This is a genomic window from Kitasatospora sp. NPDC096204 (assembly GCF_044763205.1).
GTDB lineage: Bacteria > Actinomycetota > Actinomycetes > Streptomycetales > Streptomycetaceae > Kitasatospora.
Genome location: NZ_JBIWFT010000014.1, coordinates 1 through 57,671 on the forward strand (window position 1 = coordinate 1; position 57,671 = coordinate 57,671).

The following is a 57,671-nucleotide window of genomic DNA, read 5'->3' on the forward strand; positions in this document are numbered from 1 at the left end:
ACATTCCGAACCCGGAAGCTAAGCCTCACAGCGCCGATGGTACTGCAGGGGGGACCCTGTGGGAGAGTAGGACGCCGCCGAACAATTCTTCTGAAAAGCCCCTGATCCATTCGGATCAGGGGCTTTTCGCATTTCCGGACCGGGCCGAACCGGCCCGCGCAGACGGCTGAAAAGATCTTGGCCGGCCATGTCGAGAATCCGTGCCCAGCACCGTCCCCGGGGTGCGAGCGGCCCACAATGGGGCGCACCGGCTCCGAGGACCGAGGAGAAGACGATGGCCAAGTACCTGCTGCTGAAGCACTACCGGGGTGCCCCGGACGCGGTGAACTGCGTGCCGATGGACCAGTGGACGCCGGAGGAGGTCACGGCGCACATCACGTACATGCAGGACTTCGCGGACCGGCTGGAGAAGACCGGCGAGTTCGTCGACGGTCAGGCGCTCGCGCCCGAGGGGACGTGGGTCCGGTACGACGGTGAGGGGCGGCCGCCGGTCACCGACGGTCCGTTCGCCGAGACCAAGGACCTCATCGCCGGCTGGATGGTGATCGACGTGGACAGCTACGAGCGCGCCGTCGAGCTGGCCGGGGAGCTGTCGGCCGCTCCGGGAGCCGGCGGCAAGCCGATCCACGAGTGGCTGGAACTGCGGCCGTTCCTGGCCATGCCGCCGACCATCACGGAGTGACCGCTCCGATGGACGAGGCCCTGCTGAGGAGCCTCACCCCGAGCGTCATCGGCCTCCTTGGCCGCCGCGGAGCAGACTTCGCGGCGGCCGAGGACGCCGTGCAGGAGGCGCTGGTCGAGGCGGTCCGGCTCTGGCCGGCCGAGCAGCCGCGCGATCCCAAGGGTTGGCTGGTCACCGTGGCCTGGCGCAAGTTCCTGGACGCGACCCGATCGGATGCCGCCCGCCGACGCCGGGAGGACCTGGTGGACCGGGAGCCGGAGCCCGGGCCCACGGCCGCCGTGGACGACACGCTGCAGCTCTACTTCCTGTGCGCCCACCCGTCGTTGACGCCCTCCTCGGCGGTGGCGCTGACCCTGCGGGCGGTGGGAGGGCTGACCACCCGCCAGATCGCCCGGGCCTACCTGGTGCCCGAGGCGACCATGGCGCAGCGGATCAGCCGCGCGAAGCGCACCGTCTCCGGCGTCCGGTTCGATCAGCCGGGGGACGTCGCCACCGTGCTCCGGGTCCTCTACCTGGTCTTCAACGAGGGCTACTCCGGGGACGTCGACCTGGCGGCCGAGGCCATCCGGCTCACCCGGCAGCTCGCGGCGGTGATCGACCACCCCGAGGTGGCCGGACTGCTGGCACTGATGCTGCTGCACCATGCCCGGCGGGCGGGCCGGACGGCGCCCGACGGTGCGCTGGTGCCGCTGGCCGCGCAGGACCGCGGCCGGTGGGACACCGGGCTGATCGCCGAGGGCATCGGGATCCTCCAGGCGGCGCTGGCCCGGGACCGGCTGGGCGAGTTCCAGGCCCAGGCGGCCATCGCGGCGCTGCACGCCGACGCGCCGACCGCCGAGGAGACGGACTGGGTGCAGATCGTCGAGTGGTACGACGAGCTCGTCCGGTTGACCGGGAGTCCGGTGGTTCGGCTCAACCGTGTGGTGGCGGTCGGCGAGGCGGACGGGCCGCGCGCCGGGCTGAGGGAGCTCGGGGAGCTGGACGAGACGCTGCCGAGGTACGCGGCGGTGGCGGCGTACCTCCACGAGCGCGACGGGGACCTGGCAGCGGCGGCCCGGTTGTACGCGGAGGCGGCGCACAAGGCGCCCACCCTCGCCGAGCGTGACCATCTGACCCGTCAGGCCGCCCGGCTCAACACGGATCTGAAGGGGCGCCGGACGGGCTGACGGGTGTCGCGGCGGTCAGAGCCGGCCGGCGGCCTTCAGCGCGAGGTAGGTGTCGGCCAGGGCCGGGGCGATCCGGGCCGGCGGGGCGTCGAGCACGGTGACGCCGTGGCGGGTGAGGCGCTCGGCGGTGGCCCGGCGGTCGGCGCGGGTCTGCTCGGCGGCCGCTGCGCCGTAGACCGCCTCCAGGGTGCCCCGCCCGGCGGCGAGGACGTCCAGCTGGGGGTCGGCGACGGAGGCGAGAACGACCTCGTGGCGCTTGGTGAGCATCGGCAGCAGCGGGCGCAGGCCGTCCTCGACGGGGGCCGCGTCGAGGCCGGTGAGCAGCACGATGAGCGAGCGGTGCGGCGCCATCTTGAGTGCGGTGGCGACCAGCGAGCGCATGTCGGTCTCGTGGAGTGCGGGTTCCAGGCCGGCCATCGCGTTGGTGAAGGCGGGCAGCACCTCGTGGGCCGAGCTGCCGGCCACCGCGACGCGCTTGCGGGAGTCGTGGGCGAGCAGGTCGACCCGGTCGCCGGCCCGGGTGGCGAGGGCGGTGAGCAGCAGGGCGGCGTCGAGGGCGGCGTCCAGGCGGGGGGCGTCGCCGACCCGGCCGGCGGAGGTGCGGCCGGTGTCGAGGACGACGAGGATGTGCCGGTCGCGTTCGGGGCGCCAGGTGCGGACGGCGACGGTGTTGCGGCGGGCGCTGGCCCGCCAGTCGATGGAGCGGACGTCGTCGCCGGGCAGGTACTCGCGCAGGGAGTCGAACTCGGTGCCCTGGCCGCGGGTCAGCACCGAGGTGCGGCCGTCGAGTTCGCGCAGCCGGGCGAGCCGGGAGGGCAGGTGCTTGCGGCTGGCGAACGGGGGCAGGGCGCGGACCGTCCAGGGGACGAGGTGCGAGCCCTGGCGGCCGGCCAGGCCGAGCGGGCCGAGCGAGCGGACCGTCACCCGGTGGGCGTGGTGGTCGCCGCGGCGGGTGGGGGTGAGCACGGTGGCGATCCGGCGCCGTTCGCCGCCGGGGAGGGCCAGGGTGTGCCGGGAGGCGGTCTCGGCGGTGCCGGGGCGCCAGGCCGACGGGGCCCAGGCGTCGCGCACCAGGCCCCGGAGCAGCCGGCCGGAGGGGTTGGTGACGGTCAGTTCGACGGTGGCGGGTTCGCCGAGCCGGACGGTGGTGTCGCCGTCCCGCCCGAACCGCAGGCCGCGGACGGGGGCGGCGAGCACCAGGTCGACCGCGACGGCGATCAGCACCGCCCCGGTGACCAGGCCGATCCCGGTCCAGGACGGCAGCAGCAGGCCCACGACGAGCGCGCCGAGTGCGGCGAGCAGGGCGGTTCGCCCGGTGAGGGCCATGCGGTGCGCTCCTTCGGAAGCCCGTGGGTCTGGGACCGGTGAGTCGAAAGTCCGTCGGCCGGAGGGCCGGAACGGGGGCGGTGGTGCGGTGCGGTGGGGTGTGCCCGGGTCAGCGCGGCGCAGGCGTCTGGGCGAGGACGGCCTGGATGACGGAGTCGGCGGTGACGCCCTCCATCTCGGCCTCGGCGCGCAGCGCGACCCGGTGCCGCAGGGTGGGCAGGGCGAGGGCCTTGACGTCGTCCGGGGTGACGTAGTCGCGGCCGGCCAGCCAGGCCCAGGCGCGGGAGGCGGCGAGCAGGGCGGTGGCGCCGCGCGGGGAGACGCCGATGGACAGCGACGGGGACTGCCGGGTGGCCCGGCAGAGGTCGACGATGTAGGCGAGGATCTCGGGGGAGACGGTCAGCCGGGCGATCTGCTCGCGGGCCGCGGTGAGGTGCTCGGGCCCGGCGACCGGGCGGACGCCGGCCGCGCCGAGGTCGCGCGGGTCGAAGCCGGCGGCGTGCCGGGAGAGCACCTGGAACTCCTGGTCGCGGTCGGGCAGCGGCAGGATCAGCTTGAGCAGGAAGCGGTCCAGCTGGGCCTCGGGCAGCGGGTAGGTGCCCTCGTACTCGACCGGGTTCTGGGTCGCGGCGACCAGGAACGGGACGGGCAGCGCGCGCGGTACGCCGTCCACGGTGACCTGGCGTTCCTCCATGGCCTCCAGCAGGGCGGCCTGGGTCTTCGGCGGGGTGCGGTTGATCTCGTCCGCGAGCAGCAGGTTGGTGAAGACCGGGCCGGGCTGGAAGGAGAACTCGGCGGTGCGGGCGTCGTAGACGAGCGAGCCGGTGACGTCGCCGGGCATCAGGTCGGGGGTGAACTGGATGCGCTTGGTCTCCAGGCTGAGCGCGGTGGACAGGGTGCGCACCAGCAGCGTCTTGGCGACGCCGGGGACGCCTTCCAGCAGCACGTGGCCGCCGCAGAGCAGGGCGACGACCAGGCCGGTGACGGCGGCGTCCTGGCCGACCACGGCCTTGCCGATCTCGGCGCGCAGGGCGGTCAGCGCGGCGCGCGGGTCGGTGGCGGGGGTGGCGGGTGCCGTGCCGGGGACGGAGCGCAGCTGGGCGGTTGCCTGGTCGGTCACGGGTTCCGTACCTGCCTTTCGAGGGCGTCGAGGTCGTCGGCGAGCCGCAGCAGCGCGGCGTCGTCGGTCGGGGGCGGGCCGTACAGCAGGGCCCGGACGTCCCCGGCGGGCCGGTCGGGCAGCCGGTCGGCCACGGCGACGCAGAGCGCGTCGGGGTCGGGGGCGCCGGCCCGGAGCGGGACGCCCAGGGCGGGGGCGAGGCGGTGGGCGGTGGCGCAGCGCAGGGCCTCGGCGGCGCGGCCGCGGGCCTTGGCCCGGCGGTACAGGCGGGCGCGGCCCTCGGTGGTCTCGGCGGCGCGGACCACCACGGGCAGGTTCTCGCTGACCACCGGGCCGAGCCGGCGGCCGCGCCAGAGGGCGGCGAGCACGGCGGCGACGGCGAGCTGGCGGGTGGCCCAGCCCCAGCCGCTCGGCAGGTAGTCCTCGAAGGTCCTGGTGCGGGCGCCGTCGGGGACGGGGGCGGAGTAGTCGGGCAGGTGCCAGGTGAGGCGGGGCTGGGAGCCGAGCAGGCCGAGTGCGAGGGAGGCGTCGCCGTCCTTGGCCAGTTCGCTGTTGTGCAGGAAGCTGCCGCTGCCGAGCACGATGACGTCGCGGTCGCCGTCGGCGGCCGGGAGGCTGACCAGCGGGTAGCCGTGGCCGCGCGGGTAGCAGCCCTCGCCGCGGCTGCCGCTGGTGTAGAGCATGCCGCCCTGCTGGGCGCTGCCGGCCCGGACGGCCTCGGTGAGCGAGCACTCCGCGGGGGTGGAGCGGACGGCGGCGTACGGCGGTCCGCCCGCGTCGTCGGACAGCCGGATGCCGGGGGCGAGCGTGGTGAGCGCGGCCGGGCCGGGGGCGACCAGCACCAGCCGCCGGTGCCGGGCGGCGGCGACGGCGCGCAGCTGGGCGGGGCTGAGCAGGTCGGGCTCGGGCAGGACCAGGGTGTCCTGGCCGGCCGGGGCGGTGGTCGGGTCGGCGGTGAGTTCGGTCGTGAGGCCCTGGCGTTCGAGCAGGGCGACGGCGGCGTGGGCGCCGTCGCGGTCGTACGAGCGCGGGTCCAGCGGCGGGTAGCGGCGGTCCTCGCCGAGGCTGGACACGGCGGCGGCGCCGATCAGCAGGGCGGCGAGGACGGCCAGGTACCAGCGGGAGCGGCGCCACAGGCCGCGCGCGGTGGGGGCGAGGCTGGTCGGGGCGTCGGCGGGCGCTCCGGGGGCGGCGGTTCCGGGGGCGGGTGGTGCGGCGGGGACGGTGCCGGTCATGCCGCTCCTCCCGGGGTCGAGACCGGGGCCGGGGCCGGGGCCGGGGTCGACGCGGAGCCGGGGGCGCCGGCGGCGTCGGGGGTGAGGACCGGGCGGGTGCGCTCCAGCGTCCGGTCGAGTTCGTGCAGCAGCCGGTACGCGGCCTGGTCGGCGGTGCGCTCGCCGTACGCGATGTCGTCGAAGGTCCGGGCGGCCGCGGCCAGCGCGGCGGCGTGCTCGGGCAGTGCCCGGCCGGCCTCGGCGGCGGCCTCGTCGGCGGTGCGGCCGGGGCGGGTGTCGAGCAGGGTGCGCTCCTCCAGGGCGCGCACCAGGGCGCGCATCTGCTCGCGGACGGCCTCGGTCCAGCGTCCGGCGGCGGCGTGTGCGGCGGCGTCGGCCCGGTACTGGTCGGCGCTGCGCGGGCCGTCGGTGCCGTACACGTCCTGGACGGTGCGGGCGGCGCGGCGGGGCGCGCCGAGGCGCCACCAGAGCGCGGCGCCGATCAGCACCGCGACGATCAGGAAGAGGACCAGTCCGGTGGTGCCGGTGGCGCCGCCGCCGGAGATGCTGTCGAGCGCCCTGGCGATGTGGTCGTAGAACCAGTCCGTGATCCGCTTCAGTACGGACGGGTCGTGCTTGTGGTACTCCGCGTCGAGCAGCTCGTCGCGGGCGGCCTCGCGCGCCGGGTCCCGTGGCACGGTGACCGGTGCGCCGCCCGCGGCGAGGAGCCCTTCCCCCCAGTCAGGCATCCGGCTCAGCGCCTCGCCAGGCTCGGGTCGCCCGGTCCGCCCCGGCCGGTGCCGTCGTGCTCGGGCAGGCCGGCCGCGCGGGCGAGCTCGATGTCCAGGGCCTCGCGGCGGATCCGCTGGTCGATGTAGACCAGCACGCCGACGGCGGCGATGAACGGGGTGGTGAAGGTGCCGGCGATGATCCCGGCGACCGCGAGCAGCAGCACCATGGCGATGCTGCGGTCGGCGCTGTCGGGCAGGCCCTGGTCGTTGAGGCTCTCGAAGCCCAGCGCCAGGCCGAGGAACTGGAACGGGACCACGACGACCATCGCGACGACGAGCGCCAGCACGTGGCCCAGCAGGTTGATGCCGAGGACCCGCCACCAGGCGCCGCGGACCAGGCGCCACGAGCGCGACAGCGCCGTCAGCACGCCCTGCTTCTCCAGCATCAGGGCGGGGGCGGCGAGGCTGAAGCGCATGTAGAGCCAGACGGCGACCGGCACGGTCAGCAGGCCGACCAGGGTGAGCAGGCCGACGATCGCGGGGGTGTCCTGGCCGGCGGCGAGGTAGCCGAGCAGCGGGGTGAAGCCGAGCAGCGCCACGCCGGGGCCGATCAGCGCGGTCAGCACGGTCAGCCCGAGCAGCTGCAGGATCCGGGGACGGGCGTCGCTCCAGGCCTCCCCGGCGGTCACCGACCGGCCGAGGACGGCGCGGCTGACCACGATGGTGAGCAGCGCGGTGGCGATCACGTTGAGCAGCAGTTCCAGCGGCAGGCCGGCCAGCAGTCGCAGGCTCTGGGTGGCCTCGCCGGTCTTGCCCTTGACCAGCAGGTTGACCAGGACGTTGCCGGCCTGGGCGACCACGGCGAGGCCGAGCGAGAGCGCGAGCGCGGTGCGCCAGTGCCGGCGCACGGTGGTGACGGCACCGTCCAGCAGCTCGCCGAAGCTCAGCGGGCGCAGCGGGATGACGCCGGGCTTGGGGCTGGCCGGGGCGCCCCAGCCGTACGGGCGGTGGCCGCCGGGAGGCTGCTGCCCCCACTGCTGCCCCCACTGCGGTCCTGGGGTGCCGGCCGGGCCGGTCCAGCCGGGGGTGGCCTGCGGTGGTGCCGACGGCCCGGGCACGGCGGCGGGCGCGTCGGCCGGGGGCCGGGCGTCGTCGCGGGGCGGCTCGGACGAGCTGGGCGAGGCCCAGCCCGGGGTGTCGGTCATCACTGCTCCTCGGAGGGCGTCACGGGCGCGACTGCGAACGGATCTTCCGCCCGCGCGCAGCGCCCATCGTGCCATGGGGCCGGAATCCGGCCCCATGGCGATCCGGTTGCTGATCGGCAACGGTCCTCCGGGCCGTGCCGGGTGGGGGGCCGTGGCGGTCCCGGCGAGGGGCCACGGGCGGTCCCGGCGGGCACATTCGCCCGGTATGGCCGGAATGCACCGGTGGGGGAGTTGGCCGTTCTGGAGCATTGGTACTGCTGTGCGGCAGGTCACAATCCGGTAATGAGAAGATGGACGCATGAAGGGACGCGTCCTCGTCGTTGATGACGACTCCGCACTGGCCGAGATGCTCGGTATCGTGCTGCGTGGTGAGGGTTTTGAGCCGTTTTTCGTCGCGGATGGGGACAGGGCGCTGGCAGCGTTCAGGGAGACCAAGCCCGACCTCGTCCTGCTCGACCTGATGCTGCCCGGCCGGGACGGCATCGACGTGTGCCGACAGATCCGGGCGGAGTCCGGCATCCCGATCGTGATGCTGACCGCGAAGACCGACACGGTCGACGTCGTGGTGGGTCTGGAGTCGGGCGCCGACGACTACGTCACCAAGCCGTTCAAGCCCAAGGAGCTGGTGGCCCGGGTTCGCGCCCGGCTGCGCCGCGCCGAGGAGCCCACGCCCGAGCAGCTGACCATCGGCGACCTGGTGATCGACGTGGCCGGCCACTCGGTGAAGCGGGACGGCCGGGGCATCCCGCTGACCCCGCTGGAGTTCGACCTGCTGGTCGCGCTGGCCCGCAAGCCCTGGCAGGTGTTCACCCGCGAGGTGCTGCTGGAGCAGGTCTGGGGCTACCGCCACGCGGCGGACACCCGCCTGGTCAACGTCCACGTGCAGCGACTGCGGTCCAAGATCGAGAAGGACCCGGAGCGCCCCGAGATCGTGGTGACCGTCCGCGGCGTCGGCTACAAGGCCGGACCCAGCTGACGTGACGGACCGGGCAGACGACACCCCGTCGGGTTCCGCGACCGACGGGGCCGGGGCCGTGCGCGGTGACGTGCTGAGTTCGACCACCCGCCGCCGAGGCGGTCCTTCCGCGGTGGCCGCACTGGTGAAGCGTCAGCTGCGCCGCCCCACGCACCGGGTGGCCGCGCTGTACCGCCGGTCGATCCAGCTGCGCGTGGTCGCGGTGTCCCTGCTGGCGTCCATCGCGGTCGTCGTGGTGCTCGGCGTGGTCGTGGTGGCGCAGGTGCGCAACGGACTGCTCGGCACCAAGACGGACGCCGCCCGCGCGCAGGCCCGGATCGGCTTCCAGGTCGAGCAGAAGAAGATCGACGAGGCCAACGACCAGAAGCTGCGGGGCACCGCGGACCCGACGGTCGGCGAGGTCGGCACCTGGCTGCTGCGGCAGGTCAACGACCTGGCCGGGAGCGGGCAGACGGTCTACTCGGTGATCGCGATGGCCCCCGGCACCGGCGCCGTCGTCCCCGATACCGCGGGCTTCGCGCCGCGCTACTCGGGCGACATCCAGCCCAGCAGCATCCCGGACTCCCTGCGGGCCAAGCTGCTCGCCGAGCCCAACCAGATGTTCGACCAGCCGACCCGGATCTACCGATCGCCCGGGAGCGACGTCAAGTCCGAGCCCGGGCTGGCCCTCGGCATGCAGTTCGACGGCCCGGCCGGGACGCCGTACCAGATGTTCTACGTGTTCTCCTTCGGCCAGGAGACCGACACCCTCAACCTGGTCACCGGCACCCTGGCCACCGCCGGGGTGTTCGTGGTGATCCTGATGGGCGGCATCGCCTGGGTCGTGGTGCGCCAGGTGGTCACCCCGGTCCGGATGGCCGCAGGGATCTCCGAGCGGCTCGCCGACGGCCACCTGGAAGAGCGGATGAAGGTCACCGGGACGGACGACATCGCCCGCCTCGGGGAGTCCTTCAACCGGATGGCCAACGCCCTCCAGGCGCAGATCCGCCAGCTGGAGGAACTGTCCCGGGTGCAGCGGCGGTTCGTCTCGGACGTCTCGCACGAGCTGCGCACCCCGCTGACCACGGTCCGGATGGCCGCGGACCTCATCTACGACAGCCGCGAGGACCTGGACCCGATGGCGGCCCGCTCGGCGGAGCTGCTGCAGGGCCAGCTGGACCGCTTCGAGTCGCTGCTCGCCGACCTGCTGGAGATCAGCCGCTTCGACGCCGGCGCCGCGATCCTGGACGCCGAGCCGGTCGACCTGCGCGAGATCGTCGCCCGGGTGGTCGAGGCCGCCGACCCGCTGGCGCAGGCCAAGGGCAGCGCCGTGGTGATCCGCGGCGACGGCGAGCCGGTGCTGGCCGAGGTGGACTCCCGCCGGATCGAGCGGATCCTGCGCAACCTGGTGGTCAACGCCCTGGAGCACGGCGAGGGCCGCGACGTGGTGGTCCGGCTGGGTTCGGCGGACGGCGCGGTCGCGGTCGGCGTGCGCGACTACGGCATCGGCCTCAAGCCGGGCGAGGCGTCCCGGGTGTTCCACCGCTTCTGGCGGGCCGACCCGTCCCGGGTGCGGACCACCGGCGGCACCGGCCTCGGCCTGTCCATCGCCGTCGAGGACGCCCACCTGCACGGCGGCTGGCTCCAGGCCTGGGGCGAGCCCGGTGGCGGCTCGCACTTCCGGCTCACCCTGCCGCGCACCCGCGGCGGCGAGATCACCCGGGCGCCGTTCCGGCTGGAGCCGGAGGACTCCCGCAACAACCGGGGGCTGGGCGCGCAGGGCACGCCGTACCGGCGGGCGATCAGCCCGTCCGGCGCCACGGCGTCGGCCGCCGTCGACGAGCAGGCGGAGACGCCGGAGAGCGCCGGCAGCGGCCTCGGCAGCGGGCTCGGCGGGGTGCTGAACATCGGCCCCGGGCTGGGCCGGCGCCGGCTGCCCGAGGGGCCGCGTTCGGACCCCTCGGACGTGCGGACGGCCGCCGGGTACGGGGCCACCGGCGCCCAGGTCATGGTGGACCCGACGGCCGGGCGGCCGTCGGTGGCGCAGCGGACGGCGGAGCCGGACGTGACGGGCGGGACGACGGACGCGGAGGGGTCGCAGCGTGCGAAGGACGAGCAACAGGACTGAGCCGCGGCTCATCGCGGCGGTCGGCGGGCTGCTCGGCGCCCTGGTGGCGAGCGGCTGCGCGGCGATGCCGGATTCCGGCGGCATCACCAAGGTGGAGCTGTCCCAGGGCTCGGCGGACAAGAACCTCCAGGCCCGGGTCTACCCGGTGGCGCCCGGGAAGGGCGCCAAGCCGCGCGAGCTGCTGACCGGGTTCCTGGACGCGGTGACCGCCGACGAGGGGTACGACACCGCGCGCAAGTACCTCACCGAGAGCGCCGCCGCGGAGTGGAAGCCGGAGGCGGAGCTCCGGGTGCTCTCGTCCACGACCATCCCGGACTTCCCCGACGTCACCGACGCGGACACGGTCTCGGTGTCGGTGACCGGGCTGTTGGTCGCCGGCGTCGACGAGAAGCACTCGTTCGATCTGGTCACCGGGCAGAACAACGTCTCGTCGCCCTTCACCTTCGTCCGGAAGGACGGCGAGTGGCGGATCGACAAGCTGCCGCCCGGCGTGATCATGAACGAGACCAATTTCCGGAACAGCTTCCGGCAGGTCGAGCGGTTCTTCTACACCACGCCCGATCCGTCGGCGGTGGCCTCCGGGAACGCCGGCCAGGAGGTGCTGGTCGCCGACCCGATCTACCTGCGGCGCCGTACGGACCCGCTGACCTCGGCGGCCCAGGCGGTGGCCGACGGGCCCTCGACGTGGCTCTCGCAGGCGGTCCGGACGGCGTTCCCGAGCGGTGTCCGGGTCGAGCGGGTGACCATCGACGACAGCAAGACCGCCCATGTGCAGCTCGGCTCGACCGACCTCGGCGAGACGGCGGCCTGCCGGCGGATGGCGAACCAGCTCTTCTACACCCTCGCCGACCAGGGCAAGGGCCTCGACAAGCTGGAGCTGAAGGGGCAGCGCGGTTCCTGCACCGTCCGCCGTGGCGAGGAGCCGCTCGTCGGCCCCGGTGCCCTGGTCGGGCCGTCGTCCGCGACGCAGTACTACCAGCGTGCCGACGGCGCCCTGGTGGCGACCGACGAGGGACGCCCCGGAGACCCGGTCCGCGGGATCCTCGGCAAGCCTCAGTCGAACACCAAGCCGCCGCTCGGCGCCTTCGCGGTCAGCCGCAGCGGCACCCAGGCGGCGGCGATCAGCGAGGACGGCCACCAGGTCTACTCGCTGCCGCTGTCGGACAGCACGGTGGCCATGGGCGAGCCGGTGCTCACCTCGCCGGCCAAGGGCGGCGACAAGGAGGACGGCTTCGCCTCGCCCAGCTGGGACGGCCGCGGCGACCTCTGGGTGGTGGACCGCAACAAGCAGGGGCCCCGGGTGGTGATGGTGCGCGGCGCCAAGTCGTACACCGTGCCGGTCGAGGGGCTGCTGACCGGGCAGACCGTGCAGGGGATGAAGATCGCCTCGGACGGTGTCCGGGTCGCCCTGGTGGTCAAGACCCCGGGGGTGACCAGCCGCTCGCTGCGGTTCGGACTCGTGGTGCACGGCGGCACCCCGCAGGCGCCCACCGTGAAGATCACCGGGCTGCGCCAGGCCGCTCTCACGCTCACCGACGTCGCCTCGGTGTCCTGGGCGGAGGCCGACCAGCTGGTGGTGCTCGGCAAGGAGGCCGACCGGACCCAGCAGCTGTACTACATCAGCACCGACGGCTCGCAGAGCACGGACGCCCAGCTGCAGAGCGCCGAGACCATGCTGAGCGTCGCGGCCTCGGAGTCCCGGGCGGACAGCCTGACCCAGACGCCGCCGGTGCTCGCGATGGGCGAGGTCAAGCAGACGGACGGCAAGCCGAGCGAGCTCAAGGCGTTCCGCCTGGTCAACCACCAGTGGCGGGAAGCCTCGCTGATCGACAAGCCCCGGTCCTTCCTCTACGCGGGCTGACGGCGCGCGCGGGCCGATGACGCGCCCTGCCGATGACGCGCCCTGCTGACGGCGCGTCCGGGAGGGGCCGCCGGCTCGCCCGGGCGCGCCGCGGCGGCGGTGGCGGTCAGCCGGCCGGGTGCACGGTGGCCGCGACCGTGGCGCCGGCCCGGGCCGGCAGCCCGGCGTCGGCCAGTGCCCGGGCGGCCTCGGCGAGGCTGGCGCCGGTGGTCACCAGGTCGTCCACCAGCACCGGGTGACGGCCGGCCAGGCCCGTCGGTCCGGTCCGGGCGCGCGGCAGCACGGTGAGCGCGCCGTGCAGGTTGCGGCGCCGCTCGGCCGCGTTCAGCCCGGTCTGGTCGGCCACCGGCCGGGCGTGCCGCAGCAGCGGGGCGGCCCGGACGTCCAGGCCGGCCCGGCGCAGCGAGCGGGCGGCCGCCCCGGCCAGCCGCAGTGTCGGATCGTGCCCGCGGGCGCGGACGGCCGAGCGCGCCGAGGGCATCGGGACAAGCAGCAGCGGAGCGGCCCCGGCCCGCGCGCCCAGGGCGGAGCGCACCGCCCGGCCGAGGGCCTCGCCGAGCGGCCCGGCCAGCCGTAGCGCGCCGCGCTCCTTGTGGGCGAGCAGCAACTGACGGACCGGGTCGGTGTACGGCGCGGCCGCGTGCGCCCAGGGCAGCAGGGTGGGGGCGGGCCGGGCGGTGGCCAGCGCGAACCGGCAGGCCGGGCAGAGCTGGGTGCGTTCGCTGCCGCAGCCGGCGCAGTCCGCGGGCAGCAGGACGTCCAGCAGCCCGGCCAGTGCGTGACCGAACGGCCCTTGGGCGGACGGCGGACGGGTGGGGGCGGGGGGCGGCGGCACGGCTGCTCCTGGCGGCGGCAGACACGGAGAGTCAGCACACAATGCGCCGTATGGGGGGCGTTGTCCAGGTATTTACCCATACTTCATCCGCCAGAGGGTAGACAGGGTGCACCAGCTTGACCGCCCGACCGCATTATCGGGTCATACCCTCCTTATCGGCTGAGGAGGCGAAAAACCCGTGTGAGGTGTTCGATAAGGCCCAGGGGGTTTCAACCGTCCCTGGTGGGGAGGAAGTGAGGTGAGGGCCAGTCGTTTCCCGCCGCTGGCGGCGGGGGGCGGGGGGCCGGCAGTGGATGGGCTGGTCCAGCTGGGTCTCAGTCCGGTCCGGTAGCACCCGGATCGGCGTCAGCACGAGGGATCGGAGTTCTGCGTGGACATCGTCGTCAAGGGCCGCAAGACCGAGGTGCCCAAGAGGTTCCGCGAGCACGTGGCCGAGAAGCTGGAGAAGGTCCAGAAGTTCGACGCCAAGGCCATCAGCCTCGACGTCGAGGTGTCCAAGGAGCACAACCCGCGGCAGGCCGACCGCTCCGATCGGGTGGAGATCACTCTCCGCAGCCGCGGCCCCGTGATCCGGGCCGAAGCCGCCGCCGGTGACCCGTACGCGGCGCTCGACCTGGCCTCGGCGAAGCTCGACGCGCAGCTGCGCAAGTCCGCGGACCGGCGTCGGGTGCACAAGGGCGGCGCGAACGGCCGCACCCCGATCAGCGTCGCCGAGGCGACCGCGGCCCTGGCCGCGCTGCCGGACACGACGGCGCCGGAGGGCGAGACGAACGGCGCCGTCCGCAAGACCATGATGGGATCCCTGGAAGTGGAGGGCGAAGGCCCGCTGGTGGTCCGGGAGAAGACGCACCCGGCCGCCCCCATGGCGCTGGACCAGGCGCTCTACGAGATGGAGCTGGTCGGCCACGACTTCTACCTCTTCGTGGAGAAGGACAGCGGCCTGCCGAGCGTGGTCTACCGCCGGCACGGTTACCACTACGGCGTCATCCACCTGCAGACCGACCTCGCGGCCGGGCCGGGCGGCGGGGCGGGCGGGGCGATCGGCGGGTCCGACGAGGAGGACTGACCATCCGGGAAGCGATGGAGGGGTGACCCCGGCGGCCATGGCCGCCGGGGTCACCGGCGTTCTGGGGGTGGGTGGTTCGGGCGTCCGGGGAGGGGCGTCGCGAACGGGGCCGCGTCCCCGGACGCGGGGGTCACCCGATGCGGGGGAATCGGCATCGGAGGGTGACCGTGGCGGTGTCGGAGCGTGGAATGATTGGCGCACTACGACCCGCGAAGGGGGAGGAGCGGATGGGGGATCACTTCGGGCTGGGGCCCGGGGCCGGGCCAGGGCTGCCGTCGGGGGTGGAGGACGAGCCCGCGTACGAGCCGCACCGGGGTGAGCCGATCCGCGTGCTGGTGGTGGACGACCACGCGCTGTTCCGCCGGGGGCTGGAGATCGTTCTCGCGGAGGAGCCGGACATCAAGGTCGTCGGCGAGGCGGGGGACGGTGCGGAGGCCGTGCTGAAGGCCGCCGACCTGCTGCCCGACATCATCCTCATGGACGTCCGGATGCCGCGCCGCAGCGGGATCGAGGCCTGTACGGCGATCAAGGACGTGGCGCCCAGCACCAAGATCATCATGTTGACGATAAGCGACGAGGAGGCCGACCTCTACGAGGCGATCAAGGCCGGGGCCACCGGTTACCTGCTCAAGGAGATCTCCACCGACGAGGTCGCCACCGCGATCCGCGCGGTCGCCGACGGGCAGTCGCAGATCAGCCCCTCGATGGCCTCCAAGCTGCTCACCGAGTTCAAGTCGATGATCCAGCGCCGCTCCGACGACCGGGATCTGGTGCCCGCGCCCCGGCTCACCGATCGCGAGCTGGAGGTGCTCAAGCTGGTGGCCACCGGCATGAACAACCGGGAGATCGCCAAGGAGCTGTTCATCAGCGAGAACACCGTGAAGAACCACGTCCGCAACATCCTGGAGAAGCTCCAGCTGCACTCCCGGATGGAGGCCGTGGTGTACGCGATGCGGGAGAAGATCCTCGAAATAGGGTGAAGCGGGCGGGACTTGGGGGCTGCCCGGCGGTCCCGGCAGTCCCGGCGGTCCTAGCGGTCCGCCAGCAGTTTCTCCAGGGCGGGGCGCAGCCGTTCGTCGTGCAGCGCCCCGACCCGCACCTCGTCGCAGCCGACCCAGGAGGCCGCCTCGCGCAGGGCCGTCGCGAGTGCCTCGAGGTGCCGGGCGCCGCTACCCCGGCCGTCCAGCGAGACCTGCCGGGCGACCAGGGTGCGCCCCTCGCGGGCCGGGTCGACCCGGCCGACCAGCCGGCCGCCGGTCAGCAGCGGCATCGCGAAGTAGCCGTGCACCCGCTTGTGCTTGGGCGTGTAGGCCTCCAGCCGGTGTGTCATGCCGAAGATCCGCTCGGTGCGGGGGCGGTCCCAGACCAGCGAGTCGAACGGCGAGAGCAGCGTGGTGCGGTGGCGCCCGCGCGGGGCGGTGGCGAGGGCGGTTGGGTCGGCCCAGGCCGGGGCCGGGGCGCCGTCCGGGCCCCAGCCGGCCACCTCGACCGGGACGAGCCCGCAGTCGGCGAGCACCGGGTCCAACTGCTCGGCGCGCAGCCGGTGGTAGTCCAGCAGATCGGCCCGGGTGGCCACGCCGAGGGCGGCGCCGGCCTGGGCGGCCAGGGTGCGCACGCACTCCTCGTCGGACCGGTCCTGGCCGAACAGGGCGTCCGGGACGGCCTGTTCGGCCAGTGCGTAGACCCGCTTCCAGCTCCGGCGCTCGGTGCAGACCACCTCGCCGAAGGCCAGCGCCCGCTCGACCGCGATCTTGGTGTCGGACCAGTCCCACCACTCGGCCGTCTTCTTGGCCCCGCCCAGCTCGGTGGAGGTCAACGGCCCCTCGGCCCGCAGCTTGTCGAGCACGGCGCGGTACGTCCCGGGCTCGACCCGGCCGCCCCAGAGGTGGCCGCGGTCGCGGTAGCGGCGGCGCCGGAAGGCGAACAGCGGCCACTCCTCGACCGGCAGGATGCAGGCCGCGTGCGACCAGTACTCGAAGGTCGTGCCGCCGCCCCAGTACGCCGCCTCGACGGCCGGGCGGCCGACCGCGCCGAGCCGGGCGTACGGCACCAGCTCGTGCGAGCGGGCCAGCACCGAGATGGTGTCCAGCTGGACGGCGCCCAGGTGCCGCAGCACCCCGCGCACCCCGCTGCGGCGGTCGGGCGCGCCCAGCAGGCCCTGGGCGCGCAGGGCGATCCGGCGGGCGTCGTCCGCGCTGAGCACGGCGACGGGGGCGGGGCGGGGGGCTGCGGCGGTCATGCCGGCGAGCGTAGCCCGGGGTACTGACAGCGCGGACCCGGATCGGGCCGAGGGGCGTGGGCCGCGGGCAGCGGGCTCAGCCCAGGTCGGAGGGCAGCAGGGAGGCGATCCAGGAGTCGTGGAAGACGCCGCGCTGCTCCGCGTACGAGCGCAGGGTGCCCTCGAAGCGGTAGCCGGCCTTCCCGGCGACCGCGCGGGAGCCCTCGTTGCCGACGTAGGCCATCCACTCCAGGCGGCGCAGGCCGAGCTCCCGCAGGCCGAAGCGGGAGACGGCGCGGGCGGCCTCGGTGGTGTAGCCGCGGCCGCGGAACTCCTTCACGGCCCACCAGCCGATCTCGGCGCAGCCCGGGTCCTGGGGGCGCAGGACGAGGCCCTGGGAGCCGACCAGAGCGCCGGACTCGCGCTCGAACACGCACCAGATCCGGTTCGCTCCGGTGCGCCAGCCGTCGATCGCGAGATCGCGCACGAAGAACTCCGCGTCCTCGCGCCGGTACGGCGACGGGACGACCGTCCAGCGCTGGATCTCGGGATCCTGGCAGGCGGCGAAGACCGCGTCGATGTCGGATTCCCGCGGGGCCCGCAGGATGAGCCGCTCGGTGGTGAGGGTGACCGCTCCGGTACTGGTTTCTTCCATGAACGGATTATTCTCCGGTGCCGGAAAGCGGGCATCCGAATATCCGGCCGGTTCCGCGGGCGGCCAACTCTCCGGCCCATCGACCGTTTTGTCCCGGTGAACGGTGCTATCTGGCCATGTGCTCGCGAGGGTGACACGGGAATACCGTGCTGACGCACCTCCCGGGGGGTTGGACTCCTCGCATACGATGGCCCGTGCGGTGGGGTGGACCCGCCGTGCAGTCGTCCAGTGCCAATACAGGCAAGGAGCCCGCTCACGTGTCCGTCTTCGACAAGATCCTGCGCGCCGGCGAGGGCAAGATCCTTCGCAAGCTGCAGCGGATTGCCGCCCAGGTCAACTCCATCGAAGAGGACTTCGTCAACCTCACCGACGCCGAGCTGCGCGCCCTGACCGACGAGTACAGGCAGCGGCTCGCGGACGGCGAGAGCCTGGACGACATCCTCCCCGAGGCGTTCGCCACCGTCCGTGAGGCCGCCAAGCGCGTGCTCGGCCAGCGCCATTACGACGTCCAGCTGATGGGCGGCGCCGCCCTGCACTACGGGTACGTCGCCGAGATGCGCACCGGTGAGGGCAAGACCCTCGTCGGCACCCTGCCCGCGTACCTGAACGCGCTGACCGGCAAGGGCGTCCACCTGATCACCGTCAACGACTACCTCGCCGAGCGCGACTCGGAGTGGATGGGCCGGGTGCACCGCTTCCTGGGCCTCGAAGTCGGCGTGATCCTGGGCAGCATGACGCCCGCCGAGCGCAAGCGCCAGTACGGGATGGACATCACGTACGGCACCAACAACGAGTTCGGCTTCGACTACCTGCGCGACAACATGGCCTGGTCGCAGGACGAACTCGTCCAGCGCGGCCACAACTTCGCGGTCGTCGACGAGGTCGACTCGATCCTGATCGACGAGGCCCGCACCCCGCTGATCATCTCCGGCCCGGCGGACCAGGCGACCAAGTGGTACGCCGACTTCGCCAAGCTGGTGATGCGCCTGAAGATCGAGCGCGACTACGAGGTCGACGAGAAGAAGCGCACCGTCGGCATCCTCGAAGAGGGCGTCACCCGGGTCGAGGACTACCTGGGCATCGACAACCTCTACGAGTCGGTGAACACCCCGCTGGTCGGCTTCCTGAACAACGCCATCAAGGCGAAGGAGCTGTACAAGCGGGACAAGGACTACGTCGTGATGAACGGCGAGGTCATGATCGTCGACGAGCACACCGGCCGCATCCTGGCCGGGCGCCGCTACAACGAGGGCATGCACCAGGCGATCGAGGCCAAGGAGGGGGTGGAGGTCCAGAACGAGAACCAGACCCTGGCCACCATCACCCTGCAGAACTTCTTCCGCCTGTACGACAAGCTCGCGGGCATGACCGGTACCGGTACCACCGAGGCCGCCGAGTTCCACCAGATCTACAAGCTCGGCGTGGTGCCGATCCCGACCAACAAGACGCCGCTGCGCATCGACCAGCCCGACCTGATCTACAAGTCGGAGCCGGCCAAGTTCGCCGCCGTGGTCGAGGACATCGCCGAGAAGCACGAGAAGGGCCAGCCGGTGCTGGTCGGCACCGTGTCGGTCGAGAAGTCCGAGTACCTGTCGCAGGAGCTGCGCAAGCGCGGCATCCCGCACGAGGTGCTGAACGCCAAGCACCACGAGCGCGAGGCGCAGATCGTCGCGCAGGCCGGCCGCAAGGGCGCCGTCACCGTCGCCACCAACATGGCCGGCCGTGGCACCGACATCATGCTGGGCGGCAACGCCGACCACCTGGCCGCCGCCGAGCTGGCACAGCGCGGGCTGACCCCGACGGACACCCCGGAGGAGTACGAGGCCGCCTTCCCGGCCGCGCTGGAGAAGGCCAAGGCCTCGGTGAAGGCCGAGCAGGACGAGGTCAAGGAGGCCGGCGGCCTCTACGTCCTCGGCACCGAGCGGCACGAGTCCCGCCGGATCGACAACCAGCTGCGCGGCCGTTCCGGCCGTCAGGGCGACCCGGGCGAGTCCCGCTTCTACCTGTCGCTGGGCGACGACCTGATGCGCCTGTTCAAGGCCGGCATGGTCGAGCGCGTGCTCTCGATGGCGAACGTGCCCGAGGACGTGCCGATCGAGTCCAAGATGGTCACCCGCGCCATCGCCTCCGCGCAGACCCAGGTCGAGCAGCAGAACTTCGAGATCCGCAAGAACGTCCTCAAGTACGACGAGGTGCTCAACCGCCAGCGCGAGGTTATCTACGGCGAGCGCCGCCGGGTGCTGGAGGGCGAGGACCTCCAGGAGCAGGTCGGCCACTTCATGGACGACACCGTCGAGGCGTACGTCCGCGCGGCCACCGGCGAGGGCTACGAGGACGACTGGGACCTGGACAAGCTCTGGACGGCGCTCAAGCAGCTCTACCCGGTCACCCTGGACCTGGAGGAGCTGGAGGACGAGGCCGGCGGCCGGGCCGGGCTGACCCCCGAGCTCCTGATCAAGTCCATCCAGGAGGACATCCAGGCGCAGTACGGCGCCCGCGAGGACCAGCTGGGCGAGGAGATCATGCGCGAGCTGGAGCGCCGGGTCGTGCTGTCGGTGCTGGACCGCCGCTGGCGCGAGCACCTCTACGAGATGGACTACCTCCAGGAGGGCATCGGCCTGCGGGCCATGGCGCAGCGCGACCCGCTGGTCGAGTACCAGCGCGAGGGCTTCGACATGTTCACCGCGATGATGGAGGGCATCAAGGAGGAGTCCGTCGGCTACCTGTTCAACCTGGAGGTCCAGGTCGAGCAGCAGGTCGAGGAGGTCCCGGTCGAGGACGCCCAGGTGGTGCTCGACAAGCTGGAGAAGGACGCCGCCCGCCCGGAGATCAAGGCCAAGGGCCTGGAGGCCCCGAAGCCGCAGCGGCTGCACTACACGGCCCCCTCGGACGAGGTCGGCGGCGGTGTCATCGAGGGCGACTTCGAGGACCTCGCGCCGGAGGACGAGGGTGACGGGCTGACCCGCGCCGAGCGCCGCAAGGCCGCCAAGTCGGCCAAGGGCCGCCGCCGCAAGGGCTGAGCCGGCCGCCGGACACCCGTCAGGACGCCACGCAGGGCGCCGTTCCCGGACCGGGACGGCGCCCTGCGCCGTTCCGTACCGACGGTGGTGCGACGGCGTGCTCACCGGGCCTCCACGGCGGTGCACTGCCACTGCCCGGCCGGGCCGCGCTGCTCCAGCCGGAAGGCCACCATGTGGTGCCGCCGGCCGAGGTCGACCCGCACGCAGGCCTCGACCGCGTCCGGTGAGGGCGAGCGGTCGTGCACCGGCCCGAGCCGGGGCCGGTCGGCGGGGCCGCCGCGGCGCAGAGCGCCGGCCCGGACCAGCGAGGCGAGCTGCCCGTAGCCGGCCAGGCTGGTGTGCCGCATCAGCTGGCCGGAGGGCCGGGCGCCGGTGAGCACCTCGACCAGCCGGTGGGCGAAGCGGGCGGCCAGCGCGCCGGGGTCGGGCCCGGGCGCGCCGGTGCAGGCGGCGCGCGGGTGGCGCGGCCGACGGCCGGCCGGGTCGCAGCCGGCGGCGCCGCGCGGTCGGCGGTGCGGGCGGGCGGTGAGCCGGGCGTCGAGGCCGGAGCCGGGGTGGGAGGTGGGCTGGGCGCTGGGCTGGGCGGTGCAGCGGACGGTCACGGTGGTGGCTCCTCGACTGGGTGGTGCGGGTACGGACGGGATCAGGCTGGGGGCGTCCCGGGCGCCGCGGCAACGGGTTTCCGGGCCGGTGGGGCGGGCTTTCGAATTCACCTATCCGGGTGAGGCGGCCAGTGCGGCGACGGGGCGGACCGGGCGTCCGCGGGCGCCCGGTTGACGTGCGGGAACGGCCCGTACGGTCCTAAAGGGGACGCTCCGGCTGGGCGGACCGGGTGGCGGCGCCCGGCCGCCGCATTGCGCCGTACCGGCCCGGCGCGCACCATCGGAGCCTGACCGGGAGCGGACGGCCGGACTCCCACGACGAGGGGCGGCCGGTATGACGACACGGGTGACGCCGGCCCCGGCGGCCGCGGGCACCGTCCCGCCCGCCGCGGGGGCTCCCCGGTACGGCCTGGTGCTGGGCGGCGGCGGGATGCTCGGCGCGGCCTGGACGGTCGGCGCGCTGTGCGCCGTCGAGGAGGCCACCGGGCGGCAGCCCGGCGGGGCCGAGGTCCTGCTCGGCACCTCGGCGGGCGCGGTCCTCGCCGCGATGCTGGCCGGCGGTGTCCGGCCCGAGCAGCTGCGCGACCACCAGCACGGCCTGCCGATCACCGAGGGCCCGCTGGCCGGGGCGGCCTTCGACTACGACACCGCCGTCGGCGGCGCGCTGCCGCCCCGCCCCCGGGCCGGGATCGGCTCGCCCGGCCTGCTGTGCGACGCCGTCCGGCACCCGCGCGAGTACCCGCTGCTGACCATGGTCTCGGCCGTCGCGCCGCACGGCCGCGGCTCGCTGGCGTCGGTCGGCGAGCTGGTGCGCGGCCTGGTCGGCCCCGACGGCGCGCCCGGCGGGGACGGGCCCCCGGAGTCCGGCGACGGGGGGTCGCCACTGCGGGCGGTGGCCGTGGACTACCGCCGCGGTCGCCGGGTGGTCTTCGGCGATCCGGGCGCCCCGGCCGTCCCGATGCCCGACGCCGTGATGGCCTCCTGCGCGATCCCCGGCTGGTTCGCGCCGGTGCGGCTGGACGGCTCGGCGTACGTGGACGGCGGCTGCTGGTCCGCCACCAACGCCGACCTGATGCTCGGCCGGGGGCTGGACGAGGTGTACGTGCTCGCCCCGATGGCCCTGCGGCTGGACCGCGGGGCGGGGCGGGCCGCCCGGCAGGAGCAGGAGCAGGAGCGGAGCCAGGGCCGGGGGCCGGGCGGGGAGGGACGGCTCGGGCCCGGCCGCGACACCCTGGCCGCCCTGCGCGAGTGGCGCGCCCGGGACCGCCCGCGCGGTGTGCTCGCCCAGCTGGTGAGCCGCTACCGCCACGCCGTCACCCGCCAGCTGCTGCGCGAGGCCGCGCTGCTGCGGGCCGAGGGCGTCCGGGTGCGGCTGCTCGCGCCGACCCTGGCGGACCTCGCGGTGATGGGCCCGAACATGATGGACCCGGCCCGCCGCGGGGCCGTCCTGGAGAGCGCCCTGAGCAGCAGCCGGGAGGCGCTCCGGGCCTGAGGGCCTGTCTCCTGGACCCCGGCCGGGGCCGCGACGAAATCCGAGAGGCAGACCCGGCAGTGAGCGTCCGCCCCGGACCGGAGGTGATCACGGGCGTCCCGGCGGCGCTTATTCTTGGGGCGCTGGAGAATCTGTGCCCGCTGGACGAACCCCGCTGGACGAACCGGAGAGTGCCACCGATGCGCGTGTACGTGCCCACCACCCTGACCGGCCTGGCGGCGGCGCACGAGGGCGGCGCCCTGGAGCAGACCGCCGCGTACGCGGTGACGCCCGCGCTGCGCGAGTGGTACGTCAGCGACGACCTGGAGGAGCTGGAGTACGCGGCACTGAACCGGGCCGCGCAGTCCTCGCTGCGGCTGCTGGCCGCCGACCCGCAGGCCCCGTGCCGCCGGGTCGTGGTGGCGCTGGACGTGGCCGACGCGTCGGTGCGGCCCTTCCCGGGTGACGAGTACCGGGACCAGGCCTCGCTCGGCCGGGTGGTGCTGGCCGGCCCGGTGCGGCTGGCCAAGGCGGCCGCGGTGCACGCCGACGTGGCCGACGACGAGGTGGTCACGGACGTCGCCGCGGCGGTGGCCGCGGTGGCCGCGGCCGACGCGGGCGACCAGGACGCCCAGTTCACCGTGGACGGCGCCGAGGACCACGACCTGCTCTGGTACGCGACCCAGGAGATCCCCGCCCTGCTCGCGTGAGTTCCGCCCTACCGGCGTGTCGCCCGTCCGGGTTACTGTTTCACTCCGTGCACACTCACATCGTTTGGGACTGGAACGGCACGCTCTTCCACGACATGGAGGCCGTGCTCGGGGCGAGCAACGCCGCGTTCGCGACCATCGGCATCGGGCCGATGAGCCTCCAGGAGTACCGCGAGCAGTACGAGATCCCGATCCCCCGCTTCTACCAGCGCCTGCTCGGCCGGATGCCGTCCACGGAGGAGTGGCTGCGGCTCGACGACGCGTTCCACGACTGCTACCGGGAGCTCAGCCGGGCCTGCGGGCTGACCGAGGGCGTGCGCGAGCTGCTGGACGGCTGGCGGGACGCGGGCAACAGCCAGTCGCTGCTGTCGATGTACGAGCACGAGAGGCTGGTGCCGCTGGTCGACACCTTCGGCCTGAGCGGCGGGTTCCTGCGGGTGGACGGCCGCAGCGGCCCGTCCGGCGGCCAGAAGGCGGAGCACCTGACCCGGCACCTGGCCGCGCTCGGCGAGCGGGTGGACCCGGCCCGTACGGTGCTGATCGGCGACGCCGCGGACGACGCCCTGGCGGCGCTGGCCGCGGGCGCCCACGCGGTGCTCTACACCGGCGGTTCGCACACCAGGGAGAAGCTGGAGCCGGTCGGCGTCCCGGTGGTGGACAGCCTGGCCGAGGCCGTGGAGCTGGCCGGCCGGATCAGCGGCTGAGCGCGCGGGGCGTGCCCGGGGACGGCGGACGTGGCGGGCGCCACGTCCGCCGTCCGCGTGTCTGAGCGGGCGGATCGGGCCCCGGCTGGTCAGGCTGGTGTCACACCCGACCAGCCGCCAGGACGGAGCCGCCATGCCCATCGACGCAGTCACCGAGGTACCGGTCCCGGTCAACGAGCCGGTGCGGGCGTACGCGCCCGGCAGTCCGGCGCGGGACCGGCTGGTGCGACGGCTGGACGAGCTGTCCGCCGAGCAGGTCCCGCTGCCGATGACCATCGGCGGCGAGCAGCGCTTCGGCGGCGGCGAGCGGATCGACGTCGTCCAGCCGCACCACCACGCCGCCAAGCTGGGCGTGCTCGGCAACGCCACCCGGGAGGACGCCCGGGCGGCGGTGGACGCGGCGCTGGCCGCCGGGCGGCAGTGGCGCTCGCTCTCCTTCGACGACCGCGCGGCGGTCTTCCTGCGCGCCGCCGACCTGCTGGCCGGCCCGTGGCGGGAGACGCTCAACGCGGCCACCATGCTCGGCCAGTCCAAGACCGCGCAGCAGGCCGAGATCGACTCCGCCTGCGAGCTGATCGACTTCTGGCGGTTCAACGTCCACTTCGCCCGGCAGATCCTGGCCGACCAGCCGATCTCCTCGCCCGGCGTGTGGAACCGCACCGACCACCGCCCGCTGGAAGGTTTCGTCTACGCGATCACCCCGTTCAACTTCACCGCGATCGCCGGCAACCTGCCCACCGCCCCCGCGCTGCTGGGCAACACCGTGGTCTGGAAGCCCGCGCCGACCCAGACCCTGGCCGCGTACCACCTGATGCGGCTGCTGGAGGCGGCCGGGCTGCCGCCCGGGGTGATCAACATGGTGACCGGCGACGGCCTCCAGGTCTCCCCGGTCGCGCTGGCCGACCCGGCGTTCGCCGGACTGCACTTCACGGGTTCCACGGCCACCTTCCGGTCCCTGTGGCAGACCATCGGCGCCAACATCGGCGGCTACCGCGCGTACCCGAGGATCGTCGGCGAGACCGGCGGCAAGGACTTCCTGCTGGCCCACCGCTCGGCCGACCCGGAGATCCTCAGGACCGCGCTGATCCGCGGCGCCTTCGAGTACCAGGGCCAGAAGTGCTCGGCGCTCTCCCGGGCCTACCTGCCGCGCAGCCTCTGGCAGAGGATCAAGGACGACTTCCTGGCCGAGGTGGACGCGCTCGCGGTGGGCGACGTGACCGACCTGTCCAACTTCATGGGCGCCCTGATCGACCGCCGCGCCTTCGAGAAGAACCGGGACGCCATCGAGCGGGCGAAGGCCGATCCGACGATCGAACTGGCGGCCGGCGGGCAGTACGACGACGCGATCGGCTGGTTCGTCCGGCCGACCGTGCTGGTCTCCTCCGACCACCGCGGCGAGATCTTCCGGACCGAGTACTTCGGCCCGATCCTCGCCGTGCACGTCTACGAGGACTCCCGCTGGGACGACGTGCTCCGCCGGGTCGACGCCGGAGCCCCGTACGGGCTGACCGGCTCGGTGATCGCGCAGGATCGTTACGCCATCGCCCAGGCCGTCGAGGAGCTGCGCTTCACCGCGGGGAACTTCTACATCAACGACAAGCCCACCGGGGCCGTCGTCGGCCAGCAGCCCTTCGGCGGCGGCCGGGCCTCCGGCACCAACGACAAGGCGGGCGCCGCGCAGAACCTGCTGCGCTGGACCTCGGCGAGGTCGATCAAGGAGACCTTCGTGCCTCCCACCCACCACGGACACCCCCACATGGGCTGAGAGTGAACATCAGGCTCCGGTTTGGACATGCTGTCCAGGACGGACGCGACTTCCTGTGGGTTTGCGCCTACCTGTCCCTGTCCACCTTCGATTGATTTGGTTAGGCTGGCTGGCGTCGTCGGGTGGCTTGCAAGGCGAATGAGTCGTCTTACCCGCTGGGCGGGCGTTTCATGCGTGCCATGAGCCCCTTTCAGTCGGATGGTGCGGCAGGATTGCGGTGACCCGTCGGTGTACATCCACACACCACCGAGTCACGCAACGGCGCGCGACAGGAGCCAAGAAGTCATGCAGACCAAGCTGGACGCAGCCAAGGCCGAACTGCTCAAGAAGGCAGTCGCAGCCGCTGAGAACAGCCAGGTGGGGGGAGCGGCGCCGGGGGAGGGTCTGAGCAACGGCGCTCTGACCGCGTACCTGCACCACTACTACCTCCACACCGCGCCGGAGGACCTGGTCGACCGCGACCCGGTCGACGTGTACGGCGCGGCCGCCTCCCACTACCGCCTGGGCCTCAAGCGCCCGCAGGGCACCGCCGAGGTGCGGGTGCACACCCCCTCGGTCGAGGAGAACGGCTGGTCCTGCGGCCACACCGTGGTCGAGGTCGTCACCGACGACATGCCCTTCCTGGTCGACTCCGTCACCAACGAGCTGTCCCGCCAGGACCGCGCGATCCACATCGTGATCCACCCCCAGCTGGTCGTCCGCCGTGACATCACCGGCAAGCTGCTGGAGATCCTGGACGTCGACGCCTGCTCCCGTAGCCAGGCCGCCGGCACCGAGTGGCCGGCCGACGCGAGCGTCGAGTCGTGGATGCACATCGAGATCGACCGCGAGACCGACCGCGAGGACCTGCGTTCCATCGAGGCCGACCTGCGCCGCGTGCTCGGCGACGTCCGCGAGGTCGTCGAGGACTGGGGCAAGATGCGCGAGAGCGCCCTGCGCCTGGCCGACGAGCTGGCCGAGGAGCCCCCGGCCGGCCTGCCCGAGCAGGAGGTCGGCGAGGCCTGGGAGCTGATGCGCTGGCTCGCCGACGACCACTTCACCTTCCTCGGCTACCGCGAGTACGACCTGGTCGAGCACGAGGGCGAGGAGGTCCTCAAGGCCGTCGCCGGGACCGGCCTCGGCATCCTGCGCTCCGACCCGCACAGCCACGACGACGCCCACCACGCGGTCAGCGAGGCCTTCGGCCGGCTCTCCGCGCCGGTGCGCGCCAAGGCCCACGAGAAGAAGCTGCTCGTCCTGACCAAGGCCAACAGCCGTGCCACCGTGCACCGCCCGGCCTACCTGGACTACGTCGGCGTGAAGAAGTTCAACGCCGCCGGCGAGCCGATCGGCGAGCGCCGCTTCCTCGGCCTGTTCTCCTCCGCCGCCTACACCGAGTCGGTCACCCGCATCCCGGTCGTGCGCCGCAAGGTCCAGGCGGTCCTGGAGGAGTCCGGCTTCTCCAGCGAGAGCCACGACGGCCGCGACCTGCTCCAGATCATGGAGACCTTCCCGCGGGACGAGATCTTCCAGACCCCGGCCTCCGAGCTGCTCTCCATCGCGACGAGCGTGCTCTACCTCCAGGAGCGCCGCAAGCTGCGGCTCTTCCTGCGCCAGGACGAGTACGGGCGCTACTTCTCGGCCTTCATCTACCTGCCGCGCGACCGCTACACCACGCGCATCCGGCTGCTGATCACCGACATCCTCAAGGCGGAGCTGAACGGCGCCACCATCGACTACACGGTGTACGCCACCGAGTCGGTGCTGACCCGTCTGCACTTCGTGGTCCGGGTCGCCCCGGGCACCGAGCTGCCGCAGCTCACCGAGACGGACATCGAGCGCATCGAGAACCGCCTGGCCGAGGCCGCCCGGTTCTGGATGGACGGCTTCCACGACCAGCTGCACATCGAGCTGGGCGAGGAGAAGGCCGCCGAGCTCGGCCACAAGTACGCCAACGCCTTCCCCGACGGCTACCGCGCCGACTTCCCGCCGCGCACCGCCGTCGCCGACATCAAGCAGATCGAGTCGCTGCACGGCGAGGGCGACTTCCGACTGAACCTGTACCAGCCGGTCGGCGCCGGCGACGACGAGCGCCGCTTCAAGATCTACCGGGTCGGCGGCCCGATCTCGCTCACCGAGGTCCTGCCGGTGCTCCAGCGCCTGGGCGTCGAGGTGCTGGACGAGCACCCGTACGCGCTGCGCCGCTCCGACGGCACCACCGCGTGGGTCTACGACTTCGGCCTGAAGCTGCGCGAGGCCACCGGGCTCACCGACGAGGCCCGCGAGCGCTTCCAGGAGACCTTCGCCGCCACCTGGACCGGCAAGGCCGAGAACGACGGCTTCAACGAGCTGGTGCTGACCGCCGGGCTGACCTGGCGCCAGGCGATGATGCTGCGCGCGTACGCCAAGTACCTGCGCCAGGCGGGCTCCACGTTCTCCCAGGACTACATGGAGGACGCGCTCCGCAACAACACCCACACCACCCGCCTGCTGGTCAACCTGTTCGAGGCCCGGCTGAGCCCGAGCCACCGTTCGGGTGCCCTGGAGCTGACCGAGGGCATCCTGGAGGAGCTGTCCGGCGCCCTCGACGAGGTCGTCTCGCTGGACGAGGACCGCATCCTGCGCTCCTTCCTGCACCTCATCAAGGCCACCCTGCGGACCAACTTCTTCCAGCGCGCGGCCTCCGGCGACTGGCACTCCTACGTGTCGATGAAGTTCGACCCGAAGGCCATCCCGGACCTGCCGGCCCCGCGTCCGGCGTTCGAGATCTGGGTCTACTCGCCCCAGGTCGAGGGCGTCCACCTGCGCTTCGGCAAGGTCGCCCGCGGCGGTCTGCGCTGGTCCGACCGGCGCGAGGACTTCCGCACCGAGATCCTGGGCCTGGTCAAGGCGCAGATGGTCAAGAACACCGTCATCGTCCCGGTCGGCGCCAAGGGCGGCTTCGTCGCCAAGCAGCTGCCGGACCCGTCGGTCGACCGCGACGCGTGGCTGGCCGAGGGCGTCTCCTCGTACAAGACCTTCATCTCGGCGCTGCTCGACATCACCGACAACCTGGTCGGCGGCGAGGTCGTGCACCCGGCCGACGTGGTCCGCCACGACGAGGACGACACCTACCTGGTCGTCGCCGCCGACAAGGGCACCGCGACCTTCTCGGACATCGCCAACGGCGTCGCCGAGTCCTACGGCTTCTGGCTGGGCGACGCGTTCGCCTCCGGCGGCTCGGCCGGCTACGACCACAAGGGCATGGGCATCACCGCCCGCGGCGCCTGGGAGTCGGTCAAGCGCAACTTCCGCGAGCTCGGCGTCGACACCCAGTCCGAGGACTTCACCGTCATCGGCATCGGCGACATGTCCGGCGACGTCTTCGGCAACGGCATGCTGCTCAGCGAGCACATCCGCCTGGTCGCCGCCTTCGACCACCGCCACATCTTCCTCGACCCGAACCCGGACGCGGCCGTCTCGTACGCCGAGCGCCGCCGTCTGTTCGACCTGCCGCGCAGCTCCTGGGACGACTACGACAGGTCGCTGATCTCGGCCGGCGGCGGGGTGTACCCCCGCTCCGCGAAGTCGATCCAGCTGACCCCGCAGGTCCGGGCGGCCCTGGGCGTCGAGGCGACCAAGCTGACCCCGGCCGAGCTGATGCGGGCGGTGCTCCAGGCCCCGGTCGACCTGTTCTGGAACGGCGGCATCGGCACCTACGTCAAGGCCTCCACCGAGACCAACGCCGAGGTCGGTGACAAGTCCAACGACGCCATCCGCGTCAACGGCGAGCAGGTCCGGGCCCGGGTCATCGGCGAGGGCGGCAACCTCGGCTGCACCCAGCTCGGCCGCATCGAGTACGCGGCCACCGGCGGCCCCGAGGGCGCCGGCGGCTGGATCGACACCGACGCGATCGACAACTCCGCCGGTGTGGACACCTCGGACCACGAGGTCAACATCAAGATCCTGCTCAACCAGGTCGTCGCCGAGGGCGACATGACGGTCAAGCAGCGCAACGCCCTGCTGGCCGAGATGACCGACGAGGTCGGCCACCTGGTGCTGCGCAACAACTACGCGCAGAACGTGGTGCTGGCCAACGCCGTCTCCCAGGCGCACAGCATGGTCAACGTGCACGCCCGGATGATCAACCGCTTCGAGTCGGCCGGCCAGCTGGACCGCGCGCTGGAGTTCCTGCCCACCGAGCGCCAGATCCGTGAGCGCCAGCAGAACGGCCGCGGCCTCTCGCAGCCCGAGATGTCCGTCCTGCTCGCCTACACCAAGATCATCCTGGCCGAGGAGCTGCTCGCCACCGAGCTGCCGGACGACCCGTTCTTCCGCGCCTCGCTGCACGAGTACTTCCCGAGCGCGCTGCGGGCGACGTTCGCCGACGCGATCGACAACCACGCGCTGCGCCGCGAGATCGTCACCACGCTGATCGTCAACGATACGATCAACCGCGGTGGTTGCACCTTCGCCTTCCGCCTGAAGGAGGAGACCGGCGCGACCTACGAGGAGATCGCCCGGACGCACACCGCCGCGCGGGCCGTCTTCGACCTGGAGCAGATCTGGGCCGAGATCGAGGACCTGGACAACAAGGTCCCGGCCCGGGTCCAGACCAAGATGCGGCTGCACTCGCGGCGCCTGGTCGAGCGCGCCACCCGGTGGATGCTCAACAACCGCCGCCAGCCGCTCGACATCGCCGGCACCATCGAGTTCTTCCACGACCGGGTCAACCAGGTCTGGGCCTCGCTGCCCAAGCCGCTGCGCGGCGAGGACCTGGCCTGGTTCGAGTCGGTGTACGACGAGCTCGCCGGGGCCGGGGTGCCGGAGGAGCTGGCCACCCGGATCGCCGGCCTCTCCTCGGTCTTCCCGACCCTGGACATCGCCGAGGTCGCGGACCGCTCCGGCAAGGACGTCGCCGAGGTCGCGGACCTCTACTACGACCTGGGCGACCGGCTCCAGATCTCGCACCTGCTCGACCGCATCATCGAGCTGCCCCGCACCGACCGCTGGTCGTCGATGGCCCGGGCCGCGATCCGCGAGGACCTCTTCGCGGCGCACGCGGCGCTGACCGCCGACATCCTGGCCTGCGGCGCCGAGGGTGCCACCCCGGAGGAGCGGTACAACGCCTGGGCCGAGCTCAACGCGACCCTGCTGAACCGCGCCCGGACCACCCTCGACGACATAAGGGGTTCGGACAACTACGAGCTGTCCAGCCTCTCGGTCGCGATGCGCGTCATCCGCACCCTGCTGCGCACCGGTTCGATGCGCTGACGAACGGCTGCACCGAAGGGGCCCGCGTCCACGGACGCGGGCCCCTTCCGCATGTGCGGCTCCGGAAAGCGGGCGCGGCCGGAAAGGCCAGGACCGGCCCCTGGATTCCACAGGGTGACGAACGAATCACTCTGCGCGTGAACCGGGCTGTGCGGAGGATGTGTCCCTGTGGTTAACGCGGCATCACAAACTCCACCAATTGGCAGCAGAGTTCCCAGGGGATAGTGGAATTTCGCCCCAACTGCCCTTTTTGACATCTGTTCTGACAGGGCATGAGTTGCAGTAGGCTGACTCCGCGATAGGCGTTGCCGCAGGTCTCGTGCCGGACCGCACTTCGATGTGACGTGACATCAGGTGCCTTTCGGGGAGGTTCCGGCCGCCAGTCCCATTCGCGCTTCGGGGCCCGGACCGGCTCCACGCGATGCCACCTGAAGAGAGTTTCATGACGTCATTTGTGCAGGAACCCTTTTTCTGGGTCTTCATCGTGGTGATGCTCGCAGCCGTCGGAGCTGCCCTCCAGGCACGCAGGACGAACATCGCCCTGCGACGGCAGAACGCCTCCCTGGAGGAGGCGAGCGCCGCGGCCCAGCGGCAGCGCGACGAACTCGCCGTGCTGCACGACCGCCTGCAGGGCCGGCACGCGTCCGAGCTGTCGGCCGTCCGCCGGGACGCCGAGGAGGACACCAAGGCCGTCCTCAAGGCGGCGATGCGGACGCTGCAGGGCCTGGCCGACGAGCAGCAGGTCGTCATCGACAAGGTGCAGCGGAAGTACGGCGACAGCCCGCAGATCCTCGCCGACCTGATGACGATCGACCACACCAACAGCCAGTTCGGCCGGCGCGCCCAGGGCATCGCGGTGCTCTGCGGCGGCTGGCTCGGCCGCCGCGAGAGCGTCGCCTCGGTCTACGACGTGGTCCGCAGCGCCCAGGGCCGGATCCGGCACTTCGACCGGGTGCGGATCCACTCCCGGGTCAGCGTCTCGCTCGCCAGCAAGGTCGTCGAGCCGGTCGCCGTCGTGCTGTCCGAGCTGCTCGCCAACGCGACCAACTACTCCGCCCCGGACACCCCGGTGGAGGTCAGCGTCCAGGCCGTCCCCACCGGCGTCTGCCTGATCATCGACGACGCCGGCCTCGGCATGGGCCAGGAGGAGAAGGACCGCGCCTCGCTGCTCCTGAACCCGGGCGCGCCGATCAGCCTCACCAGCCTGGGCAACCCGCCGAAGTTCGGCTTCGCCGTCTCCGGCATGCTGGCCGCCCGCTACGGCTTCCGCGTCTCCGTCGACTCGGTCTCCCCGTACGGGGGCGTGCGGGCCGTGGTGCTGCTGCCGGCCGAACTGCTCAGCAGCGAGGTCGCGGCCCCGCCCTTCGCCGAGCACACCGACTACCAGGCGGCGCCGGTGGAGCAGCCCGCGCAGACCTGGGCGCAGGCCCCCGGCCAGCGGCTCGTGTCGCTGGCCGAGCCGACGGCTCCGCTGGCCCCGGTGCCGGCGCCGCACGCGGCGACGGCCGGACCGGAGACCACCGCGGACGGCCTGCTGCCGCGGCGCCGCCGCCAGCGTCCGGTGTCGGTCGTCCCCACCCCGCAGGACCCGGGCAGGCCCGAGGAGCTGCGGAGCACCGGCCAGCACACGCCGTCCCGCCTCGGCGCGTTCCAGCGCGGCACGCTGTCCGGGCGTAACACCATGACCACGGAAGGAACCGAGATCCAGTGAGCCGTGATCTTTCCTGGGTGCTCAACGACGTACTCCAGGTACCCGGCGCCCGGCACGCCATCCTCGTCTCCGCCGACGGCCTCCTGCTCGAGCGCTCCAGCGAGATAGGCCGTGACGAGGCGGAGACCAACGCCGCCGCGATGAGCTCGATGCAGTCGCTGAGCCGCGCGGTCGCCCCGTTCGTCGGCGGCGGCGGCGGGACCTGGCGCCAGACCCTGCTGGAGTACGACCACGGCTGGATCTTCCTGATCGCGGCCGGCAGCGGTGCGTACCTGGCCGCCTCCACCGCCCCCGACGTCGACATGGAGGCGATGTCCTTCCGGATGCAGCAGCAGGTGGGCGCACTCGGACGGGCGATGTCGGCGGCACCGCGCCAGAGCACATACAGCGGCTCATGACGGCCGGCGGCGAGGAACAGAGGGTCACGGGCGGGTTCATCCGCTCCTACGTCATCACCGGCGGGCGCGACTTACCGAACGCGGACGACCTGTCTCTGATCACCCTGGTCACCGTCGGGCCCGGGCAGGACCTCCCCGGCCTGCCGAGCCCGGAGACCCGGGCGATCTGGGAGCTGTGCTCCGGCGGCTACCTCTCGGTGGCCGAGGTCGCGGCCCGGCTGGAGCTGCCGGTCGGGGTCGTGAGGCTGTTGCTGACGGACCTGATCCGTGAGGGACGGCTGCTGCGCCGGTCGGCCCCGCCCCCGGCCCAGGCCCCGGACCCGAGACTTCTAGAGAAGGTACTGCATGGACTTCAACGCCGGTTCGCCTGAGGACATCTACGTCCCGGGCGCGGTGACGACCGCTGTCAAGATCCTGGTCGTCGGGCACTTCGCGGTCGGCAAGACGACGCTCATCGGGGCCCTGTCGGAGATCGCGCCGCTGAGCACCGAGGAGAGCATGACGCAGGCGTCCGTCAGCGTCGACGACCTCCGCGGCGCACCGGACAAGAAGACCACGACCGTCGCCCTGGACTTCGGCCGGCTGACGCTCGGCGACGACCTCGTGCTGTACCTGTTCGGCACGCCGGGACAGCAGCGGTTCATGCAGCTCTGGGAGGACATGGCGCGGGGAGCGCTGGGAGCGCTGCTGCTGGCCGACCCGACCCGCCTCGCGGACACCTTCCCCGTCATCGACCTGATCGAGCAGTACGGCCTGGAGTACGCGGTGGCGGTCAACAGCTTCGACCGGCAGAGCGAGTACACCGAGGACCAGCTGCGCGAGGCGCTCGACCTGCTGCCGCACACCCCGGTGGTGTTCTGTGACGCGCGGGACCAGCGCTCCTCGGCCAACGCGCTGCTGACGCTCGTCCGGCACCTGCTCGACCGGGCCTCCTGACTTCCCCCACGCCTCCCCCCTCACCCCTCCCGGGTCCGCACCCGCCCGGGGCCACCTCCAAGGAACGACCCATGGAATCTCTGCAGCGACCCGTCCCGCAGTCGCCTCCGCCGGGCTGCCCGATGCACGCCGGCGTGAGCACGCCGCTCTACGGGGAGATGTTCTCGGCCGACCCCGGCGCGGTCTACGACCGGTTGCGCGCCAACGGTCCGGCCGCGCCGGTGGAGTTGGCGCCGGGGGTGGACGCCACCCTGGTCACCTCGCACGAGGCCGCGCTGCGGGTGCTGCAGAACCCGGGGATGTTCGCCCGGGACTCGCGGCGCTGGGCGGCGCTGAACGAGGGCCGGGTGCCGATGGACAGCCCCGTCCTGCCGATGATGTTCTACCGGCCCAACTGCCTCTTCACGGACGGCGCCGAGCACCTGCGGCTGCGCAAGGCCGTCACCGAGAGCCTGGAGCGGCTCAACGACAGCCGGCTCAACCGGCACGTCGAGCGGATCGCCGGCTACCTGATCGACCAGTTCAGTGCGCTGGGCCGGGCCGACCTGCTCAACGACTACGCCAAGCTGCTGCCGTTGCTGCTGTTCAACCAGCTGTTCGGCTGCCCGGCCGACATCGGCGACCGGCTGACCCGCAGCATGTCCGCGCTCTTCGACGGCCTCGACGTCATCCAGGCCAACGAGGAGCTGACCTCCTGCCTGATGGACCTGGTCGCGCTGAAGCGCCGCCAGCCGGGCGACGACATCACCTCCTGGCTCATCCAGCACCCGGCCGGCCTGCGGGACGAGGAGCTCAAGGACCAGCTGGTCATGCTGATGGGCGCCGGCGTCGAGCCCGAGCGCAACCTGATAGGCAACGCGCTGCTCCTGCTGCTGTCCGGCGAGGGCGGCTCCGGGCTGCGCATCGAGGACGCCCTCGACGACGTGCTGTGGAACAACCCGCCGATCGCCAACTACGCGACGCACTACCCGATGCAGGACCTCAACCTGGGCGGCGTCCCGATGGACGCCGGCAGCCCGGTGGTGATCAGCTTCGCCGCCGCCAACAGCGACCCGGCGCTGACCGACGCCCGGCTGACCCTCAGCAAGGGGGCCCACCTGGCCTGGGGCGCGGGACCGCACGCCTGCCCGGCCAAGTCCCCGGCCCAGCTGATCGCCCTGAGCGCCATCGAGTGCCTGCTCAACGCGCTCCCGGACGTCACGCTCGCGGTGCCGGTGGACAGCGTGGAGTGGCGCCCGGGCCCGTTCCAGCGCGGCCTGGTCTCGCTTCCGGTGCGGTTCAGCCCGGTGGCCGCCCGCACCGTGGGGACGGCCCCGGCCGCGGACACCGTCCCGGTCCAGGCGTCGGCGCCGGTCGGCTCCGAGCAGCCGCAGGCGTACCAGCAGGCCGTCGCGCCGTCCCGGTCCCCGCAGAAGAAGGGGTGGTGGAGCTCCTTCCTGGACGTCTTCCGGCTCTGAGGCGTCGCCGGGGTTCGAGTAGGGGTTCCGGTGCTGCGCCCAGGGGTTCCGGCGCGCCCGCGCGGGGCCCCGGCCCGCCGCGCCGCCGTAAGGCGTCCGGTCACCGCGGGGTGAACGGCGTGCGAAGGCGGTGCAGTACGTGACGGGGGCAACACGGATCGACGCTTGAGCGCGCTGTTGCTGGGTAGTACGCCGCCGTACTGCCCGCCCGCGCGTTGAGGAGCCCCGTGTGACCGCCATGTTGGAAGCCCGCCCCGCGGAACGGGAGTGCCCTGACACAAGGGTCGACCGCCGTGCCGCCGTACCGCTGCTGCGCAGGCTGCGGTCGGCCGATGGCCTCGCCGATCCGAGCCCGGTCTACGACGAGCTGAGGGCGCTGGGCGACCTCGTCCCGGCGCCCTGGGGCGGCTATCTGGTCACCGGCTACGAGGCGTGCGACCAGGTCCTGCGTGGCAGGACCTGGCTCGTCCCCGACTTCGCCTGGCAGGAGCGGCAGACCGGGACGGAGCGCTGGGAGGCCGTCGCCACCCGGGAGATGAGCCGGACGCTCTCCCGGCTCAACGCCCCCGAGCACACCCGGCAGCGGCGCAGCCTCGGCAGCCTCTTCGACCGGAACACCCTGCGGGCCATGGCGGCGGACATCGAGGACGACGCCGCCGGGCTGCTCGACCGCCTGGCCGAGCGAATACGGACCGACGGCGAGGCGGACTTCGCCTCCGTGGTCAGCGAGCAGCTGCCGATCGGCACCGTCGGGCGCTGGCTGGACATCGCGCCGGCGGACTACCCGCACATCCTGACGATGACCCACAACCAGGTGCACGCCCAGGAACTGCTGCCCACCAAGAGCCAGCTGGCGATCTCCGAGCAGGCCACCATGGAGCTGCGCGAGTACTTCACCCGGCTCGTCCGGGAGCGTCGCGAGAAGGACGGCGACGACGTGATCGCCGGCTGGATCCGCACCTGGGACGCGCTGGAGTCCGACCGCGAGGCCACCGACCGGATGGTCTACCAGCTCACCATGTTCGTCACCATCGCCTCGCTGGAGACCACGGCGACGCTGCTCTCCTCGCTGGTGTGGCAGCTGCTGCGCACGCCCGGCCGGTGGGAGTGGCTGCGGGCGAACCCGGAGCACATCGACGAGGTGATCGACGAGGCGCTGCGCTACGACCCGCCGATCCGCGTCAACAGCCGCGTCGCGGGCGAGGACACCGAACTGGCCGGGGTGTTCCTCCCCAAGGACACCATGGTCCACGTGATGTACGGCGCGGCCAACCGCGATCCGCGCCGCAACCCGGACCCGCACACCTTCGACCCGCTGCGCCGGGGCACCCACCTCACCTTCGGCGGCGGCGCCCACTACTGCCTCGGCGCGGGCCTGGCCCGGCTGGAGTCGCGGGCCCTGCTCGGGCAGCTGCTGGAGCGCTTCCCGACGCTGCGGGCGGTGAGCCCGCCCGAGCACGCGCCCCGGATGGTGTTCCACCGGGTGACGTCCCTGAGAGTCGCCGCGTGAACGTCTCCCCGCAGGCTCCCCAGTACCCCCCGTACGCGACGCAGCCCCCGTACGCGACGCAGCCCCCGTACGCGACGCAGCCCCCGTACCCCGCGCAACCCCCGGCGACGCCGGCCGACTGGTGCCACTCCCTTCCCGAGCCCGCGCCCGAGCCCGCGCCCGAGCCCGCGCCCGCTCCGGCCCGTACGGTCCGTTCCGAGCTCCGGGGCGCGGTGCTCCACGTCGAGCTGGACAGCCCGGAGACGGGCAACGCCGTCACCTCGGCCATGCTGGACGAGCTCCTCGCCGTCCTCGCCGCACCCGACCCGGCGGTACGGGTGATCGTGCTGTCCGCGGCCGGCCGGGACTTCTGCCTCGGCGGCGACCGCGACGAGCTCTTCGCGGGCCTGGACGAGGACCCGACCGGCGGCCGGATACGCAGCTACGGGGACCGGGCCCGCCGGGTCTGCGAGGCCCTCACCAGCAGCCCCGCCGTCACCGTCGCCCGGGTCCAGGGCCGGGCGACCGGCGCAGGCTTCGCCCTGGCGCTCGCCTGCGACCTGCGGGTCGGCGCCGACAACGCCGTCTTCCGGCTGCCCGAGCTGGCCCTGGGACTGCCCGTCGCCTGGGGCGGTCTGCTGCCCCGGCTGCTGCACGAGGTCGGCGCGGCCCGGGTCCGCGAGATCATCCTCACCGGCCGCCCGGTCGGCGCGGTGGAGGCGCGGGAGCTCGACATCCTGCAGCGGGTCGTCCCCGAGGAGGAGCTGGACGCGGCGGTGGAGGAGTTGGCCAGGCCCGTCACGCGCCGCTCCGAGGCCGCCCTGCGGGTCACCAAGACGCTGCTCGTCTCGCACGCCTCGGCCACCCGGATGGCCGACGCCTCGGTCCTGGACTCCGAGCTGATGGCCTCGGTCATCGCCGCCGCCCACTACACCCGCAGTCTCGGCGCTCGGCCTCCGGTCGGCTGACCGGTCGTCGGACGAACGGGAGGGAGGGCGGGCCCGCGCCACCGGTGCGGGCCCGCCCTCCCTTTCGGTAACCCGTTGTGAATTCTTCCCGACTGTTCGCTACTGTGTGCGAACAACGAAGGGGAGGGATCGCGGTGGGGAAGACGCACAACACCCGTGCGGCTATGGCAGTTCTGACGATGGCTCTGGTCGTGGCCGGGGCGGCGGCCTGCGACGGCGACAAGGGCGGCGCCGCCGCGGCGAGCACGCCGCCGCAGCCGTTCGGCGCGGGCGGCTACCGGGGGCTGCAGCTGTCGATGACCAAGGAGGAGGCGCTCGCCTCCGGCGCACTGGAGAGCGCGCCGGTCTCCGTGCTCAACGGCTGCACCGACTACGCGTACAAGGGCGGCCCGGCTCCGGACCAGGCCCGGATGGCGACCGAGGCGGACGTCCACGCGAAGGCCGACAAGGCGCTGGCCAGGATCGACGAGATCAGGGCGAAGCGGAAGACGATTCCGCCGCTGGCGCCGGGGGCCTCGCTGAAGGAGATGCAGGAGCACAGCGCCCGCCTCCAGGAGCAGCTCCAGCAGGACGCCGCCGACCAGGCGGAGATCACCGCGCTCGACAAGGACCTGGACCTCGTCGGGCCCGCCCGCAAGGCCCGGGACGAGGCGTTCCGGGCCACCGGCCGGGTCAACTTCGGCACCAAGGGCCTGCGCCAGCTGGTCGCCCCGGCGGAGGCGCGGACGGCCGAGGGCGTCGGCGCGGGCTCGACGGAGGAGCAGCTCAAGCAGGCCTACGCGGGCAAGGAGCTGAAGCCGGCCGAGGGCGGCACGTACGAACTCCCGGCCGAGAGCGGCAGCGGCGGCCCGGACTGGTTCTACGAGTTCACCGTGGCCGAGGGCAAGGTCGTCGCCCTGGCCCTGGTCAAGCACGACACCTACTGCTCCTGAGGAACCGGCCGGGGTTCCGGCGGCTCGGCGGGCCGTCGGGAACCGGGCGGGGCCTGCGGACAGGTGGGGGTGTGGAACTGTCACAGCGGGCGCGATTGAGGAGCGGGGACCAGTGGGCCTTCGGGGAGTTGTTCGATGAGACGGTGGACGACCTGTACTCGTACGCGGCGCGGGTGGTGGGGGACCGGGCGGCCGCGGAGGACGTCGTCCAGCTGACGTTCCTCGAAGCGTGGCGCCTGCGCGGCAAGCTGCGGGAGGACGACGGGCCGGTGCGCCCCTGGCTGTTCGGGATTGCCGCCCACGTCCTGCGCAACACGACCCGGGCGGCCCGGCGGCACCGGGCGGCGATGGCCCGGCTGCCCGACCGGGGCGTCCTGCCGGACTTCGCCGAGGAGCTGGCCGGGCGGCTCGACGACGACGCCCGGCTCGCCGCCGTCCGGCGGGCGCTGGGCGGGCTGTGGAACGCCGAGCGCGAGGTGTTCGGGCTGTGCGTCCTGGCGGGTCTGGACTACGCGAGCGCGGCCGAGGCACTCGGGGTGCCGGTCGGCACGGTGCGCTCCCGGCTCTCGCGCGCCCGTACCAAGCTGCGCGCGCTGACGGACGAGGAGCTCCGGGGCGGGCGGGAACTCCCCCCAGGCACCGGACAGGTACGGGGTGGCCGCAGCGGAGCGGCCAGGTCGACGACTCCGGGGAGGACCCGATGAACGAGGACGAACGCGCCCGGCTGCTGCTGGTACCCACGGGGCCGGGACTCTCCGCCGACCGCCGGCGGCAGCTGCGGGGGCACCTGATGAGCGAGTTCGCACGTGGGCCGGTGACCACGTCCCGGCGGATCCGGCTCGGCTGGGTGGCCCTGCCCGCCCTGGCGGGCGGCCTGGCGCTGTCCCTGGTGCTGACCGGCGGGCAGCCGCGGCAGGGCTCCGACTCCAGCCGACCGGTGGCGGCGGTCGTCCTGGACCGCGCGGCGAAGGCCGCCGAACAGGCGCCGGCCCCGGCCGCACGCGGGGACCAGTTCGTCTACGTGAAGAGCCTGGACGAGTGGGCGAGGTCGGAGGGCGAGGCACCGCAGACCCGGGAGGTCTGGAGGTCCGTCGACGGAAGCAAGCGGAACCTGCTGCTCCTGGACGGTCATCTGCCGAATCCCGGAGGAGGGGACGAGCACGGCGAGCCCGAACCCGCGCCGTACTCCGGGATCGGCAGCTACGCCTACGCCGCCGCCCTGCCGACCGACCCGGACGCGCTGCTGGCCAAGATCCAGGCCGATACCGCAGGTCGCGGGCCCGGCCCCGACGAGGAGGCGTTCAGGACCATCGGCGACCTCCTGCGCGAGCAGATCGCCCCATCCGCCGTCAGCGCCGCGCTCTACCGGGCGGCGGCGAAGATCCCCGGCGTCACGGTGATCGACGAGGTGACCGATGCCGTCGGTCGCCCCGGCGTCGCGGTCGCGCGCCGGGACGGCGGTGGGAAGGTCGAGTCCCAGTGGATCTTCGACCGCACCGACTACACCTTCCTCGGCGAGCGAACCGTGGCCCTCACCGACGTCGCGACCTTCAAGAAGGGCGACATCACGGGGCAGATGGCCGTCCTCGCCCGCGCCGTCATCGACCAGCCCGGCACCCGTCCGTAACGGTCTCAGGCCGGCTGAGGCCGCCCACGCAGTGCCGCGCGCGCCCGGGCCACGCCCCTCGGCGTGGCCCGGGCGCCGCTGCCCACGGTGACGGTTCTCGTGCCGAGGCCCGCGCAGGCGCGGCAGATGCCCGGGCGGGGCACCGGGTCGTGGCAGCGGCCGCACTCGGCGTAGGAGGCGGGTGGGGCTTCGGGGCGTTCCGGTGGCAGCTTGCGCTGGAGGCGGTCGCGGAGGATCGCCGCCGGGGAGTGCATCGGCTGCGGCAGTCCGGGGAGTAGGGCGTTCGCCAACTCGGCTTCGCCGCATCCCCGTTCCAGCCACTGGGTGACGAGCGGTGCCAGCGCCTGCGCCTCGGCCTCGCCGAGGCGCAGGCGGGGTTCGGGCCGGATCACCCGGAACAGGGTGGCCACGGCGGCCCGCGTCCGTTCATCCGGGAGGGTGGGTTTTTGTCCCGGGTCTTTTACGGGAGGGGTGACAGCGCCGCCGGTCCCTCGCCCACCGGAAGCCGGGCGGGTGGCAGCCGGTGCGGGGTGCGGGGTGTCGTAGACGTGGGCCTCGGAGCGGACGGTGCCGTCGGCCCTCCGGACGGTGTCGACCCGGTAGTACCCGGCGTCCTTGAGTTCCTTGAGCGCCCGCCGGATGGCGCCCCGCCCCTGCGGACTGCTGTCCGCCATCTGCCGCCCGTCCTCCCGCCACCCGTCGGGGCGGGAGAGGAGGTCGGCGAGGAGGCCGCGGGCGGTGTAGCTGAGCCGACGGTCCTGCAACAGGCCGTTGGGAAGCACGGTGAACGAGCGCGCATGAACGCTACGATGAATCTGCATCTGGAGTGTCTGCTCCTGGTGCCAGACCCCGGGGTGTTCCACCACCGCCGGGGTCTCCTATGTTCTGTTGATGATGCGGAAAGTAGCACACCGGCTACACGGAGTGCGAACCGTTGGGCATGACGGCCCCAGCCGGTAGGGCGGCGTGCGACAGCCCGCAGGCGTGACACGCACTGCCCGCCCACGCTCCGCCGGGATCAGGTGCGAGCCGCGACCACCGCGTCCGTGTACAGCTCCGTTGTCAGGTCGTCCTCGCTGATCCCGAGCTCCGCCAGCACGGCCCGCACGGCGTCCAGCGCCGCTCCGAGGTCGTCCTGGGTGGCCGCAGCGGTCTCGACCTCGATGAATGTCGCGTCGAGTTCCGGCACGCGGACGAGCGTGGCGAGGAAGCGCCGACCGCTGCGTTCGAAGTCGTAGTTGCGGCACCGCTTCTCGAACCGGATGCGTGGGGTGAAGCCGAGGCCCCGGACGATCTCGTCGGCCGCCTCGGCGTCCTCCACGCGGGTCTCGGCCTCCCATTTCGACCCGGACGCCTCGTCCACCCGGGCGCCCTTGTACGTGAGCACGGTGCGAGTGTCGTCGGGCCCGTGAACGGTGCGGATCCGCAGCTCGCGGTCGGCTCCCGTCAGGCTGCCGTCCGGGGCGTCGTAGTACGTGTCGCGGTACACCTCGGCGCGCCCGGCGCCGTACGACTTCTCCAATCGTGCGAGGACGAGTTCGGGGTCGCGTGCGACGGCCTTGAGCTCCGCCTCGATCGCCATGCCGGTTCCTCCTGGGGTGCTACGCCTCCGGCGGCACGCTGTAGCGGCCCAGGACGTCGTCAGCCGTGGACCTGTCCAGCAGACGCAGCTCCCAGGGCCCGGAGTTGACGTCGAACTCCTTGCCGAAGCCGACCCACTTGCCGGCCATCCGGCGCCCGGTCGGATCGACCAGCAGCTGAATGGCGCCGTGGTACCTGGCCCCCTGGTAGTAGCCGTCCTGCGCGGTCTGTTCCACCCACGAGCCCGTCACGACGTTCCGATCGACAGTGAGGTCGAACGACAGCGGTGAATCGGGGTTGGACGACGCGCCGGGTAGAGACCGGCCGGTGATCCGGTTCCCGTGCTGGGACAGTACGACGTGGTGCAGGCCGGTGAACGTGTTCTCCCGGCTGCTGCTGAAGAACTCGTAGTGGCTGATCCAGACTCCCGAGTAGTCCTCGCCCGTAGGGGTGGGCGCGGCCTGGGCGGGAACGCCCGGATCGTCGCTGGTCATGTCATGGCCTCCTGCGCTGTCCACGCTGACCCTCGGTGGCAGCTGTGGTGATTTGAAGCCGAGGCGGTCCACGGAAAGTTTGGTGACAGCCTCAAGGGCTCGAACGTACACCGGGCGGGGAAATCGGACCTCCCCTGACTCCCAGCGCTGTACCAGGCGCTTGCTGGCGTCATTGGGCTCTCCCTGGGTCGCCCCAACTGCCCTCAGGCGTTTCGCGAACTCGTCTTGGCTGAGGCGAAGTCCAAGGCGCACGGCCCTCAGGGTCTCGTTCGGCGTCGTCATGAACCCCGCCATAAGGGTCGACCCTCCCTGAATGACACCGAAATGACGTCTTGTCAGGACGCCGGAGAGGCGCCTGGGCGGCGTCGCAATGGACTGGCCTTCCAGGGCACCATCAAGCCCTCCGGGGACGCAGAGGAGTGGCGATGTCGAAGCGCGAACCGGCTCAAGGGTCGGAGAGGCGGCCCGACAAGTGCCTGTGCGGCACGCTGATTCGTTCGAACCTGCCAACCCCGAGTGCAGCTGACTGCCCGCCATCGGCCGATCGCCAGCAGTGGTGCGACTGGCCCCTCTTCGCTCCCCTTCGAGGTGCTCCCTCATGCTCACGTCCCGCCGTCCCCGCATGTTCGTCGCGCGCCTCGACTCGCGGACCGAATCGACGCCCCTGGCCCGGTACTTGCTCCGGGCCTACCTCTCCGGGCTGCCCTCCGGGGACCGCTACTGCGGCACCGCCGAGCTGCTGCTGTGCGAACTCTTCGCCAACGCCGTCCAGCACTCCGACGCGCCTGACGACCGCCACATCGAGATCCGCTTCGCCCTCACCGGCTCCCGCCTCCGCCTCGAAGTCCACGACGCCAGCACCGCTCTCCCCTCCGTCCGCGCCGCCGCCCCCGATGACGAGCACGGGCGCGGGCTGTTCCTCGTCGACGAACTCGCCGAACGCTGGGGCTGTGCCTCCCGCCCCTGTGGCATCGGCAAGTTCGTCTGGGCCCTCATCGCCCCCGCCGTCTGAAGGGCCATCGCCGTGAACCTCGCCACCCTCGCCCGCCACACCCTCTCCCGTGGCGCCACCCCCGCCGCGACGTATGCCCTCCTCGCCCGACTCGGCCACCGCCCCCTGCCCGTCGCCCGGGCCGTCTGCCTCGCCCTCGACATCCCCCACACCGACATCACCCGTCGCCTGGCCGACTGCTACGACGCCCTGCTCGCCGACCCTTGCCCCAGCTCGGAGAACGACATCGGCGAACTCCTGGAAGCTCTAGGCGTCTTCGACGTTCCCAAGTCCCTCACCGACACCGAACTCGCGGTCGTCGAACACTTCCTGGTCGCCATGGACGCCATGGGCGGCATCCGCCCCGGCCACCGCCACGGCCTCCAGCGCTGGTTCACCACCGGCAACCTCGCCACCGCCTACCTCTCCCTCGCCGCCGCCCGCCCCCTGCCCCGTACCGGTGACCCCGCCCTCTATTGGGCCACCCTCGTCACCGCCAGCGAACTCCTCGCCACCACCGTCCCCTCCGACCGCCGCATCACCTACGCCCTCTCCCACTGCCGCACCCGCGCAACCCGCCCGTGAGCGCAGGAAGTCGGCCCCGCCGACTTCCTGCGCAGCAGACGGTTGGGTCTGTGCTCGGGGGCCCCGGCCATGAGTGGCCGGGGCCGCCCAAGCTCTTTTCCGGGCGGGCTCGTGTGCTTGCACACGAGCCCGCCCGCATTTATCGATCGGTCACCGAACCTGTTCCTGCCATTTCAGCCCACCTCCCTTTCGGGCGGCCTGGCTGTCTCGGCCTTGGCGTAGCTCGTCCACGGTCTGCTCAGGAAGTCGGCCAGTCCGACTTCCTGAGCAGATGGCATGTCGAGCAACTTCGTCGCCGCTTCGGCAAGGCCGAAGCGGCGACGGGACGACAGGACGAAAGGGGGTGCGGAGTGGAGTACGCGGCCCGGGTTCTGCTCCGGTGGCCCCGGCCACCGTCGTCTCGTCGGTTACCGGAAAGGCGGGCCGGAGGGGCCCAGTGTTCGGCCAGCCCGTGTTCTCGGATGCGGACCCCGGCTGCGTGGGAAGTCGGCCTGGCCGACTTCCCACGCAGAGAAGAGAGGCGTACCGGGCAATTCGTCGCTGCTTCGGCCGGGCCGAAGCAGCGACGGGCCGGGAGCCGGTGTGAATGGTGCTTGGCCGCGTTCCTGGGAGGGGTGGGGCAACCAGGGTGTGGGCGGGCCCGTGTGCTTGTGCGCGGGCCCGCCCTCGGCCTTGGCGTGGTGCAGACCGCCGCGCGGCCGGGGGTCAGCGGGCGGCGGCGCGTTGGAGGGCGCTGGCGAGGAGGGCGAGGTCGGTGGGGCCGTTGCCGAGTTCGCGGACCGGGCGGCGGGCCGGCGGGGCGCCGAGCTGCAGCGGGTCTATGGCGACGACGGTGGGCCGCAGGGTGGCGGTGCGCGGGATGCGGCCGCTGATCCTGGCGGTCTGGAAGGCGCTGACCCCGCCGTCCGGCAGGCGGAGGTAGCCGCGGCCGGGGGTGTCCTCGGGCAGGGCGGCCGCGTCGCCGAGGTGGATCAGCAGGTCGGAGTCGGCCGGGTCGTCGGTGCGCAGGGCGATCCGGAGCAGCGCGGCCTCGTCCACCTCGGTGCCGGCGCTGTCCTCCGGGCGGCCGGTGGCGACGGCGAGGTGGACGCCGAGCGGCCCGCCCCGGCGGGCGACGGCGGCCAGCGCGCGGGCGAGCGGGCGGCCGGCGGCGGAGGTGGGGGAGAGCAGCGCCTCGTAGTCGTCGACCACGACGACCAGCCGGGCGGGTGCGGGCGCGGGGCCGGTCGGGCGGGGGCGCTCGGCGCTGCGCGGCGGGAAGACCCGGGGCGTCGTGGCCGCTCCGCCGCCCACACTGACGGGCACCGGTACGGCCGGCACCTCCTGCTCGTCCGGACCCTGCTCGTCCAGGATGCGCGCGGCATGCCAGGAGGCGAAGTCCAGTCCGTCGAACAGCCGCTCCCGCAGGGCGAGTTCGTCCTCCAGCGCCTCGGCCGCGAGCAGCGCGGCGCGCGGGTCGGCGGCGGCGTTGACCCGGCCGGTGACGTGCGGCAGTTCGGTGCAGCCGTCCAGTCCGTCCTGGCCGTCCGAGACGGCCCGGCCCTCGATGATGGTGACGGCCAGCCGCTCGGGCCGTTCGGAGACGGCGAGCGAGGCGACCAGGGTGCGCAGCAGCTCGGTCTTGCCGGAGCCGCGGGCGCCGCCGATCAGCAGGTGCGGGCCGCCCGGGTCGGGGGAGGGGAGGGTGAGTTCCGGGTCGGCCAGGTCGAGCGTGCAGAGCTCGTCCCGGGTGGTGCCGAGCAGGGCGGTGGCGGCGCCGATGCCGCCGGCGTGCGCCTCCCAGCGGGCGGACAGCTTGGCCGGGGTGACGGTGTCGAGCTGGAGCAGGTCGAGCAGCCGCAGGACGTCGGGCAGCGGGCCGCGGACGGCCGGGGCGGCCTCGCGCAGCGGGGCGAGGACCCGGGCCAGCCGTTCGGCCCAGGCGTCCGAGACGGCGTCCAGCGAGACCTCGTGCAGGGTCTCCCGGCCGCGGGCGACCGGGCGGTTCAGCGAGAGCTGGGTGCCGACCTCGCCGGTGATCAGGGCGGTGGCGCCGAGGCCGCGGGGGAGCAGTTCGGGCTGTTCGGCGAGGCAGATCGGGAAGATGCCGACCGCGGGGCCCTGGCGCAGCAGCAGGTCGAGCGCCTGTCGGGCGGCCTCGCCGGCCGGGCGGCCGTCCACCACGACCACGGTGGCGGGGTGGCCGCCGAGGCCGCTGGGGCCGCTGAGCCGGGCGGTGAGTTCGGTCAGCCGGGCGGTGGCCTGCTCGTCGTCGAGGCCGATCAGCAGTCGGCAGTCCTGGCCGTCGACCGGTCGCAGGTGGGGCAGCCACAGGGCCCAGGCCCAGGTGTCGGCGCGTTCCTCGGCGGTGCGGGCCGGGTCGGCGTCGACCACGACGAGGCTGAGCCCGGTCGGTGGGTGCAGTGCGGCGAGCTGGGCGACGACGGCGCGGGTGAGCGCGTCCAGGCGTTCGCGCGGGCCGCTGAGGCCGAGGCTGCCGGCGGTCTGGAGGTCGAGGGTGACGGGGACGGCGGGGAGCATGGTGCCGGGGGTGGTGCCGGGGCCGCCGGGGCGGTCGGCGGTGCCGAGGCGCAGGGTGAGCGCGTCGGGGTGGCCGGGGCCGCGCTCCCAGAGCCGGGGGCCGGGGCCGACGGCGTTGAGCAGCAGGGTGGCGAGGTCGGGCCAGCGTTCGCGCTGGGCGGCGGTCTGGCGCAGCCGCACCGCGGCGTGGTGGCGTTCGGCGCTCTCCTGGGCGGGCGGCTCGGCGGCGCGGCCGGGCAGCAGGGAGAACAGGCCGCGGCTGCGGCCGGGCGCCGGTTCGGGGGCGGCGGGCGGCTCGACCACGGGCGGCGCGGGCCGGACGGGGCCGGGGGCGGCGGCGAGCTGGAGGTGGCCGTGGCCGTCGGGGAGGGCGGCGCGGACGGTTCCGGCGGCCTCGGCCGGGTCGGGGGCGGTCACCTGGAGGGTGGACTCGCCGATCCGCAGCACGGCGCACGGGTCCAGAGGGACGGCGGCCTCGGGCGGGCCGGGCGGGACGAGCCGGCCGTCCAGGGTGGTGCCGTTGGTGGAGCCGAGGTCGCGCACGGAGATCCGGCCGTCCTCGCCGAGGTGCAGGGAGAGGTGCAGCCGGGAGACGTCCGGGTCGTCGAGCGGGACGTCGGCTTCGGTGGAGCGGCCGACCCGGATCTCCCGGCCGTGCAGCCGGTGGACGCCGCCGGCGTCGGGGCCGCCGACCACGCGCAGCTCGGCGGCGGCGGGGGCGTCGTCGGGGTCGTCGGCGGTCGGGTCGGGCTCGTTCAGGCTGAGGACGGCGCCGTCGAGCAGCGGGGGGTGGCCGAGCAGGGTGTGCTCGTCGACCCGGTGCGCCCCGGCGTACAGGTGCACGTGGGTGGCGGCCCGCGGCCCGCGCACGCCCACGGCGCCGGCGAGCGCGCCCGCGATGGCGCCGAGTGCGGTGCCGACGGGCGCGGTGACCAGCACGTCCACGTAGGGGATGGCGGAGCCGGCGGCGGACGGGCCGCTGCGCGGTCGGAGGACGGTCAGCCGGATCTGCATCTCGCCCGCGGGTCCCTTCTGCTGGTGTGAAGCCTGGTACCGCTGCCCGGTGCCGTGGGCACCGTTGGGCCACACGAGTGGCGAGTGTCCATCCTGCCATCCGTCGACGACGGTCCGCGCACCGTACCGGATTTGACGATCTTGCGATCATCGCCGTGACAGGGGCGACGGGGAGTCAGGTCGACCGCCCCCGCGCGCAGTGCCCCGGGGCCTTCCCTAGGGGATCTCCCCCAACCCTTCCCCAGACCGTACGGATGGCCTATCGAGCACCCCGAAATCCCGAACGGACACCGTTAGAGTGGCCGCAGACACGGGCCCGGCAGGCTCACCGCACCGGCGGAGGAGCGCCCCGCGCGGGCGGCACGGCGAGGAGTGCGACAGGTGCGGCCAGTCGGCAGCAAATATCTGCTGGATGAGACCCTCGGGCGGGGTGCGACCGGGACCGTCTGGCGCGGCGTGGTGCGCGAGGACGTCCAGGTGCCGGGCTGCGTGCCCGGGCAGCGGGTCGCGATCAAGGTGCTGCGCGAGGAGCTGGCCGCCGACCCCGACGTGGTGATGCGCTTCCTGCGCGAGCGCTCGCTGCTGCTGCGGCTGACCCACCCCAACATCGTGCGGGTCCGCGACCTGGTCGTCGAGGGTGAGCTGCTGGCCCTGGTGATGGACCTGGTGGAGGGCCCCGACCTGGCCCGCTACCTGCGCGCCAACGGCCCGTTCAGCCCGATCGCGGGCGCCCTGCTGATGGCCCAGGTCGCGGACGCGCTGGCGGCCAGCCATGCGGACGGGATCGTCCACCGCGACCTCAAGCCGGCCAACGTGCTGCTCGCCTCCACCGTGGTGGACGGCGCCGAGCGGATGCACCCGCTGCTGACCGACTTCGGCATCGCCAGGCTCGCCGACTCCCCGGGCGTCACCCGCACCCACGAGTTCGTCGGCACCCCCGCCTACGTCGCGCCGGAGTCCGCCGAGGGCCGTCCGCAGACCTCCGCGGTGGACGTGTACGGCGCCGGGATCATGCTGTACGAGCTGGTCACCGGCCGCCAGCCGTTCCAGGGCGACAGCGCGCTCGCCGTGCTCCAGGCGCACCTGGCCCAGGAGCCGCAGCGGCCCAGCACCATGCCCGAGCCGCTCTGGACGGTGATCGAGCGCTGCCTGCGCAAGGACCCGGCCCAGCGGCCCGGCGCCACCTCGCTGGCCCACGCGCTGCGGGTGGTCGCGGCCGGCGTCGGCGTGCACGCCTCCCCGGCGGCGGTGGACGAGGCGCTGGCGGTCGGCGCCCTGCTGCTGCCGGACCCGCAGCCCACCGCCGTCCCCTCCACCGGATCGCCGCTGCCGCCCGCGACGCTGCCGGGCGCCATGGCCGCCGCGCCGGCGGCCCCGGGCACCGAGGATCACACCCAGGTGCTGCCGTCGACCCCGCCGCAGTACGACCCGGCCGCGGCGACCCGGGTGATGGGCACCCAGCCGCCGCCGGCGCCCCCGCAGGGCGCCCCGGACCGTACCCGGGTGATGCCGCCCGCCGCCGTGCCGCCGCCCCCGCCCGCGGCGCCGCCGCAGGAGGAGGCGCCGCACCCGTGGCAGACCCAGCTGCGCGCGGCGCGGGACCGCAACCAGCAGACCCAGGTCGGCTACTTCGGTCCGGAGGACTACGAGGACCTGCCGCAGCCGCAGGTCGCCCCGCCGCCGTACCAGGCCGGGCAGGGCGGTCACCCCGGCCACCCCGGCCAGGGCGGCCACCCCGGCCAGGGCGCTCCGGGCGGACGCCCCGGGCCGCAGCAGCCCGGCGGCTACCGCCAGTCCCCGCCCCCGCCCGGCTACGCCCAGCGCCCGCCGGTGGCCCCGCCGCCGTACCAGGCCGGGCAGGGCGGTCAGCGTGGCCAGGGCGGCGGCCGGCCCGGCCAGGCCGGCCGTCCGCAGCCGCCCGGCGGCTACCGGCAGGCCCCCGCCGGGTACGGGCAGTCGCAGGGCGGCTACCCGCCGCCGCCCGCGCCCACCCCGGTGCCGCGCCGGGCCGAGCCGCCCGCGCCGCAGTACCGGGAGGCCCCGCCGCAGCGCCGCGAGGAGCCGCCGGCACCGGCCCGCCGCGAGCCCGCGCCGGCCCGCGAGCCGCGCCCGCGCAGCCGCAACCGGATGTACATCCCGGGGCTCGGCTGCCTCAAGGGCTGCCTGATGGTGCTGCTGGTGCTGGCCGTGGCCGGGGTGGCGCTGTGGAACTTCACGCCGCTGCCGCAGTACTGGGACAACGTCGTGGGCTGGTTCGACTCGGCGCGTGACTGGGTGAACAGCGTCTTCGGCAAGTAGCGCCGTCCGGAACGGCGCGAACGCGGATCCGGACCGGGCCCTGAGCCGATCCGGGCTCAGGCCCGGCCCGGACGGCAATATTGACGCTATGTCGACAATCCGGGAGATTTCTCGGCCGGTACTCCCGCTCAGGGCCCCCCGGGCGGCCCCCGCGGGGCCTCCGGACGCGTAGGTTGGTCGCTGTTGTCCCGCCCCACCGAGCGCGCCGGACCCCCGGAGCGCTCCCGCGCCGCCCACGGAGCAGCATTGGCACGCAAGATCGGCAGCCGGTACACCGTCCACCAGGTGATCGGCCGGGGTTCGGCCGGGACGGTCTGGCTCGGTGAGGGGCCCGACGGCCCGGTGGCGGTCAAGCTGCTGCGCGAGGACCTCGCCGCCGACCAGGTGCTGGTCGGCCGCTTCGTCCAGGAGCGCACCGCGCTGACCAGCCTCGACCACCCCCGGGTGGTCGGCGTGCGCGACATGGTGGTGGACGGCAACGACCTCGCCCTGGTGATGGAGCTCGTCCAGGGCACCGACCTGCGGTCCCGGCTGGAGCGGGACGGCGCGCTGCCGCCGCAGACCGCCGCCTCGATCATCGCCGACGTCGCCGACGGCCTGGCCGCCGCGCACGCCGCCGGCATCGTCCACCGCGACGTCAAGCCGGAGAACGTCCTGCTCGACCTCGCCGCCGCCCCCGGACCGGGCGGCGCCCCGCGCGCCAAGCTCACCGACTTCGGCGTGGCCCGCCTGGTCGACGCCCCGCGCCGCACCCGGGCCACCCGGATCATCGGCACCCCCGACTACCTCGCCCCCGAGATCATCGAGGGCCTGGAGCCGCGCGCCGCCGTCGACATCTACGCCCTCGCCACCGTGCTGTACGAGCTGCTGGCCGGCTTCACCCCGTTCGGCGGCGGCCACACCGGCGCGGTGCTGCGCCGGCACGTCACCGAGCAGGTCCCGCCGATCCCGGGCCTGCCGGACGGGCTGTGGCGGATCATCTCGGAGTGCCTGGCCAAGGCCCCCGCGTCCCGGCTGCGCGCCGCCGAGCTGGCCGCCCGGCTGCGCGAGCAGCTGCCCTCGCTGGCCGGCCTGCCGGTGCTCGCCGTGCCCGGCCAGGGCCGCGCCCCCGCCGAGGAGCAGCTGAGCCCCGGCGAGGCCGTCTACGCCGAGATCGACGCCGGCCCCGGCACCCACAAGCGCCGCCGCGGCCCGGCCGTCCCGCTGGTGCCGGGCGCCGCCCCGGACTCCACCAGGGACACCCACACCAGCCTGCGCCGCCCGTCCGCCGACGAGCTGGCCGCGTACGCGCTCGAGTCCCGCGCCCAGCGCGTCGCCCCGGGCCACCGCCGGGACCGCCAGGCCCTGCTGCGCCGCCGCCGGCTGCTGGCCGTGCTGATCGCCACCGTGCTGCTGCTGGCGGGCGCCGCCGCGGCCTGGACGGCCTTCGCGGCCACCGTCCCGGACGGCGGCCACCCGACCCGTCCGGCGGTGTCGGGCACGGCCCCGCGGGCGCCGTAGCCGCGCCCGTGACCGAGCCCGCGGCCGCATCCGTACGACGGCGGTGACCGCGCCCGTGACTCCGGGGAAACCGGGGGTGTCGTCATGACCACTCCCGGAACCATTACCCTGGGGGCGTGGCAGCCGTCGATCCTTCCGAAGAGCTCAAGAACCTCGATACGACCATGGGGTCGATCGAGGCCGTCCTCGACCTGGACAAGATCCGGGCCGACATCGCGGTCCTGGAGGAGGAGGCAGCCGCCCCCACCCTGTGGGACGACGTCGCGAACGCGCAGAAGGTGACCAGCCGGCTCTCCTTCCTCCAGGGTGAACTGCGCCGGGTCGAGGGCCTGCGCGGCCGCATCGACGACCTGGGCGTGCTGTTCGAGCTCGCCGAGGCCGAGGACGACGCGGACACCCGTGCCGAGGCCGAGGTCGAGCTCGTCGCCCTCCAGAAGGCGGTCGAGGAGCTGGAGGTCCGCACCCTCCTGTCCGGCGAGTACGACGCCCGCGAGGCGCTGATCAACATCCGGGCCGAGGCCGGTGGCGTGGACGCCGCCGACTTCGCCGAGCAGCTCATGCGCATGTACCTGCGCTGGGCCGAGCGGCACGGGTACCCCACCGAGGTGTACGACACCTCGTACGCCGAAGAGGCCGGCATCAAGTCCGCGACCTTCACCGTGAAGGCGCCGTACGCCTACGGCACCCTCTCGGTCGAGCAGGGCACCCACCGCCTGGTGCGGATCTCCCCGTTCGACAACCAGGGCCGCCGGCAGACCTCCTTCGCCGGCGTCGAGGTCCTCCCGGTCGTCGAGCAGTCCGACCACGTCGACATCGACGAGGGCGAGCTGCGGGTGGACGTCTACCGCGCCTCCGGCCCCGGCGGCCAGGGCGTCAACACCACCGACTCGGCGGTGCGCATCACCCACCTCCCGACCGGCATCGTGGTCTCCTGCCAGAACGAGCGCTCGCAGATCCAGAACAAGGCGTCCGCGATGAACGTCCTCCAGGCCAAGCTGCTCGAGCGGCGCCGCCAGGAGGAGAAGGCGGCGATGGACGCGCTCAAGGACAGCGGAAGCTCCTGGGGCAACCAGATGCGCTCCTACGTGCTGCACCCGTACCAGATGGTGAAGGACGTCCGCACCGCGTTCGAGGCCGGCAACCCGCAGGCCGTGCTGGACGGCGACATCGACGGGTTCATCGAGGCCGGCATCCGCTGGAGGAAGCAGCGCGAGACCTCGAGCGAGGCGTGAGGACTGCGGCCTCGATGAAGATCAAGCACGGCATCGAGGCCGGCATCCGCCGGCGCAAGCAGCGCGAGACCGGCGCCGAGTAGTCACCGCGTAGTCACCGCACGACGCAGAAGGCCCCCGACCGCAGCGGTCGGGGGCCTTCCCGTGTGTCCGGAAGGGTCAGGCCAGTGCCTGCCGGGCGATCAGCGCCACCGCGAGCAGGCCTGCCAGCAGGGCCAGCAGCGTCGCGGGGGAGAGCGCGGCGAACGGGCTCTGCTGCTCCTGAATCCGGGCCCGGTTGGCCCGGCACACCGGGCAACGCCCGTCGCTGACGCGGCCGTTGCAGTTGGCGCACACCAGATGGTCGCAGGTCATGCGATCTCCTCCTCGCTGCTATTGCCAACGCACCGGACGGGGCTTTGGTTCCATGCGCTGCCCTGTACGGGGGAGCGGCCGTGACACGGCCGCTCCCTCCACTCTGCCAGGTTCCGGCGGTTCCGGCTCCCGGGCTGTGAGATGCCCCCCGATATTCGGGGCATAAGCGGACATTCTCCCCCATGGCCGGTCGTTGTCACGGGCGGTCCCTGCGGGCCGGTCGCCGATTCGCGTATGGTCCGAGTCCGGGAGCGGCCCTCTGCGCTCCTTTCGCCCGCCCCCGGGCCGGGCCTCCGGGGCGGACCGACCGAGGACTGGCGCCGCCTAGGATGGCCTCCGTGATGCAGCCGTGATCAGATTCGACAACGTCTCCAAGACCTATCCCAAGCAGAACCGTCCCGCCCTGGACAACGTCTCGCTGGAGATCGAGAAGGGTGAGTTCGTCTTCCTGGTCGGCTCGTCCGGCTCGGGGAAGTCCACCTTCCTGCGCCTGTGCCTGCGCGAGGAGCGCCCCAGCACCGGTGCGGTGCACGTCCTGGGCAAGGACCTCGGCAAGCTGTCCAACTGGAAGGTGCCGCACATGCGCCGCCAGCTGGGCACCGTCTTCCAGGACTTCCGTCTGCTGCCGAACAAGACGGTCGCGCAGAACGTCGCCTTCGCCCTCGAGGTGATCGGCAAGCCCAAGAGCGCCATCAACAAGGTGGTGCCCGAGGTGCTGGAGCTGGTCGGCCTCGGCGGCAAGGAGGACCGCATGCCGGGCGAGCTCTCCGGTGGTGAGCAGCAGCGCGTGGCGATCGCCCGCGCGTTCGTGAACCGCCCGATGCTGCTCATCGCGGACGAGCCCACGGGCAACCTCGACCCGCAGAACTCGGTCGGCATCATGAAGCTGCTCGACCGCATCAACCGCACCGGCACCACGGTGCTGATGGCCACCCACGACCAGGCCATCGTCGACCAGATGCGCAAGCGCGTCATCGAGCTCGACAAGGGGCTGCTCGTCCGCGACCAGGCCCGCGGCGTCTACGGGTACCAGCACTGACCGACCGGCGCTGACCCGTAGGGCCGTCGGCCCGGCCCGCCAGACCAGAGCAGTACCGACCCTGGAGTTGTTTCCGCATGCGTGCCCAGTTCGTCCTGTCGGAGATCGGTGTGGGTCTCCGACGCAACCTGACCATGACCATCGCGGTCGTGGTCAGTGTCGCGCTCTCCCTCGCCCTCGCCGGTTCCTCGCTCCTGGTCCGCGACCAGGTGAACTCCATGAAGGGGTACTGGTACGACAAGGTCGAGGTGAGCATCTACTTCTGCACCAAGGCGGACGCCCGGAACTCGCCCCAGTGCGACAAGGGCGCGGCCACCGACCAGCAGGTCCAGGACATCAAGGACCAGCTGGACAAGATGACCTCGGTGGTCCAGTCCTCGACCTACGAGAGCTCGGCCGAGGCGTACAAGCACTGGAAGGAGATGAACCCGGACAACCCGCTCATCTCCGTCCTGGGCCCGGACGCCATGCCGCAGTCCTGGCGGGTCAAGCTCAACGACCCGACCAAGTACGACGTGATCCAGAGCGCCTTCGCCGGCAAGCCCGGCGTCAAGTCGGTCGAGGACCAGCGGAAGATCCTGGAGAACCTCTTCGGCCTGCTGAACGGCCTCCAGACGGCGGCGTTCGTGATCATGGTGCTGATGCTGTTCGTCGCCCTGCTGCTGATCGTCAACACCGTCCGGGTGTCGGCGTACAGCCGACGGCGCGAGACCGGGATCATGCGCCTGGTCGGTGCCTCGAACTTCTACGTCCAGATGCCGTTCATCGCCGAGGCGGCCTTCTCGGCGCTGCTCGGCGCGGTGATGGCCTCCGGACTGCTGATCGGCGGGCACTTCTTCGTCCAGAACTGGCTGGCCGACCGGGTGCAGTTCATCCACTTCATCGGGCTCGGCTCGGTGCTCGCGGTGATACCGCTGCTGATCGTGGTGGGTATGGGCATGGCCGGTGTCGCGGCGTTCTTCACGCTGCGCAAGTACCTCAAGGTCTGATTCCCGGACCGCCTCGACGGCCCCGGACGGCACTGCGCCGTCCGGGGCCGTCGGCGTTCCGGGGGCCGTCGTTCCGGTTCGTCCCGCGCGGAGCGGTGTCTACACTCCGGTGCCATGCAGCAAACTCCGCGCAGGGCCCGCCAGGTGGCCGCGCTCAGCCTGGTGTTCGGCGCCGTGCTGCTGGCCGGCGCGGCCACCGGGGCCTGGAGCGACCCGGGCGACCCGCCGCACCGCCCCTCCGCCGACACCGTCCGGGCAGGCGGCGGGCTCCCGGCGGACCCGGCCGGCGCCGCCCTGTCCGAGCAGCAGGCCGAGCACCTGCTGGCGGCCGGCGGCGACCGCTGGGGCGCGTACTACAGCGCCCAGGAGTACGCGGAGTTCAGCCAGGGCTTGGACGGCCGGTACCCGGGCGTCGGCCTCTCGGTCGGCCGCGGCCAGGACGGCGTCACCGAGGTCTCCCAGGTCGCGCCGGACGGCCCGGCCGCCGCGGCCGGGATCACCCCCGGCGACCGGCTCGTGCGGATCGGCCGGGACCAGGCCGACCACCTGCCGGTCACCGAGGTGGTCGCGCGGCTGCGTGGCCAGGGCGAGGAACGCCGGGCGGGCTCCGAGGTCACCCTGGCCGTCCGGCGCGGCGAGGGGCAGGAACGCGAACTGCGGTTGCGGCGCGTACTGCTGGACAGCCGACAGGTCGCCGCGGAGCAGCTGGGCAAGGGCGTGCTGCGGGTGACCGTACGCGCCTTCACCAGTGGCGTGGCCGACCAGGTGCGCGCCGCCCTGCGCGCCCCGCACACCGGCGTGGTGCTCGATCTGCGCGGCAACTCCGGCGGGTTGGTCGACGAGGCGGCCGAGACCGCCGGGATCTTCCTGGACGGCGGAGCGGTCGGCTCGTACCAGGAGCGCGGCGGGACAAGGGAGTTGACCGCCCCGCCCGGCGGCGACCAGCGCACCCCGCTGGTGCTGCTGGTGGACGGCGGCACGATGAGCGCCGCCGAACTGCTGGCCGGCGCCCTCCAGGACCGCAGCCGCGCCGTGGTGGTGGGCTCGCGGACCTTCGGCAAGGGCACCGTCCAGCAGCCCAGCCGGCTCGCCGACGGCGCCGTGCTGGAACTGACCGTCGGCCGCTACTACACCCCGGCCGGCCGCTCCCTGGACGGCACCGGACTCACCCCCGACGTCCCGGCGGGATCGGGCGAGGAGGCCGACGCCCTCGCCCTGCGGGTCCTCTCGGGGCTCGGCACCCGCGCCTGAAGCCCGGCACCCGGGCCTAAACCAGCTGCCCGATCCGGCGCCGAAGTGCGAGAATGGCCGCGCTATGGCAAAGGAAACCGGACAGAAGCTGATCGCGCAGAACAAGAAGGCGCGACACGAGTACACGATCCTCGACACCTACGAGTGCGGCCTCGTACTCACCGGCACCGAGGTCAAGTCACTGCGTGAGGGGCGGGCCAACCTGGTCGACGGCTACGCCTACATCCAGAACCACGAGGCGTGGATCGACAACGTCTTCATCCCCGAGTACACCCAGGGGACGTGGACCAACCACGCGGCCCGGCGCAAGCGCAAGCTGCTGCTGCACAAGCTGGAGATCCGCAAGATCGAGACCAAGGTCCGCGACGCGGGTCACACCCTGGTCCCGCTCTCGCTGTACTTCAAGGACGGCCGGGTGAAGCTCGAACTGGCGCTCGCGGTCGGCAAGAAGCTCTACGACAAGCGCCAGACGCTGCGCGAGAAGCAGGACACCCGTGAGACGGCCCGCGCGGTGGCGGCGGCTCGCCGGCGCCAGGGTTAATCCGCTGGACCCTCGCCCGTCGCCTCGCGTACTATGGCGCAAGCAACACGGACGATGACCGTCCGAGCTGTTTCTCAACAAAACATGGGGATGATCGGTTTCGACAGGGGATGTTGAAACAGGGGAAGCGAGCCGAGGAACGCGGCAATGATCTCGTTAACCACGTGTCGCAAAAAAATAATCGCCAACACTAAGCGCGATTCCCAGCAGTTCGCTCTCGCTGCCTAATAAGCACCGATAGCGCTTGGGTGTCAGACCGGGGGGTTCCCGACCCGGACCCTGGCATAATCTAGGGAACTCAACCGTCCGCCCGGGCTGCGAGGGCGGATGGGAAATCAAACAGCAGCTGGGCCTGTTGGCGGCTTGTCCGTGTGACCGCCAGGGCCGAGAAAAGCACAGCGGACTGCGCTCGGAGAAGCCCTGAATTAACTCCACTGGACCCGGGTTCGATTCCCGGCATCTCCACCACCCCATGTTCACACCGAAGGCCGTTCTCCGCTCCAGCGGAGGGCGGCCTTCGACTTTTGTACGTTCCGGAGCAGCGCGGCCGGGGGGTCGCGGCGTAGGATCATCCGTCCGCTCGTTTTCCGGAGCCGGATTCCGCCGCAACCACCGAGGCCATGCAGAGCAACAAGGACACCACCCCCACGGCCGATCACGAGACCGTCCGCACGCGCGAGATCGCCGGTGAGCAGCAGCACCTCGACACCGTCTACCACCGGTTGGAGGAGAAGCTCGCCGAGGCCGAGTACATCCTGGAGGACGCCGCCAAGCGGGTCCAGGTCGGCACCCCCGGCGCGCTCGCCGAACGCGACGCCCAGGTCTACCGGGCCGGCGCCCACCTCCAGCGCCTGAACAGCGAGTTCGAGGACTTCCTGTTCGGCCGGATCGACCTCCAGCGGGCCGACGCTCCGGAGGAGCACGGCATCCCGTCGAACACCCCGCTCGACCCGGCCGACCCGGCCGTCGCCGAGACCCTCCACATCGGCCGCCTCGGTGTGCTGGACGCCGAGTACGGTCCGCTGGTGATCGACTGGCGCGCGCCCGCCGCCGCCCCGTTCTACCGCGCCACCCCCGTCGAGCCCGGCCGGGTGATCC

At 73.1% G+C, this 57,671-nt stretch carries 47 protein-coding genes, 1 rRNA gene and 1 other RNA gene (1 of these 49 running past the window's edge); 35 read left to right on the forward strand and 14 right to left on the reverse strand.

Annotated elements, in window-relative coordinates; translation table 11 throughout:
* From rrf to ACIQ87_RS17135, 3 genes are all read left to right on the forward strand, one after another.
* Positions 1-83: ribosomal RNA gene (rrf, locus tag ACIQ87_RS17125) — 5S ribosomal RNA — on the forward strand; the annotation flags it as partial.
* A 191-nt stretch (positions 84-274) separates the two neighbouring features.
* Positions 275-682, forward strand: coding sequence for a YciI family protein (locus ACIQ87_RS17130; RefSeq protein WP_359908576.1), 408 nt, complete (start codon positions 275-277; stop codon positions 680-682).
* Between the two features lie 8 nt (positions 683-690).
* On the forward strand, positions 691-1,848 hold the full coding sequence (locus tag ACIQ87_RS17135) for an RNA polymerase sigma factor (protein ID WP_402407335.1): 1,158 nt from the start codon (positions 691-693) through the stop codon (positions 1,846-1,848).
* Positions 1,849-1,863: 15 nt separating this feature from the next.
* Here ACIQ87_RS17135 and ACIQ87_RS17140 read toward each other — a convergent pair whose 3' ends face one another.
* The 5 genes from ACIQ87_RS17140 to ACIQ87_RS17160 all read right to left on the reverse strand — a co-directional run bounded on the left by ACIQ87_RS17140 (position 1,864) and on the right by ACIQ87_RS17160 (position 7,444).
* Positions 1,864-3,174, reverse strand: coding sequence for a DUF58 domain-containing protein (locus ACIQ87_RS17140; protein WP_402406964.1), 1,311 nt, complete (start codon positions 3,172-3,174; stop codon positions 1,864-1,866).
* A 109-nt stretch (positions 3,175-3,283) separates the two neighbouring features.
* Complete coding sequence (locus ACIQ87_RS17145; protein WP_402406967.1) at positions 3,284-4,294, reverse strand: AAA family ATPase; 1,011 nt, start codon at positions 4,292-4,294, stop codon at positions 3,284-3,286.
* A complete protein-coding gene (locus ACIQ87_RS17150; protein WP_402406969.1) occupies positions 4,291-5,529 on the reverse strand; it encodes a DUF4350 domain-containing protein in 1,239 nt (412 codons plus the stop codon). Before ACIQ87_RS17150 ends, ACIQ87_RS17145 begins: the two co-directional genes overlap by 4 nt.
* Positions 5,526-6,257, reverse strand: a complete 732-nt coding sequence (locus ACIQ87_RS17155) for a DUF4129 domain-containing protein (protein WP_402406971.1) — start codon at positions 6,255-6,257, stop codon at positions 5,526-5,528. The genes ACIQ87_RS17150 and ACIQ87_RS17155 overlap by 4 nt, the downstream gene beginning before the upstream one ends.
* Before the next feature lie 5 nt (positions 6,258-6,262).
* On the reverse strand, positions 6,263-7,444 hold the full coding sequence (locus ACIQ87_RS17160) for a glycerophosphoryl diester phosphodiesterase membrane domain-containing protein (RefSeq protein ID WP_402406974.1): 1,182 nt from the start codon (positions 7,442-7,444) through the stop codon (positions 6,263-6,265).
* A gap of 298 nt (positions 7,445-7,742) precedes the next feature.
* Between ACIQ87_RS17160 and mtrA the strand changes: the two genes are divergently transcribed.
* The 3 genes from mtrA to ACIQ87_RS17175 are packed head-to-tail and all read left to right on the forward strand — an operon-like array spanning position 7,743 to position 12,388.
* A complete protein-coding gene (mtrA, locus tag ACIQ87_RS17165) occupies positions 7,743-8,420 on the forward strand; it encodes an MtrAB system response regulator MtrA (protein ID WP_030247322.1) in 678 nt (225 codons plus the stop codon).
* A 1-nt stretch (position 8,421) separates the two neighbouring features.
* Positions 8,422-10,527, forward strand: coding sequence for an MtrAB system histidine kinase MtrB (gene mtrB / locus ACIQ87_RS17170; RefSeq protein ID WP_402406977.1), 2,106 nt, complete (start codon positions 8,422-8,424; stop codon positions 10,525-10,527).
* Positions 10,502-12,388, forward strand: a complete 1,887-nt coding sequence (locus ACIQ87_RS17175; RefSeq protein ID WP_402406978.1) for an LpqB family beta-propeller domain-containing protein — start codon at positions 10,502-10,504, stop codon at positions 12,386-12,388. Before mtrB ends, ACIQ87_RS17175 begins: the two co-directional genes overlap by 26 nt.
* A gap of 106 nt (positions 12,389-12,494) precedes the next feature.
* Here the strand turns inward: ACIQ87_RS17175 and ACIQ87_RS17180 are convergent, their stop codons facing one another.
* Positions 12,495-13,223, reverse strand: a complete 729-nt coding sequence (locus tag ACIQ87_RS17180; RefSeq protein ID WP_402406981.1) for a ComF family protein — start codon at positions 13,221-13,223, stop codon at positions 12,495-12,497.
* A 370-nt stretch (positions 13,224-13,593) separates the two neighbouring features.
* Here ACIQ87_RS17180 and hpf point away from each other — a divergent pair, with 370 nt between their 5' ends.
* Entirely contained in the window at positions 13,594-14,289 is a 696-nt protein-coding gene (hpf, locus tag ACIQ87_RS17185; RefSeq protein WP_402406984.1) for a ribosome hibernation-promoting factor, HPF/YfiA family, read from the forward strand.
* Positions 14,290-14,516: 227 nt separating this feature from the next.
* The gene (locus ACIQ87_RS17190; protein WP_402406986.1) at positions 14,517-15,269 is read left to right on the forward strand and encodes a response regulator; all 753 of its coding nucleotides are present in this window, start codon (positions 14,517-14,519) and stop codon (positions 15,267-15,269) included.
* A gap of 50 nt (positions 15,270-15,319) precedes the next feature.
* Here ACIQ87_RS17190 and ACIQ87_RS17195 read toward each other — a convergent pair whose 3' ends face one another.
* Positions 15,320-16,528: a winged helix-turn-helix domain-containing protein gene (locus ACIQ87_RS17195; protein WP_402406988.1), complete on the reverse strand. Its 1,209-nt coding sequence runs from the start codon at positions 16,526-16,528 to the stop codon at positions 15,320-15,322.
* Positions 16,529-16,604: 76 nt separating this feature from the next.
* Entirely contained in the window at positions 16,605-17,162 is a 558-nt protein-coding gene (locus ACIQ87_RS17200) for a GNAT family N-acetyltransferase (protein WP_402406991.1), read from the reverse strand.
* Positions 17,163-17,419: 257 nt separating this feature from the next.
* Here ACIQ87_RS17200 and secA point away from each other — a divergent pair, with 257 nt between their 5' ends.
* Positions 17,420-20,182, forward strand: a complete 2,763-nt coding sequence (gene secA, locus ACIQ87_RS17205) for a preprotein translocase subunit SecA (protein WP_402406994.1) — start codon at positions 17,420-17,422, stop codon at positions 20,180-20,182.
* Between the two features lie 101 nt (positions 20,183-20,283).
* On the opposite strand, the gene ACIQ87_RS17210 is transcribed toward secA, so the two are convergent.
* Positions 20,284-20,784: an Rv3235 family protein gene (locus tag ACIQ87_RS17210; RefSeq protein ID WP_402406996.1), complete on the reverse strand. Its 501-nt coding sequence runs from the start codon at positions 20,782-20,784 to the stop codon at positions 20,284-20,286.
* Between the two features lie 334 nt (positions 20,785-21,118).
* Between ACIQ87_RS17210 and ACIQ87_RS17215 the strand changes: the two genes are divergently transcribed.
* The 15 genes from ACIQ87_RS17215 (at position 21,119) to ACIQ87_RS17285 (ending at position 40,184) form a co-directional block, all read left to right on the forward strand.
* Complete coding sequence (locus ACIQ87_RS17215; RefSeq protein ID WP_402406998.1) at positions 21,119-22,276, forward strand: patatin-like phospholipase family protein; 1,158 nt, start codon at positions 21,119-21,121, stop codon at positions 22,274-22,276.
* Between the two features lie 179 nt (positions 22,277-22,455).
* Positions 22,456-22,965: a DUF6912 family protein gene (locus tag ACIQ87_RS17220; protein ID WP_402407001.1), complete on the forward strand. Its 510-nt coding sequence runs from the start codon at positions 22,456-22,458 to the stop codon at positions 22,963-22,965.
* Between the two features lie 47 nt (positions 22,966-23,012).
* Positions 23,013-23,669 carry an HAD family hydrolase gene (locus tag ACIQ87_RS17225; protein ID WP_402407004.1) on the forward strand — a complete coding sequence of 219 codons (657 nt, stop codon included), beginning with the start codon at positions 23,013-23,015 and terminating at the stop codon, positions 23,667-23,669.
* A gap of 139 nt (positions 23,670-23,808) precedes the next feature.
* Entirely contained in the window at positions 23,809-25,434 is a 1,626-nt protein-coding gene (gene pruA, locus ACIQ87_RS17230; protein ID WP_402407338.1) for an L-glutamate gamma-semialdehyde dehydrogenase, read from the forward strand.
* A 285-nt stretch (positions 25,435-25,719) separates the two neighbouring features.
* Complete coding sequence (locus ACIQ87_RS17235; RefSeq protein ID WP_402407007.1) at positions 25,720-30,666, forward strand: NAD-glutamate dehydrogenase; 4,947 nt, start codon at positions 25,720-25,722, stop codon at positions 30,664-30,666.
* A gap of 442 nt (positions 30,667-31,108) precedes the next feature.
* Positions 31,109-32,377 (forward strand): ATP-binding protein, encoded by a 1,269-nt coding sequence (locus ACIQ87_RS17240; protein ID WP_402407009.1) that lies wholly within the window; start codon positions 31,109-31,111, stop codon positions 32,375-32,377.
* On the forward strand, positions 32,374-32,775 hold the full coding sequence (locus tag ACIQ87_RS17245; RefSeq protein WP_402407011.1) for a roadblock/LC7 domain-containing protein: 402 nt from the start codon (positions 32,374-32,376) through the stop codon (positions 32,773-32,775). Before ACIQ87_RS17240 ends, ACIQ87_RS17245 begins: the two co-directional genes overlap by 4 nt.
* On the forward strand, positions 32,772-33,146 hold the full coding sequence (locus ACIQ87_RS17250; protein ID WP_402407013.1) for a DUF742 domain-containing protein: 375 nt from the start codon (positions 32,772-32,774) through the stop codon (positions 33,144-33,146). Before ACIQ87_RS17245 ends, ACIQ87_RS17250 begins: the two co-directional genes overlap by 4 nt.
* Positions 33,121-33,711 (forward strand): GTP-binding protein, encoded by a 591-nt coding sequence (locus tag ACIQ87_RS17255; RefSeq protein ID WP_402407016.1) that lies wholly within the window; start codon positions 33,121-33,123, stop codon positions 33,709-33,711. The genes ACIQ87_RS17250 and ACIQ87_RS17255 overlap by 26 nt, the downstream gene beginning before the upstream one ends.
* Positions 33,712-33,782: 71 nt before the next feature.
* Positions 33,783-35,168 (forward strand): cytochrome P450, encoded by a 1,386-nt coding sequence (locus ACIQ87_RS17260; RefSeq protein ID WP_402407019.1) that lies wholly within the window; start codon positions 33,783-33,785, stop codon positions 35,166-35,168.
* A gap of 376 nt (positions 35,169-35,544) precedes the next feature.
* Positions 35,545-36,678, forward strand: a complete 1,134-nt coding sequence (locus ACIQ87_RS17265; protein ID WP_402407340.1) for a cytochrome P450 — start codon at positions 35,545-35,547, stop codon at positions 36,676-36,678.
* A 212-nt stretch (positions 36,679-36,890) separates the two neighbouring features.
* Entirely contained in the window at positions 36,891-37,625 is a 735-nt protein-coding gene (locus tag ACIQ87_RS17270; RefSeq protein WP_402407342.1) for an enoyl-CoA hydratase/isomerase family protein, read from the forward strand.
* Positions 37,626-37,789: 164 nt separating this feature from the next.
* Positions 37,790-38,557 carry a hypothetical protein gene (locus ACIQ87_RS17275; RefSeq protein WP_402407021.1) on the forward strand — a complete coding sequence of 256 codons (768 nt, stop codon included), beginning with the start codon at positions 37,790-37,792 and terminating at the stop codon, positions 38,555-38,557.
* Between the two features lie 71 nt (positions 38,558-38,628).
* On the forward strand, positions 38,629-39,261 hold the full coding sequence (locus tag ACIQ87_RS17280) for an RNA polymerase sigma factor (RefSeq protein ID WP_402407023.1): 633 nt from the start codon (positions 38,629-38,631) through the stop codon (positions 39,259-39,261).
* A complete protein-coding gene (locus ACIQ87_RS17285; protein ID WP_402407026.1) occupies positions 39,258-40,184 on the forward strand; it encodes a CU044_5270 family protein in 927 nt (308 codons plus the stop codon). The genes ACIQ87_RS17280 and ACIQ87_RS17285 overlap by 4 nt, the downstream gene beginning before the upstream one ends.
* 5 nt (positions 40,185-40,189) lie before the next feature.
* Here the strand turns inward: ACIQ87_RS17285 and ACIQ87_RS17290 are convergent, their stop codons facing one another.
* From ACIQ87_RS17290 to ACIQ87_RS17300, 3 genes are all read right to left on the reverse strand, one after another.
* The gene (locus tag ACIQ87_RS17290; protein ID WP_402407028.1) at positions 40,190-41,005 is read right to left on the reverse strand and encodes a hypothetical protein; all 816 of its coding nucleotides are present in this window, start codon (positions 41,003-41,005) and stop codon (positions 40,190-40,192) included.
* 197 nt (positions 41,006-41,202) lie between these two features.
* Positions 41,203-41,766, reverse strand: coding sequence for a class IV adenylate cyclase (gene cyaB / locus ACIQ87_RS17295; RefSeq protein ID WP_402407031.1), 564 nt, complete (start codon positions 41,764-41,766; stop codon positions 41,203-41,205).
* A 19-nt stretch (positions 41,767-41,785) separates the two neighbouring features.
* The gene (locus ACIQ87_RS17300; RefSeq protein WP_402407033.1) at positions 41,786-42,541 is read right to left on the reverse strand and encodes a helix-turn-helix domain-containing protein; all 756 of its coding nucleotides are present in this window, start codon (positions 42,539-42,541) and stop codon (positions 41,786-41,788) included.
* Between the two features lie 316 nt (positions 42,542-42,857).
* Between ACIQ87_RS17300 and ACIQ87_RS17305 the strand changes: the two genes are divergently transcribed.
* Positions 42,858-43,271, forward strand: coding sequence for an ATP-binding protein (locus ACIQ87_RS17305; protein WP_402407035.1), 414 nt, complete (start codon positions 42,858-42,860; stop codon positions 43,269-43,271).
* Positions 43,272-43,283: 12 nt separating this feature from the next.
* Positions 43,284-43,835 (forward strand): hypothetical protein, encoded by a 552-nt coding sequence (locus tag ACIQ87_RS17310; RefSeq protein ID WP_402407037.1) that lies wholly within the window; start codon positions 43,284-43,286, stop codon positions 43,833-43,835.
* 705 nt (positions 43,836-44,540) lie between these two features.
* Here the strand turns inward: ACIQ87_RS17310 and ACIQ87_RS17315 are convergent.
* A complete protein-coding gene (locus tag ACIQ87_RS17315; RefSeq protein WP_402407040.1) occupies positions 44,541-47,444 on the reverse strand; it encodes an FtsK/SpoIIIE domain-containing protein in 2,904 nt (967 codons plus the stop codon).
* A 306-nt stretch (positions 47,445-47,750) separates the two neighbouring features.
* Here ACIQ87_RS17315 and ACIQ87_RS17320 point away from each other — a divergent pair, with 306 nt between their 5' ends.
* From ACIQ87_RS17320 to prfB, 3 genes are all read left to right on the forward strand, one after another.
* Entirely contained in the window at positions 47,751-49,667 is a 1,917-nt protein-coding gene (locus tag ACIQ87_RS17320) for a protein kinase (protein ID WP_402407042.1), read from the forward strand.
* A gap of 246 nt (positions 49,668-49,913) precedes the next feature.
* Positions 49,914-51,167 (forward strand): serine/threonine-protein kinase, encoded by a 1,254-nt coding sequence (locus ACIQ87_RS17325; RefSeq protein WP_402407044.1) that lies wholly within the window; start codon positions 49,914-49,916, stop codon positions 51,165-51,167.
* Between the two features lie 116 nt (positions 51,168-51,283).
* Positions 51,284-52,399 (forward strand): peptide chain release factor 2, encoded by a 1,116-nt coding sequence (prfB, locus tag ACIQ87_RS17330; protein ID WP_402407047.1) that lies wholly within the window; start codon positions 51,284-51,286, stop codon positions 52,397-52,399.
* A gap of 159 nt (positions 52,400-52,558) precedes the next feature.
* On the opposite strand, the gene ACIQ87_RS17335 is transcribed toward prfB, so the two are convergent.
* Positions 52,559-52,753: a hypothetical protein gene (locus ACIQ87_RS17335; protein WP_402407050.1), complete on the reverse strand. Its 195-nt coding sequence runs from the start codon at positions 52,751-52,753 to the stop codon at positions 52,559-52,561.
* Between the two features lie 349 nt (positions 52,754-53,102).
* Between ACIQ87_RS17335 and ftsE the strand changes: the two genes are divergently transcribed.
* The 6 genes from ftsE to ACIQ87_RS17365 form a co-directional block, all read left to right on the forward strand.
* Complete coding sequence (ftsE, locus tag ACIQ87_RS17340) at positions 53,103-53,792, forward strand: cell division ATP-binding protein FtsE (RefSeq protein ID WP_030059730.1); 690 nt, start codon at positions 53,103-53,105, stop codon at positions 53,790-53,792.
* 77 nt (positions 53,793-53,869) lie between these two features.
* Positions 53,870-54,781, forward strand: a complete 912-nt coding sequence (gene ftsX, locus ACIQ87_RS17345) for a permease-like cell division protein FtsX (RefSeq protein WP_396304070.1) — start codon at positions 53,870-53,872, stop codon at positions 54,779-54,781.
* A gap of 114 nt (positions 54,782-54,895) precedes the next feature.
* Positions 54,896-56,032, forward strand: coding sequence for a S41 family peptidase (locus tag ACIQ87_RS17350; RefSeq protein ID WP_402407053.1), 1,137 nt, complete (start codon positions 54,896-54,898; stop codon positions 56,030-56,032).
* Positions 56,033-56,096: 64 nt separating this feature from the next.
* Positions 56,097-56,573 (forward strand): SsrA-binding protein SmpB, encoded by a 477-nt coding sequence (smpB, locus tag ACIQ87_RS17355; protein WP_045695776.1) that lies wholly within the window; start codon positions 56,097-56,099, stop codon positions 56,571-56,573.
* Between the two features lie 86 nt (positions 56,574-56,659).
* Positions 56,660-57,041, forward strand: a transfer-messenger RNA (tmRNA) gene (ssrA, locus tag ACIQ87_RS17360).
* 152 nt (positions 57,042-57,193) lie between these two features.
* On the forward strand, positions 57,194-57,671 hold the beginning of the coding sequence (locus ACIQ87_RS17365; RefSeq protein ID WP_402407055.1) for a HelD family protein. The gene runs 1,826 nt beyond the window's last position; 478 of the gene's 2,304 nt are visible here — the first part of the coding sequence; its start codon is at positions 57,194-57,196; the stop codon falls past the right edge of the window.

Coding starts and splice junctions, on each gene's coding strand:
- ACIQ87_RS17350 (WP_402407053.1), top strand. CDS start 54,896: ATGCAGCAAACTCCGCGCAGGGCCCGCCAGGTGGCCGCGCTCAGCCTG.
- ftsX (WP_396304070.1), top strand. CDS start 53,870: ATGCGTGCCCAGTTCGTCCTGTCGGAGATCGGTGTGGGTCTCCGACGC.
- ACIQ87_RS17140 (WP_402406964.1), bottom strand. CDS start 3,174: ATGGCCCTCACCGGGCGAACCGCCCTGCTCGCCGCACTCGGCGCGCTC.
- ACIQ87_RS17215 (WP_402406998.1), top strand. CDS start 21,119: ATGACGACACGGGTGACGCCGGCCCCGGCGGCCGCGGGCACCGTCCCG.
- ACIQ87_RS17195 (WP_402406988.1), bottom strand. CDS start 16,528: ATGACCGCCGCAGCCCCCCGCCCCGCCCCCGTCGCCGTGCTCAGCGCG.
- ACIQ87_RS17135 (WP_402407335.1), top strand. CDS start 691: ATGGACGAGGCCCTGCTGAGGAGCCTCACCCCGAGCGTCATCGGCCTC.
- ACIQ87_RS17250 (WP_402407013.1), top strand. CDS start 32,772: ATGACGGCCGGCGGCGAGGAACAGAGGGTCACGGGCGGGTTCATCCGC.
- ACIQ87_RS17150 (WP_402406969.1), bottom strand. CDS start 5,529: ATGACCGGCACCGTCCCCGCCGCACCACCCGCCCCCGGAACCGCCGCC.
- mtrA (WP_030247322.1), top strand. CDS start 7,743: ATGAAGGGACGCGTCCTCGTCGTTGATGACGACTCCGCACTGGCCGAG.
- ACIQ87_RS17305 (WP_402407035.1), top strand. CDS start 42,858: ATGCTCACGTCCCGCCGTCCCCGCATGTTCGTCGCGCGCCTCGACTCG.
- ACIQ87_RS17200 (WP_402406991.1), bottom strand. CDS start 17,162: ATGGAAGAAACCAGTACCGGAGCGGTCACCCTCACCACCGAGCGGCTC.
- ACIQ87_RS17235 (WP_402407007.1), top strand. CDS start 25,720: ATGCAGACCAAGCTGGACGCAGCCAAGGCCGAACTGCTCAAGAAGGCA.
- ACIQ87_RS17290 (WP_402407028.1), bottom strand. CDS start 41,005: ATGCAGATTCATCGTAGCGTTCATGCGCGCTCGTTCACCGTGCTTCCC.
- ACIQ87_RS17155 (WP_402406971.1), bottom strand. CDS start 6,257: ATGCCTGACTGGGGGGAAGGGCTCCTCGCCGCGGGCGGCGCACCGGTC.
- ACIQ87_RS17255 (WP_402407016.1), top strand. CDS start 33,121: ATGGACTTCAACGCCGGTTCGCCTGAGGACATCTACGTCCCGGGCGCG.
- ACIQ87_RS17190 (WP_402406986.1), top strand. CDS start 14,517: ATGGGGGATCACTTCGGGCTGGGGCCCGGGGCCGGGCCAGGGCTGCCG.
- ACIQ87_RS17300 (WP_402407033.1), bottom strand. CDS start 42,541: ATGACGACGCCGAACGAGACCCTGAGGGCCGTGCGCCTTGGACTTCGC.
- ACIQ87_RS17260 (WP_402407019.1), top strand. CDS start 33,783: ATGGAATCTCTGCAGCGACCCGTCCCGCAGTCGCCTCCGCCGGGCTGC.
- ACIQ87_RS17220 (WP_402407001.1), top strand. CDS start 22,456: ATGCGCGTGTACGTGCCCACCACCCTGACCGGCCTGGCGGCGGCGCAC.
- ACIQ87_RS17240 (WP_402407009.1), top strand. CDS start 31,109: ATGACGTCATTTGTGCAGGAACCCTTTTTCTGGGTCTTCATCGTGGTG.
- ACIQ87_RS17130 (WP_359908576.1), top strand. CDS start 275: ATGGCCAAGTACCTGCTGCTGAAGCACTACCGGGGTGCCCCGGACGCG.
- smpB (WP_045695776.1), top strand. CDS start 56,097: ATGGCAAAGGAAACCGGACAGAAGCTGATCGCGCAGAACAAGAAGGCG.
- cyaB (WP_402407031.1), bottom strand. CDS start 41,766: ATGGCGATCGAGGCGGAGCTCAAGGCCGTCGCACGCGACCCCGAACTC.
- ACIQ87_RS17160 (WP_402406974.1), bottom strand. CDS start 7,444: ATGACCGACACCCCGGGCTGGGCCTCGCCCAGCTCGTCCGAGCCGCCC.
- ACIQ87_RS17285 (WP_402407026.1), top strand. CDS start 39,258: ATGAACGAGGACGAACGCGCCCGGCTGCTGCTGGTACCCACGGGGCCG.
- ACIQ87_RS17335 (WP_402407050.1), bottom strand. CDS start 52,753: ATGACCTGCGACCATCTGGTGTGCGCCAACTGCAACGGCCGCGTCAGC.
- ACIQ87_RS17275 (WP_402407021.1), top strand. CDS start 37,790: ATGGCAGTTCTGACGATGGCTCTGGTCGTGGCCGGGGCGGCGGCCTGC.